The following is a 55,162-nucleotide window of genomic DNA, read 5'->3' as shown; positions in this document are numbered from 1 at the left end:
GGAGAGCACGAACCCGAGGCCGAACACGATGCCGAGGATCGACAGGATGTTGTTGCCGAAGCCGGTCAGGTTGTCGCCGGGCCACGAGTGCAGCTGCGCCGACCCGCCCGGGCTGTTGGTCACCTTGTCGACCAGTCCCTGCCAGCCGCCGACCTTGACCAGGCCGATGATCGTCAGCGGCACCAGCGCGATGACGATCACGAAGAACTGCAGGACCTCGTTGTAGATCGCGGCGGAGAGGCCGCCGAGCGCGGTGTAGGAGAGCACGATCGCGGCGGCGACGACGATCGACACCCACAGCGGCCAGCCGAGGAGCAGCTTGACGACGCTGGCGAGGAGGAAGAGGTTCGCGCCCGCGATCAGGATCTGGGCGGCGGCGAAGCTGACGCCGTTGACGAGGTGGGCCGGCTTGCCGAAGCGCCGCCGCATGAACTCGGGGACGCTGCGGACCTTCGAGCCGTAGTAGAAGGGCATCATCACGATGCCGAGGAACAGCATCGCCGGGATGGCGCCGATCCAGAAGTAGTGCACGGTCGGCAGGCCGTACTTGGCCCCGTTGGCCGACATGCCCATGACTTCGACCGCGCCGAGGTTCGCCGAGATGAACGCGAGGCCGGTGACCCAGGCCGGCAGCGATCGCCCGGAAAGGAAGAAGTCGAGGCTGCTCGACACCTGCCGCCGCGCCAGGTACCCGATACCGAGCACGAGCACGAAGTAGAACGCCAACTCGATGTAGTCGATCGCGCTCGCGTCGAGTCGCAGGTTCGCATCGGCTAGGACCAGCACCCGACCCACCTCCGGCAGTACTTCTTGGAACAACACAAGTCAAGCAGGACAACATCCGACAGGAATCACCAGCATCCTGTCGGATCCGGACAGTACTGCATGGATTCAGGGTCGGCACGCTGACGTGTCCACAATGGCCGGAAGGCGCGCCTCCCCCGGCCTTCACCAGGGGAAACGCGCCTTCCTCACGCGCCGCGGGAGCGGCTGGTCATCACCGGTCGGTCGGGACCGCGATCTCGCCTTCCTCGTCGATCAGCTTGGCGAGCACCGCGTCGGGCAGGTACGTCCGGTGCGGGAAGCTCGGGCCCCACGAGTTGAGGATCGGCACGGCGCCGAGTTCGTCGGCCCGCGGGTTGGCGAGCACCGCGTGGACGTCGTCGACCGACTTCGCCCAGCGGAACGCCTTGATGCCCTGCTTGGCCTCGGGGGTGTACTTCTCCCGCGCCTGCCAGTCGTCGTCGGCGTAGGAGTCGTCCCACAGGACGTGGCCGGCCTCCTTGAGGACCTCGGCCGCGGCCCGGACCGACGTGCCGTTGTCGTCGCCCGGGTTGGTCTCGGGCCATTCGTCGCGTTTCTTGCCCGCATCCCACAGCCAGCGGGCCGCGTACTCGCTGCTGTTGAACAGCGACATGCACCGGGACCAGCCGAAGCCGACACAGGCGCCTTCGCGGCCCTGGTCGTAGAACGCGTACAAGGCATCGGTGTCCGGCGTGCCGCCCGGTTCGAGGCAGACGCAGTGGCCGCCGCGGATGTGGCCGAGTTTCTTGACGCCGGCCTTCGCGATGAAGAACTCGCCGGAGGTCCCGTCCTGTTCCGGCTGGTCGAACGCCGAATACCAGTTGACCCCGAGCACGACCGGCGACCGGGTCGGGCGATCCTCCTCGGCCAGCGCACCGAGCGGATACCTTTCGACGTGCCGCCAGTCATCCGGAATGAACCGGCCCAGGCGCGGGTCGGCCGGATCGGAACCGAGTGGGCGATAACGCATGACTTCCTCCTCCGTGCAGGCGAAAACGCGCGCACACCGGCCGGCTGGCATGCGCACACGAGCTCGAAGGCGGACTGAAACGTTGGCACGACGCAGAAAGACGGCCGAGCGCACCACCCTCCGGCCACGCCGGACGCACCGGCGGAACCCCTCGATTCCGAGTGTCGCACGGCAACGGAGAATAAGATCCCGACCTCACCCGAACAGCGGAGGAATAGCGGCCACAAAATATCCACTCACTGCGCGGGCGCCTATCGGGTTAACGATTCCCTGGCGGAGCGGAAATCACCGAATCAGATACATCTGTTTCGGCATCGATTCGGTATCGGCACCGAGATCCGCCCGTTCGGGCAACCGGCGGGGCGATTTTTCAACGGTACGCGTTCAGTCCGCGACGCGCCGGAAGCGCGGCACCCGGCCGGCGGGCGTCTCGACCGTCCCGGCGAACATCGGCTCCGGGCGCACCCACAGCCCCCTTTCGCCGTAGAGCGCCCGGTAGACCACGAGCTTCTCTTCGGTCTCGCTGTGCCGGGCCACGCCGAGCACCTCGTATTCGCCGCCCTTGTAGTGGACGTACCGGCCGGGCTCCACGTCAGAACAGCCGGAATTCGTCGGACTCGATGCCGCGCAGCTCGTCGTAGTCCAGCGTCAGGCACCGGATGCCGCGGTCCTCGGCCAGCGTGCGGGCCTGCGGCTTGATGATCTGGGCCGCGAACACGCCCTGCACCGGGGCCAGCAGCGGGTCGCGGTTGAGCAGTTCCAGGTAGCGCGTGAGCTGCTCGACGCCGTCGATTTCGCCGCGGCGCTTGATTTCGACCGCGACCGAGCGGCCGTCGGCGTCGCGGGCCATGATGTCGACCGGGCCGATCGCCGTCGGAAATTCGCGGCGGACCAGGGTGTAGCCGTCGCCGAGGGTCTTGATGTGCTCGGCCAGCAGTTCCTGCAGGTGCGCTTCGACGCCGTCCTTCTGCAGGCCTGGTTCCGCGCCCAGGGCCTGGGAGTAGTCGTGGAAGACCTCTTCGATCGAGATCACCAGCTTCTCGCCCTGCTTGTTCTCCACGATCCAGAGCTTGCCGTCCTCGATGAGCCAGCACGGCGGGCTCATCCAGTTCAACGGCTTGTACGCACGGTCGTCGGAGTGCACCGACACCGAGCCGTCGGACTTGACGAGCAGCAGGCGGGTGGCCATCGGCAGGTGGGCGGTGAGCCGGCCGGCGTAGTCGACCTGGCACCGCGCGATCACGAGACGCACCCGAGGAGGGTAGGACAGGGTCGGTGATACTGGGCGCGTGGACCCCATTCAGCGTGTCGCGTCCCGCGAGGTGTACCGGAACAACTGGATGACGGTGCGGGAGGACGAGATCCGCCGCTCCGACGGCTCGGCGGGCATCTACGGCGTGATCGACAAGCCCACCTACGCGCTCGTCATCGCCCGGGACGGCGACCGGTTCCGGCTGGTCGAGCAGTTCCGCTACCCGCTCGGGCAGCGGCGCTGGGAGTTCCCGCAGGGCACCGCGCCGGACCTGGCGGACGTGCCGCCCGCCGAGCTCGCCGCCCGGGAGCTGCGCGAGGAGACGGGCCTGCGCGCGGGCTCGCTGGTCCCGCTCGGCAAGCTCGACGTCGCGGCCGGCATGAGCAGCCAGCGCGGCTGGGTGTTCCTCGCCACGGACATCACCGAAGGCGAGCCGGAACGCGAGCACGAGGAGCAGGACATGCGCAGCGCGTGGTTCGCGCGCGAGGACATCGACAAGATGATCCTCACCGGCGAGATCACCGACGCGCAGTCGATCGCCGCGTGGATGCAGCTCATGCTGGCCGAGCGGCACCGGCCTTGAGCATTCCCCGGATCACCAGGTGGTGGAACGGTTTGACGAGCGCGAAGTAGGCCGGGCCGACCCGGTTGTGGAAGTGCACGATGGTGCCGAGCCGGAAGCCGCGCGGCAGCGCTTCGACCGTCAGGTACCCGGTCAGGTGACTGTCGTCGACGCCGGCGACGAGGTACCGCTCGGGATCGCCGGACCGGACGGTGAAGAACGCCACACGGTCGCCGGGCGCGAACCCGACGTCCTCCGGCCGGAGGCGTCCGGTGCGCGGCACCGAGGCGGTGTCCAGCCGCAGTGCCTTGGCGAGCAGGTACCGGACGCCGAAGAGGGCTTTCACCCAGGCCGGCGACCAGCCGAACACGCCCGCGACGAACTCGCGCAGGCTGTTCTCGCTCTCGATCTCCTTGAATTCGACGTAGTCGGCCCCGTCGACGTACGGCTCGGTCATTTCCGTCTCCCCAGTACGAATTCCAGTACGTTCTTCAGCCCACGGCCGGTCAGCGGCGGCACGACCTGTGCCGCCCCGACGACGACCAGGTAGAGCGCCTGCGCAAGATCGGCGTCGCCGCTGATCTCGGTCAGGTAGGCCACGCGGGTGGCGTCCACGCGCTCCTGGACGGCCCTCGCCTCGGCGTCCTGCAGCGCCCACGCCCGGACGGCGATCTCCAGCTCCGGCCCGGGTCCCGGCGCGAGGACCAGGCTCAGCAACACGCTCAGCCGGTCTTCCCCCGCCCCTTCGGCCTGCTCCACGAACCGCGTGGTGCGTTCGGTTTCGAAGTGCTCCAGCAGCGCGGTGCGGTAGCCGCCCATGCCCTTGAAGTGGTGGTAGAACGAGCCCTTCGACAGCCCGAGGCGTTCGGTGAGCCGCTCGATCGTCACCGCCGGCGCACCCTGTTCCGCCAGCAGCACCAACCCCGCGTCCAGCCAGTCCCGTTTGCCCGCCATGGCCATACCATACCGTATGGTACGGTCCGCGGCCACGAAAAAGCCCCGGCGGGAGCCGGGGACGAATCAGTCGGGCCAGGAGGGCTTGCGCTTCTCCAGGAAAGCCGCCATGCCTTCGCGTGCGCCGGGCAGCTGGGACGCCGCGGCCATGACCTCCAGCGCGATCGCGTACGCGTCGGCCTCGGGCCGGTCGAGCTGGGCGTAGAGCGTCACCTTGCCCATCGACTTGCTGGCGCGGCTGCCGCGCGTCGCCCGCGACAGGAGGTCCCCGACGGCGTCGTCGAGCTGGTCGTCGGGGACGACCCGGTTGACCAGGCCCCAGTCGAGCGCCGTCGCCGCGTCGATGACGTCGCCGGTCAGCGCCAGCTCCATCAGCCGCTTGCGGCCGATCGAGCGCGCCACCGGGACCGCCGGCGTGTGGCAGAACCAGCCGCCCTTGCCGCCCGGCAGCGCGAACCCCGCCGACTCGGCGGCCACGGCCAGGTCGCACGACGCCACGAGCTGGCAGCCCGCCGCGGTGGCCAGGCCGTGCACCCGCGCGATGACGACCTGCGGGATCGACTGCATGGTCTGCATCAGGTCGGTGCACAGCGTCAGCAGTTCGCGCACGCCCATCAGGTCGCGCTTGGCCACGTCGCCGAAGTCGTGCCCCGCGGAGAACACCGGTCCCGCGCCGGCCAGCACGACGCCGGTCGCGTCGGACGTCCCCGCCGCGCGGAACGCGGCGAGCAGCTCGGCGAGGTGGTCCGCCGACAGCGAGTTGCGCCGCGCCGGCCGGTTCATGGTGATCGTGACGGTGTCGCCGTCCCGGCTCATCAGGAGGTGCTCGTACATTCCCCGACCGTAGCCCCTCCGGCCCGGAACGTGCGCCGGTAACTGTCCGGCCCGACGCCGACCTCGGCGCGCATCCGCCGGCGCAGGTTCGCCGCCGTGCCCAGCCCCGACCGCTGCGCGACCCGCTCGACCGGCAGCTCGGTCGTCTCCAGCAGCCGCTGCGCGTACCGGACGCGCTGGACGCGCAGCCAGCGCCCCGGCGTCACGCCGGTGGCCGCGGCGAACTCGCGGTGGAACGTCCGCTCGCTCATCCGCGCGTGCCCGACGAGGTCCTCGACGCCGATCCCGGCCGCCAGCCGGGCCAGCGCCCAGTCCATCGTGGACGCCAGGCCGGGCTGGGCCGCCGACGGCGGCAGCGGGTGGTCGACGTACTGCCGCTGCCCGCCCTCGCGCGCCGGCGGCATCACGAGCCGGCGCGCGAGCGCGGCGGCGACGTCGGCGCCGTGGTCGCGCCGGACCAGGTACAGGCAGAGGTCGAGGCCGCCGACGACACCCGCCGACGTCAGGACGCCGCCGTCGTCGGTGTAGAGCACGTCACGCTGCAGGTCCGCGCGCGGCGCGGCTTCGGCGAGGGCGTCGAGGTCACGCCAGTGCGTGGTCGCCGGGCGGCCGTCGAGCAGCCCGGCGGCGGCCAGCGTGAACGCGCCGGAGCACAGCCCGGCGACGGTCGTCCCGCTCCGGTGCGCCCGGCGCAGCGCCGCGACGGCGGCCGGCGGGACCGGCGCGCGCGGGTCGTCGCGGCCCGGCGCCAGCACGAGGTCGCAGCCGACGAGCCCGGCGAGCCCGTGCGTGGCCGCGACGTCGCCGAACGGCGACAGCGGCGTGCGCACCCGGCCCGGGCTGCACAGCCGGACCGTGAACGGGCCGATCCCGCTGTCGGTCCGGTCCTGCGCCCAGACCTCGCCGATCACCGCGAGGTCGAACCCCCGGGTGCCCGGCAGCAGCAGGACGCCGATCGTGCGCATGGCAGGAAAGTACCGCATCGCGCACCTTCTGCCACTCCCTGCCGGGTCCCGGAAGCCGCGAAACTCGAGGCATGACCGAAACGGCACTCATCCTGATCGACGTCCAGCGCGGGTTCGACGAGGCGGGGTTCTGGGGCCCGCGCAACAACCCCGGCGCCGAAGCGAACATGAAGGCCCTGCTCGACGCGTGGCAGGACAGACGGCTCCCGGTGGTGCTCGTGCACCACGACTCCCGGGAACCGGGCTCGCCGCTGCGGCCCGGCCAGTCCGGCAACGACTTCAAGGCCGAACTCGATGGCGCCCGGCCTGACCTGGTGTTCGGCAAGCAGGTCAACTCGGCCTTCATCGGCGACGTCGACCTCGACGCGTGGCTGCGCAAGCGCGGCATCACGAGCTTCGTGCTGGCCGGCATCCAGACGAACTTCTGCTGCGAGACCACCGCGCGGATGGGCGGGAACCTCGGCTACGACGTGACTTTCGCCCTCGACGCGACGTACACGTTCGACCTGCCGGGCATCGACGGCGAGGTCGTCACGGCGGACGAGCTGTACCGCGTCACGGCGGCGAACCTGGCGAACCAGTTCGCCACCGTGAAGTCCACAAAGGACATCCTGGCCGGGCTCAGCTGAGCCCGTGCCGCTCCCGGATCAGGTCCACGATGCCGGCCATGATCCCGGTGAGCTCGTAGTCCTTGGGCGTGAACACCCGGGCGACGCCGCGTTCGAGCAGCAGCGCGGCGTCGTCCGGCGGGATGATGCCGCCGACGATCACCGGCACGTCACCCGCCCCCGCGGCGCGCAGACCGTTGACGACCTGCGGGACGACCTCGAGGTGCGAACCGGAGAGCACGGACAGCCCGACGACGTGCACGCCCTCCTGCACCGCGGCCGCGGTGATCTGCTCGGGCGTCAGCCGGATGCCCTGGTAGACGACCTCGAAGCCGGCGTCGCGCGCCCGGACGGCGACCTGCTCGGCGCCGTTCGAGTGCCCGTCGAGGCCCGGCTTGCCGACGAGGATCCGCAGCCGTTCACCCAGTTCCGCCTCGGTTTCCCGGACCCGAGCCCGCACCCGCTCCAGCTCGGCGTCGCCCACGCCGGCGACCGCGGAGGCGGAAACGCCGGTGGGCGCCCGGTATTCGCCGAACACCTCGCGCAGCGCGCCGGCCCACTCGCCGGTCGTCACGCCGGCCCGCGCACAGTCCACAGTGGCCTCGAAGAGGTTTTCCGCGGTCTGCGCGCGTTCCTTGAGCGTGGCCAGCGACCGCTCGACGGCGGCGTTGTCGCGCCGGGCGCGCCACTCCTCGATGGCCTGGATGGCGGCCTTCTCGGCGGCGGGGTCGACCGTCTCGATCGCCTTCGCGCCCTCGGCCTGCAGCGGCGACGGCTCGGTCGTCTCGAACTTGTTGACGCCGACCAAGATCCGCTCGCCGTTCTCCATCCCCCGGCGGTACTCGGCCAGCGACGCGACCAGCTGCGACTTCATGTAGCCGCTCTCGACCGCGGCGACCGCGCCGCCGAGGTCCTGCACGCGGGCGATCTCCTCGCGCGCGCCGGCCATGATCTCGTCGACCTTGGCCTGGATGACGTGCGAGCCGTCGAAGATGTCCTCGTACTCCAGCAGGTCGGTCTCGAAGGCGAGCACCTGCTGCATCCGCAGCGCCCACTGCTGGTCCCACGGCCGGGGCAGGCCGAGGGCCTCGTTCCACGCGGGCAGCTGGATCGCGCGGGCGCGGGCGCCGCGGGAGAGCGACACCGCGAGCATCTCCAGCACGATCCGCTGGACGTTGTTCTCCGGCTGGGCCTCGGTCAGCCCGAGCGAGTTGACCTGGACGCCGTAGCGCAGGCGGCGGGCCTTGGGGTCCGTCACGCCGTAGCGGTCCCGCGTGATCTCGTCCCAGAGCGCGGTGAACGCGCGCATCTTGGACATCTCCTCGACGAACCGGACGCCGGCGTTGACGAAGAAGGAGATCCGCGCGACGACCTTGGCCATGTCGGCCGCCTCGACCTGGCCGGAGTCGCGGACGGCGTCGAGCACGGCGATCGCGGTGCACAGCGCGTAGGCGACCTCCTGCGTCGGCGTCGCGCCGGCTTCCTGCAGGTGGTAGCTGCAGATGTTGATCGGGTTCCACTGCGGGACGTGGTGCACGGTCCAAGCGATCACGTCGGTGATCAGCCGCAGGCTCGGTCCCGGCGGGAAGATGTACGTCCCGCGGGACAGGTACTCCTTGATGATGTCGTTCTGGGTGGTACCGGCGAGCTTCGCGAGAACCTCGTCGACGTCCCGCCCCTCGGCCTCGGCCTGCTCGCGCGCCACGGAGACGTACAGCGCGAGCAGCCACATGGCCGGCGCGTTGATGGTCATCGACGTGTTCGCCTCGGCGAGCGGGATGCCGTCGAAGAGCTGCCGCATGTCGCCGATGTGCGACACCGGCACGCCGACCTTGCCGACCTCGCCGCGCGAGAGCTGGTGGTCCGGGTCGTAGCCGGTCTGGGTGGGCAGGTCGAACGCCACCGAAAGGCCGGTCTGGCCCTTCGCGAGGTTGCGCCGGTAGAGCTCGTTCGACGCGGCCGCCGAGGAGTGCCCCGCATAGGTGCGCATCACCCACGGGCGGTCTCGTTCTCGGTCCGTTGGGTACGGCACGGTGCACCTCCGGCGGTGGGCGATCCGTCGAGTGTACCCGCCGGTAACTTAGCTGGGCAGTGGAATCGGACACGTCCGGGTGACGACCGACGCTCAATGCCAGTCCTGCGCCTCCTCGATCAACCTGCAGAGCCGGGCGGCGTCCGGCACGGCGAACAGCTCGATCGGGGCCGTCCCGCTCCGCGACGGCACCGGGACGCCGAAGACGTTCACCGTCGCGTCCAGCCGCTTCAACGTCACTGTGCCGGTGCTGCCCTGGCCGGGATCGAGGACCGGTGGCTCCAGATCGCTCAGGTACTCCTCGCGGGTGCGGCCCGAGACGCTGTCGGCGACCAGAACCCGCTGGTCGGTCACCGCGTACACCGCGCGGCGCCTCGTCCGGAGCCGCCACAGCACGGGCCCCCAGGCGATGACGAGGCCGAAGGCCGCGAAGACCACGACGACAGGGAACCCACCGGCCGAGTCCGACAGCGCGGCGGCCACCGGCCCGGCAACCAAGAGCGAGCCCAAGACCATGCGGAACCACTCGCCGCGGGTCGGGACGACGCGACGGGACCGTCCCGACCACACCAGGCGCTCACTCGGCAACAGGACGATGATCGGCTCTTCCACGGCGGCCTCCCCGGCGTTCTTTGCCGGGTGACGCTCCGGGTGGCCGCGCGGGTTGCCCGCTCAGGCGGCGGAGCTGCCCGGTTCCGGCGGGGCCTGGCGGCTCTTGGCCTCGTCGATGGCCTTGGTCAGCAGATCGCGGACGCGCTTGGGTTCGCCGATGCCCATCAGCGTCACCGTGCCCGGGCCGAAGGCGATGGTGCCGGTGCGGGACGGCCCCGGTTTGAGGGCCGGGGCCGGCAGCCCGGCGAGTTCGCTGGCGCGTTCCTTCTGCCGGAACAGGCCCGAGCGCGCGATGATCCGGCTGTCCGTCACGGCGTAGGTCGTGCGGCCGAGCGCCAGGTACCGGACGACCGAGCGCCCGACAGCCCCGTAGCAGCCGATGACCAGCACCACCACGGCCGCGACCATGGTGGGGCCGCTCGGCTGCTTGACCAGCAGGAACCAGAGCGCGGCCGCGGCGAGGACGAGTCCGGCAGGGGCGATCACCCCGTCCGCGGCGACGTAGAGCGGGCGCTGGACCGGCTCTCCCGCCCAGAGCACGCGCTCACCGGGCAAAAGCTCGATTTCCCCTGCTGACATGGCCGAACACTACTCTGCCGTGACCTGGTACGCCGAGTGCCGCAGCGGTGTGACCGAAATCCGCGAGACCGGGCGGCGGCCGGTCGATTAGCGTGGGCAGCCGTGACGTGGAGCGTGTACGGGAGTTACCTGGTCATCGTGGTCCTGATCGTGCTGGCGCCGGGCCCCGACACGATGGTGATGCTCAAGAACGCGCTGTCCGGCGGGTTCCGGGGCGGGCTGCTCGCGTCGCTGGGCATCTTCACCGGCAACGCCGTGCAGGGCAGCGCCGCGGCGCTCGGCCTCGGCGTCCTGATCGCGCGGTCGCAGCCGGTGTTCCTCGCGCTCAAGTGGGCCGGCGCGGCCTACCTCGTCTTCCTCGGCGTCCAGGCGCTGCGCGGGGCGTTCCGCGGGAAGTACGACGTCGTCGAGCAGGCCCAGCGCCGCCGCGGCGGCGGGTTCCGGCGGTTCCGCGAAGGCTTCCTCTCCAACATCACCAACCCGAAGGTGCTGGTGCTGTACCTGTCGGTGCTGCCGCAGTTCCTCGACCCGGCCCGCACGACGACGTGGGACGCGCTCCTGCTGGCGTACACCGTCGCCGTGCTCGGTGTGCTGTGGCTGCTGGTGCTGCTGCTGTTCGTGCGCCGCGTGCGGGCGTGGCTGGAGCGCCGCCGGGTCCGCCGCGCTCTCGACGGCGTCACCGGCACGGCCCTGCTCGGCTTCGGCGCCGCACTCGCCCTGGAGTCCTGATGACGTGGAGCACGTACGCGGGGTTCACCGCGATGATGGCGTTCCTGGCGATGATGCCCGGCCCGGACACGATGATCGTGCTGAAGAACGCCCTGACGGGCGGCGCCCGCGGCGGCGCGTGGGCGTGCACGGGCATCACGGTCGCGAACTTCCTCCAGGGCACGGCGGCGGCCCTCGGCCTGGGCGCGGTGCTCACCCGGTCGCAGCCGGTGTTCCTCACGCTCAAGTGGGCCGGCGCGGCGTACCTGGTGTACCTGGGCATCCAGGCCCTGCGCGGTGCGTGGCGCGGCCACTACGACGCCCTGGACGACGTCCGCCGGGCCCGCGCCACCCGCGGACGGCGGTTCCGCGAAGGGTTCCTCTCCAACATCACCAACCCGAAGGTGATCGTGCTGTACCTGTCGGTGCTGCCGCAGTTCCTCACGCCGGGGGTGACGGACCAGGGTGACGCGCTGCTCCTGGCGTACACGGTCGCGGCGCTGGGCGTGGTGTGGCAGGTGCTGCTGCTGTTCTTCGTGCACCGGGTGCGGGGCTGGCTGGAGCGGCGCCGGGTCCGCCGGGTCATGGACGGCGCGACCGGGACGGCGTTGGTGGGATTCGGAGCGGCGCTCGCCCTGGAGTCCTGACCTGGAGTCATGACCTGGGGAACTTACGGCGCGTACGTGCTCTTCGTCGTGCTCGTGCTGATCGTGCCGGGGCCGGACACCGCCCTCGTGCTCAAGAATTTCCTCGCCGGCGGCAAGCGCGGTGGTGCGCTGACCGCGCTCGGCATCGGCTCCGGCAACCTCGTTCAGGGCGTCGCCGCGGCGCTCGGGCTCAGCGCCGTGATCGTGCGCTCCGAACCCGTCTTCCTGACCCTCAAATGGGCCGGAGCGGCGTACCTCGCCTATCTCGGCGTCAAGGCCTTGATCGCGGCTTGGCGCGGGGACTACAGCCCACTCGCGCAGGCGAAGCCCCGCGGCGGACGGCGCTGGCGGGAAGGCTTCCTCTGCAACCTCACCAACCCGAAGGTCCTCGTCTTCTCCCTGTCGATGCTGCCGCAGTTCCTCACCCCGGACTCCTCGATCGCCGAATCGCTGCTGCTCGCCGCGACCGTGGGGGTGCTGGCCACGCTCTGGCAGTTCGTCCTCGTCGCCGGCGTGCACCGGGTGCGGGGCCGGCTGAAGCGGCGCCGGGTCCGCCGGGTGCTGGACGGCGCGACCGGCACCGCCCTCGTCGGCTTCGGCGCCGCTCTCGCCCTCGAGGGTTAGAGCGTCCGGTCCAGCCAGTCGTAGATCCGGCCGGCGGCGAGCCGCTGGGCGCCGACGTGGCAGTGCGCGTCCGCCCCCTCCTCCGCCGTGAACGTCAACAGCGTCTTCGGTGCTTCCAGGTGCGCGTACAGCCGACGGGGCTCGGTCTCGTGCTCGCCGCCGAAGAACAGGTCGTCCGTCGCTTCGCACACCAGGACCGGGCACGTGATCTTCTCCGCCACACCGCCTTCGAGGGTGTACTCCAGGTACTTCGCCACGAACTCGCGGTCGCTCGCCGCGTCCAGGACGTACCGGCCGTGGTCGCACGCCCAGCGCAGCGTGGGGTTCGCCTCCCGGCCCGCGGCCAGCAGCGCGTCGAACTCCTCGTCGTGCTCGAGGCCGGCCCGGCGGACGATCTCCTCGCGCGGCCACGGCAGCGACGACGTCACCGCGGCACCCGCGTCGTACACCCCGTCCACCGCGACGACCGCGGCCAAGCGGCTCTCGAACGCCGCCGCGCGCGGGGCCAGCACGCCGCCCAGGCTCACGCCGAGCAGGGCGATCCGCGCCGGGTCGACTCCGTCGAGTGTCAACGCGAAGTCCACCACCGGCGTGACGACGTGCTCCCAGTCCGGGCGGAACACGAGCTTCTCCCGCCGGATCGCGCTCGGCTGGCCGGGACCGTCGAACGTCAACACGTGGTAGCCGCGTTCCGCACCGGTCGCCGCCCCCATGAAGTGCAGTTCCTCGGCGCTGCCGTCGAAACCGCTGTGCATGACCAGCAACGGCTTCGGCCCCGCACCGGGCGCGCGGTAGAAGTAGCCGCGCAGAACCGTTCCCTCGTAAGGGATTTCGACCGGCTCCGCGACGCCGGCGCGCCGGAAGCATTCGACGCTGCGGTCGTAGGCCGCCGCGATCCGCGGGTCCGCCGGGTCGCCGTGGAGGAAGAACTCGGACGAGAAGTAGTACGTCGACGCGCGCAGCAGAAGGTCCCGAGCCGTCACCGGGCCCGCGTCGGCCGCTTCGGCGTACAGGCGGTCGGCCATGGCGCGGTAGGCGTCGTGCCAGCTGTCGTAGTCGCCCGCCGTCACGGCCGACGCCGCGGCGACGACCTCGCCGAAGTCCGAGCCGCCGTAGGCTGCGTGGCCGAACAGCCGCAGGGTCTCGAACCAGAACTGCGCATCCTCTTCGAACATCAGCTGCTTCATCGGATTTCCTCCTGCACGAAGGTGGCGAACGAGCGGGCGGGCCGGCCGGCGATCTGCTCGACGGTCCGGGTGACGCGGTCTTCGGAGCCGCGCCGGATGTCGTCGTCCAGCGCGGCGAGCACCCGGGCGAACTCGGCGGGGAGCCCCGACGCGCTCAGCCGCGCGGCGAACTCCGCAACCGGGACGGGACGGTGCCGTACCGTCCGGCCGACGCGCGCGGAAACGATCGCCGCGGCTTCGGCGTAGCTGAGCGCGGCCGGGCCGGTCAGGACGTGGTCGGTGTTGTGCGGCGCGGCGTCGGTCAGGGCGCGCACGGCGACCGCGGCGATGTCACCGGCGTCGACGAAGGCGACCCGCCCGTCACCGGTGGCCGTGACGATCTCGCCGTCCCGGACACCCTGGGCGACCAGGTGCTCGCCGGTGAAGTTCTGCATGAACCACGACGGCTTCAGCACGGCCCACTCCGGTGCCGCGCGCACCAGCCGCTGCAGGTCGCCCAGGCCCGGGGTGTCCGGCGTGACCGCCGACGAGCTGAGCAGGACGACCCGCCGGACGCCGGCGGCCAGCGCGTCGCCGAGGAACGGCTCCACCAGGTGCGCGGGCTCGGCCTCGCCGATCGGCGGCAGCAGGTACACCGCCGACACACCGCGCAGCGCGCCGGCGTGCGTGGTGCGGTCGGCCCAGTCGAACCGGACCTGGCCGGGCTTCTCCGGCTTGCGCGTGGCGGCCCGCGCGGTGACGCCGTGCGAGCGCAGATCCGCGACAACGCGGCGCCCGGTCGTGCCGGTGCCGCCGAGCACGAGAATTTCAGTCACTGAAAGCCGCCGTCAGCTCGTCGATGCCACCGAGGACCTCGGCCGCGGCAAGCGGGCTCCAGTAGTCGCGGTAGCTGCGGATCGCGCCGTCCTCGACGGTGATCACGGCGATGTACGAGAGCTCGTACGGCCGCTGCGTGGCCACCACGACCCCGGCGACGGTGAACTCGGCGACGACCACGCCCGGAGCGGTCGTCTCGTGCACCGTCTTGGCGGTGACTTCCCGGATGTCCAGCAGGTTCGGATAGTCCCGCAGGTACTCGCGGATCGCATCGCGCCCTTCGACGCGCTTCGGGTAGCCCGGCGCGGCGAACGGGAACTCGAGGACGCCGTCCTCGGCCCAGAGCCCGGCGAACCCGGCCATGTCGTGCTTGAGCAGCAACTCCAGCGCGTGCTCGACGAAGTCGCGCATCGCAGCCTCCTTCACGTTCGGACGAGACGGTACCGTCCCGACGTCACTGTAGACGGGACGGTACCGTCCCGTCCACCCGCTACACTGCGCTCATGGCACGCACCCCGACCGGCGCCGCGGTCCTCCAGCCCGAGGTCACGCAGGCGATCACCGAAGCCGTCATGTGGGAACTCGCCGAACAGGGCTACGGCCGGCTGTCGATGGAGGCGGTGGCGAAACGCGCCGGCGTCGGCAAGAGCGCGCTGTACCGGCGGTGGGTGTCGAAGGACCACATGATCGCCTCCGTCGTGACGGAGTTCAGCGTGGCGCGCGCCGCGGAGGTCGACACGGGCTCCCTGCGCGGAGACCTGCGCGAAACGATGCAGGCCCTGACCGACTGGCTCACGCACCCGCTGTTCTCGCGGATCCTGCCGGACCTCGTCGCGGAGGACGCGCGCCACCCGGACCACGGACGCGGCCTGCGCGAGGCCATCGGCGGCCCCCGCCGCGAGGTCGGCGAGGCGATGCTGCGCCGCGCCATCGCGCGCGGCGAGCTACCGGAAGACCTCGACATGGAGCTGGCGCTGGACGCCCTGGCCGCGCCGATCTACTGGCGCCTGGTGGTCCGGCAGGCCGAGGCGGAGCCGGACTACGTGGACCGGCTGGTGGCGTACGCCCTGCGCGCGCTCGGCGCGCAGGGCTGAGACAGCCGGGGCTCCGCCCCGGGTCGGGGGCTCCGCCACCCGGACCCCCCAACCGCGGGTGGACTCACTTCCGGTCGGGTTCGCCGGCGACGCGCTTGATGTTCGCGCCGAGCCGGTTGAGGTTCTCGACGAAGTGCGGGTAGCCGCGGTCGATGTGGAAGACGTCCCAGACCTCGGTGACGCCGTCCGCGCACAGGCCCGCCAGCACCAGTCCGGCGCCGGCGCGGATGTCCGACGCCCAGACCGGCGCGCTCGACAGCCTCTCCACTCCGCGGACCACCGCGTGGTGGCCGTCCGTGCGGGCGTCGCCGGAGAGGCGGATCATCTCTTCGATGAAGCGGAAGCGGGCCTCGTAGACGTTCTCCGTGATCATCGACGTACCTTCCGACACCGCCGACAGCGCCACCGCGAACGGCTGCAGGTCGGTCGCGAAGCCGGGGTACGGCAGCGTCACCCAGTCGACCGCCTTCGGGCGTTCCGGCTGGACCACGCGGAAACCCTTGTCGCCGAACGTCTCGACGTCCGCGCCGGCCAGCTGCAGCTTGTTCAGCACCAGGTCGAGGTGGTGCGGGTTGACCCCGCGCACGGTGATGTCGCCGCGGGTCATCGACGCGGCGAACGCCCAGGTCGCGCCCACGATCCGGTCACCGATCACGCTGTGCGTCGTCGGGTGCAGCTGTTCCACGCCGTGCACGGTCAGCGTCGACGTCCCGGCGCCTTCGATCTTCGCGCCCATCTCGGTGAGCATCGTGCAGATGTCGACGATCTCGGGCTCGCGCGCGCAGTTGTCGATGACCGTGGTGCCCTCGGCCAGCACGGCCGCCATCAGGATGTTCTCGGTCGCGCCGACGCTCGGGAAGTCCAGCCAGATCTGCGCGCCGACCAGCGTCTCGGCCTTCGCGACGACGCAGCCGTGCTCGATGGTGCTCGTCGCGCCCAGCTTGCGCAGGCCGTTCTGGTGCATGTCCAGCGGGCGCGAGCCGATCGCGTCGCCGCCTGGCAGCGCCACGACGGCCTGCTTCAGCCGGCCGACCAGCGGGCCCAGCACGCAGACGGACGCGCGCAGCTTGCCCATCGCCGCCGAGTCCGCGCGGTGCGACAGCTCGGCCGGCGTCGTGATGGTGGCGGTGTCGCCCTCGATGACGACCTCGCAGCCGACGCTCCGCAGCACGTCGCCCATCAGCGGGACGTCCAGGATCTGCGGGCAGTTCGTGATGGTCGTGGTCCCCTCCGCGAGGAGGGCGGCGGCCATCAGCTTCAGCACGCTGTTCTTCGCGCCGACCACGTCGACCTCGCCGACCAGCCGGGCTCCGCCATGCACGTCGAAGTGCTCGCTCATGGCCGCCAATCATGCCCTCTCGCCCGGATTCGGCCCGGGCGGGGGCCGCTATGGTGGGTTCATGGTCGTTCGCATCAACCGCGTCTACACGAAGGTCGGCGACAACGGCACGACCGCGCTCGGCGACGGGTCCCGAGTGCCCAAAACGTCGGCCCGCTTGGGCGCGTACGCGGACACGGACGAGACGAACTCGGTGCTGGGTCTCGCGATCGCGGTCGGCGCGCTGCCGGCCGAGGTGACGGACGTGCTGCGCACGGTGCAGAACGATCTCTTCGACGTCGGCGCGGACCTCTGCCTGCCGATCTCCGACGACCCGCCGTACCCGCCGCTGCGCATCACCGAGAAGTACGTCGAGCGGCTGGAAGGCTGGTGCGACGAGTTCAACGAGCGCCTGCCGAAGCTGACGTCGTTCATCCTGCCGGGCGGCACGCCGGGAGCGGCGTTCCTGCACCAGGCACGCACGGTGTCCCGGCGGGCGGAGCGGTCGGCTTGGGCCCTGTACGAGGCGGAGCCGGAGACGACGAACCCGGTGGCGCTCAAGTACCTGAACCGGCTGTCGGACCTGCTGTTCATCCTCGCCCGGCTGGCGAACCCCGAAGGTGACGTGCTCTGGCAGCCGGGCGGGCAGCCCTAGATCCCCCAGCTCTCCCGCAAGGCCCCCAGCGCCTGGTGGAAGCCCGGGAAGGTCTTCTTCACGCACTCCGGATCGTCCAGGGTCACGCCGTCGACCAGCAGGCCCGTGATACTGAACGCCATCGCGATCCGGTGGTCGCGGCGGCACGTCACCAGGGTGCCGGTCGGCTGTCCCGGCTGGATCTCGATCCAGTCGCGGCCCGTCTCGACCTCGACGCCCATCGCGCGCAGGTTCTCCTCGCACGCGTCGAGGCGGTCGCACTCCTTGATGCGCGTGTTGTAGACGTCCTCGATGCGCACCGGGCCGGCGGCGAACGGCGCGATCGCCGCCAGGGTCGGAACCGTGTCGGAGATGTCGCGCATGTTCACCGTGACGCCGCGCAGGCCGTCCGACGGCCCCGCGACCGTCACCGAGTCCGGCGTCAGGTCGACGTGCGCGCCCATCTCCCGCAGCACGTCGGCGAAGCGCACGTCCCCCTGCAGCGCGTCCGACCCCAGCCCCGGGATGGTGACCGTGCGGCCGGTGACCGCCGCCGCGGCCAGGAAGTAGCTCGCCGTCGACGCGTCCGGCTCAACCGGGTACTCGCACGCGCGGTACGGCTGCGCCGGGACCACGAACGTCTGGCCTTCGCGGCGGACGTCCACGCCGAAGCGGCGCATCATCTCCAGCGTGATCTCGACGTACGGCACCGACACGAGGTCGGTGACCGTGATCCGCAGGCCCTCCGCCGTCAGCGGCCCGAGCAGCAGCAACGCCGTGAGGAACTGCGACGACAACCCCGCGTCGAGGGTCAGCTCGCCGCCTTTGACGCCGTTCGCGCGGACGGTCAGCGGGTGGTGGCCCGGCTCGCCGCGGAACTCGAGGTCGACGCCCAGCTCCTGCAGGGCGTCGGTCAGCGGCCCCAGCGGGCGGCGGCGCATCTGGTCGGAGGCGTCGAAGCGGAACGTGCCGGTGCCGGCCGCGGCCAGCGCGGGCAGGAACCGGGCCGTCGTGGCGCCGTCCCGGCAGAAGACGTCGGCCTCGGCGACGCCCGGGCCGGACGGGCGGCCCTCGATGGTCCAGGCGTCCGGCTGCCGGTCGACGCGGTAGCCGAGCTCGGCCAGTCCCTCGGCGAAGCCCTCGGTGTCGTCCGAGTGCAGCGGGCGGCCGAGGACGGTGGTGCCGTGCGCGGCGGCGGCCAGGAACAGGCCACGGGCGGTGACGGACTTGGAGCCGGGGATCTCGACGAGGGTCACCCGGCAAGTTTAGTGCGGTGCGATCTCGGCCATCGGGCCCCAGTCGGAGGCGTCCTGGACGTTGATGATCCGAGGGTTGTCCGAGATGTAGGCACCCAGCGTCGCCACCGCCGTCTTGAAGTGCTCGGAGCCGACGTGCGCGACGGCCGCGTCCTGCCCCTCGAAGCCCTCGACCAGCACGTACGTGTTCTTGTCGTCGACGCTGCGGGACCATTCGAAGAACTTGTTGCCGGCCTCGGCGCGGGTGGCGCGGGTGAAGTCCCCGACGATGTCGAGCCAGGATTCCGCGTACTCGGGCTTCACCGGCCACTTGACCACGATGAGAATCATGGCCTCCACGGTAAGCCCGCGCAGCGCCGCCGGACGTCTCGGAATGAGACAGCTAGGAGGCGCGCGGGAGGCGCCGCCCGGGCGGGGCGGATTCGAGCCACGACAGGAAGCCGGTCAGGGCGCCCGGCCCCATGGCGATCTCGATCGCCTCCTGGGTCTCCGACTCGCACCGCAGGACCGTCGAGCCCTCCGGAACGGCGTAGGCCTCGGTGCCGGAGGGGTCGCGGCGGTCGGCGATCTGCATGCTTTCGCGCTGGAAGACGCGGTCCGGGCCGGTCCGCAGGCTCCACACCCGGTACCAGACGAACTCGTCACCCTCGTAGCGGCCCAGCCCCAGGTGCCAGCTGGACCGCGGGTTGTCCGGACGCCACCGCAGCGCGACGCTCACGCCACCGCCGCGGCGCATCCGGATCCACCGCTGGCCGTACCAGGCGGACAGCACGGCGAGCACGACCGGGAGCCCGACTGCCACCACGGTGATCTCCACGGCCCGGCTCCTGCCCGTCTCGCGCTCAGGCCGACTGACCCGCCGCGCGGAGCTGGGCCGAAGCCCTCGCCCGCTCGGTCTCGTCGTCGCCGGTCAATGCCGCCTTCGCCGCTTCGACGTCGATTTCGTCGGAAAGCTCGGCGCTCTCGGCGAGGATGCTCACCCCGGTGCCGGTGACGGAGAGGAATCCGCCGTGCACGGCCGCGCAGACCGTCTCACCGTCGGTGGTCGTCACTTTGACCACGCCACCCTCGACGAGCTGCCCGAGCACAGGTTCGTGACCGGCCATGATGCCGATCTCACCCTCGGTGGTCTGGGCCACCACGAAAGTGGCAGTACCCGACCAGAGACGGCGCTCGACGGCCACCAGCTCCACGGACATCTCAGCCACGTAGCACTCCTTAACTCGGGGTGTTGCCACCGAGTGTAATAGGTCTGTCTCCCGGTATGAGAACGGCGGGGGCCTGAGTCCATAGTGGACACTGCCCCCGCCGCACCCGGGAAGTCACTTCTTGGTGATTTCCTTGTACTTCTTCTCGAGGTCCTCGAGGCCACCGATACCCAGGAACGCCTGCTCCGGGTAGTGGTCGAAGTCACCCTTGGTGATGCGGTCGAACGACTCGATGGTCTCCGACAGCGGCACCGTCGAGCCCGGGATCTGCGTGAACGCCTCGGCGACCAGCATGTTCTGCGACAGGAACCGCTCGATGCGGCGCGCGCGCTGAACGGTCAGCTTGTCCTCTTCCGACAGCTCGTCCATACCGAGGATCGCGATGATGTCCTGCAGCTCCTTGTACTTCTGCAGGATCCGGATGACCTCGGAGGCGACGCGGTAGTGGTCCTCACCGACGATGGCCGGGTCGAGGATCGTCGACGTCGACGCCAGCGGGTCCACCGCCGGGAAGATGCCCTTCTGGAACACCGACCGGGAGAGCTCGGTGGTGGCGTCCAGGTGGGCGAACGTCGCGGCCGGGGCCGGGTCGGTGTAGTCGTCCGCGGGGACGTAGATCGCCTGCATCGAGGTGATCGAACGACCCCGGGTCGAGGTGATCCGCTCCTGCAGCTGCCCCATCTCGTCGGCCAGCGTCGGCTGGTAACCCACGGCGGACGGCATGCGGCCCAGCAGGGTCGACACCTCCGAGCCGGCCTGGGTGAACCGGAAGATGTTGTCGATGAACAGCAGCACGTCCTGGTTCTGGACGTCGCGGAAGTACTCCGCCATGGTCAGCGCGGACAGCGCGACCCGCATGCGGGTGCCCGGCGGCTCGTCCATCTGGCCGAAGATGAGGGCGGTGTCGTTGATGACGCCGTCCTCGGACATCTCCAGGAAGAGGTCGTTGCCCTCACGGGTGCGCTCGCCGACGCCGGCGAACACCGAGGTACCACCGAAGTTCCGGGCGACGCGGGTGATCATCTCCTTGATGAGCACCGTCTTGCCCACGCCGGCGCCGCCGAACAGGCCGATCTTGCCACCCTGGACGTACGGGGTGAGCAGGTCGACGACCTTGAGGCCGGTCTCCAGCATCTCGGTCTTGCCCTCGAGCTGGTCGAACGACGGCGCGTTGCGGTGGATGCCCCAGCGCTCGAGGTCGTCGCCGTAGCCGGGCTCGTCGAGGCACTCGCCGAGGGCGTTGTAGACGTGGCCCTTGACCTTGTCGCCGACCGGGACCGTGATCGGGCCGCCGGTGTCGGTGACCTCGGCGCCGCGCACCAGGCCGTCCTGCGGCTGCAGGGAGATGGTGCGAACGAGGTTGTCACCCAGGTGGGAGGCGACTTCGAGCGTCACCGTCTTGCGGAGCTGCTCGAACTCGATCTCGACCTTGAGGGCGTTGAACTGCTCGGGGACGGAACCGCGCGGGAACTCGACGTCGACGACCGGACCGGTCACCGACACGATGCGCCCCTTGGCGCGCGGGGCTTCAGTACTGGTCATCAATCATCACTTCCTGCTGCGGTGAGCGCGTTCGCGCCACCGACGATTTCGGAGATCTCCTGGGTGATCTGCGCCTGGCGGGCCTGGTTCATCTCCCGCGTCAGGTTCCCCACCAGCTCGTTCGCGTTGTCCGACGCCGACTTCATCGCCGTCCGGCGGGCGGCCAGCTCCGAAGCCGCCGCCTCCAGCAGCGCCGCGTAGATGCGCGTGTTGATGTACTTCGGCAGGAGCGAGTCCAGCAGCTTGTCGGCACTCGGCTCGAACTCGTAGCTGGGGAGCAGCTCGCCGGGCTCCGGCTTCTGCTCCTCTTCCCCGTCGGTGTACTCGACCTCGAGCGGCGCGACGCGCTTGGCGGTCGGCCGCTGCGTCAGCATCGACACGAACTCGGTGTAGACGATGTGGATCTCGTCGACACCGTTGATGCCGTCGGCGTTGCCGTGCTCGTCGTCGGCGCCGAGCATGAACGACTCGACCAGGGTCTCGCCGGCGGCGACCGCGTTGGCGTAGCCCGGCTGGTCGGAGAAGCCCGTCCAGCTGTCCTCCACCGGACGGTCGCGGAACCGGTAGTAGTTCAGCCCCTTGTTCCCGGTGACGTAGACCTGCGGCTCCTTGCCCTCCTCGCGGAGGAGGGCGAGCAGCTCTTCGGTCGCGCGCAGCACGTTGGAGTTGTACCCACCGCACTGGCCCTTGTCACTGGTCACGACCAGGACGGCGGCCCGCTTCGGGTTCGGGCGCTCGACCAGCAGCGGGTGGTCGAGGTTGGCCGCCGCACCGGCCAGCGCCGAGAGCACCTTGGTGATCTCGTCCGCGTACGGCCGGGAAGCGGCGACCTTCGCCCGCGCCTTCGTGATGCGCGCGGTGGCGATGAGCTCCATCGCCTTGGTGATCTTGCCGATCGACTTGGTCGCCTTGATGCGCGACCGGAGTTCCCGGAGTTGTGCGGCCATGAGCTATCAGCTCACTTCTTCGGGGCGGGCTTGTTGACCTTGACGGTCTCGTGCCCGACCTTGTCGGCGTCCATCGCGTCGGCGTCCGCCTCGACCAGGGACTTGCCCTCGGAGGTGGTGAACTCCTTCTTGAACTCGTTCACCGCGTCGACCACGGCTTCGCGGGTCTCCTGCGGGAACTTGCCCGTCTCCCGGATGCTCTTGATGAGGTCGGCGTGCTTGCGGCGGGCCGAGTCGATGAACTCGTGGTTGAACCGGCGGACGTCCTCGGTCGGAACCGAGTCGTAGTGCCCGTTCGTGCCCAGGTACACCGTGAGGACCTGCTCCTCGACCGGGATCGGCGAGTACTGCGGCTGCTTGAGCACCTCGTACAGCCGGGCACCGCGCTCGAGCTGCGCCTTCGACGCGTCGTCGAGGTCCGAGGCGAAGGCGGCGAACGCCTCCAGCTCGCGGTACTGCGACAGGTCGATCCGGAGCGAGCCCGCGACGTCCTTCATCGCCTTGACCTGCGCGGCACCACCCACGCGGGAGACCGAGATACCCACGTCGATGGCCGGGCGCTGGCCGGCGTTGAACAGGTCCGACTGGAAGAAGCACTGGCCGTCGGTGATCGAGATGACGTTCGTCGGGATGTAGGCCGACACGTCGTTGGCCTTCGTCTCGATGATCGGCAGCCCGGTCAGCGAGCCGGCACCCAGCTCGTCCGACAGCTTCGCGCAACGCTCCAGCAGGCGGGAGTGCAAGTAGAAGACGTCGCCGGGGAACGCCTCGCGGCCCGGCGGGCGGCGCAGCAGCAGCGAGATCGCGCGGTAGGCGTCGGCCTGCTTGGTCAGGTCGTCGAACACGATGAGGACGTGCTTGCCCTCGTACATCCAGTGCTGGCCGATGGCCGAGCCGGTGTACGGCGCGATCCACTTGAAGCCGGCGGAGTCCGACGCGGGGGCCGCGACGATGGTGGTGTACTCCAGCGCGCCGGCGTCCTCGAGGGACTTCTTCACGGCGGCGATCGTGGAGCCCTTCTGGCCGATCGCGACGTAGATGCAGCGGACCTGCTTCTTCGGGTCGCCGGTCTCCCAGTTGGCCTTCTGGTTGATGATCGTGTCCACGGCGACGGCGGTCTTGCCCGTCTTGCGGTCACCGATGATCAGCTGGCGCTGGCCGCGGCCGATCGGCGTCATCGCGTCGATGGCGGTGATGCCGGTCTGCAGCGGCTCCGACACCGGCTGGCGCTCGACCACCGAGGCGGCCTTCAGCTCCAGGGCGCGGCGGTCGGTGGTCTCGATGTCGCCGAGACCGTCGATCGCCTGGCCCAGCGGGTTGACGACGCGGCCGAGGTAGCCGTCACCGACCGGCACCGACAGGACCTGGCCGGTGCGCTTCACCTGCTGGCCCTCTTCGATGCTTTCGAAGTCACCGAGGATCGCGGCACCGATGGAGCGCGCGTCCAGGTTCAGGGCGACGCCCAGGACGCCGCCGGGGAACTCGAGCAGCTCGTTGGCCATGGCCGAGGGCAGGCCCTCGACGTGGGCGATGCCGTCGCCGGCGTCCACCACGGTGCCAACTTCTTCCCGGCTCACGTCCGGGGCGTAACTCGAGACGTAGTTCTCGATCGCGCTACGGATCTCATCCGAGGAGATCGTCAGCTCGGCCATGTCTTTCCCGCTCTCGCTTCGTTCTTGCCAGTATGCAAAGTCTTGGGTGGTCCGGCGCTAGGCCCGGGCCAGCCGCCTGCGCAGCGCCGCGAGCTGACCCGCCGCGCTCCCGTCGATGACCTCGTCGCCGACGCGGACGACGAGCCCGCCGCCGAGCCGGGGGTCGACCTCGACGTGCAGCGCGATCGGCCGCCCATAGATGTCGTCGAGCTTCGCGCTCAGCTGCGCGACCTGCTCGTCGGACAGGGCGTTCGCGCTGGTCACGTAGGCCACCGAGCGCTGACGCCGCTCCGCGGCCAGCTTGACCAGCCTGTCGAGCCCGACGCCGACGCCGCGGCCCTTGGCCCGGCGGACGACCTGCTCGACGAGGGTCTCGGTGACCACGTCCACCTTGTCGGCGAACAGCCCGCGCACCAGGGTGCGCTTGGCGTCGGCCGGACCGGTCAGGTCCGACAGCGCGGCTTCGAGCTCCGGGTGGTTGGCCACGACCCGCGCGACCTGGAAGAGCTGGGATTCGACGGTGTCGACGTTCCCGGTCTTCTCCGCCGAGGTGAGCAGGGCCGAGCGCCCGAGCGACTCGAGCCCGTCGGTCAGCTCACGGGGGCTGGACCAGCGGCTGCCCGCCACGGCGTCGAGCACCTTGAGGGCCGGTTCGGACAGCTTGCCGTCGAACAGCCGGCGCACCAGCGCGGTGCGCGCCTCCGGCGTCGCCGACGCGTCGCTCACCGCCCGGCGCAGGCCGATCTCCCGGTCCAGCAGGTCGACGACCGAGAGCAGCTCGTCGCCGACCGTGGCCGCGTCGGCTCCCGCGTCGGCCAGAACCTCGCCGAGGCGTTCCTCGGCGAGGCCGAGCGCTTCACGGCTCGCAGCATGCAGCGTCATTCCGGTTACTTCCCCGCTCCGTTGGAGGCACCGGCGGTCTCCAGCTCCGCGAGGAACCGGTCGACGGTGCCACGGCGGCGCACCTCGTCCTCGAGCGACTCGCCGACGATCCGGCTGGCCAGCTCGACCGCGTTGCGGCCCATGTCGGCCCGCAGCTCGGCGATGATCTGCGCCTTCTGGGCCTGCAGCTGGGCGTGGCCCTGGGCGACGATGCGCTGGGACTCGGCCTCCGCCTCGGCCCGCAGTTCCGCCTTGATCTGCTCGGCTTCGAGCCGGGCGTCGTCGCGGATCTTCGCGGCTTCGGTGCGGGCTTCGGCCAGCTGGGCCTTGTACTTGGCCAGCGCCTCCTCGGCCTCGGCCTGGGCCTTTTCCGCCTTCTCGATGCCGCCTTCGATCATCTGGGCGCGCTCTTCGTACGCCGCTTCGAAGCGCGGAACGACGTACTTCTTCAGAACGAGCAGCAGGATCACGAAGGCGACGACCCCGAGGATGACCTCGGGAATGTGCGGGATGATCGGGTTGGGCGCCTCTTCGGCGGCCAACACCAGGTCCGTCTTCAGCACAACGTCTCCTTAAGCGATGAGCTAACCGAACTCAGGCGGCGGAGGCGATGAAGTAGATGACGATGCCGATCAGGGCGAGCACCTCGGTAAGCACGAAGGTGGAGAAGCCGATGCCCTGCAGCTTGCCCTGCGCCTCCGGCTGACGCGCGGTGCCGTTGATGACGGCGGCGAAGATCAGACCCACACCGATGCCGGGGCCGATCGCGCCCAGGCCGTACCCGATGGCGGCAAGACCGGGGTTGATGTTGGCAGCCTGCGTCGCGGCCTCGGCCAGAACGATGTTGCTCACGTGCGTTTCCCTTCACTTCGGTCCACGCGCTCGCGTGGATCGGGGGCTTGTGTTCTCAGTGCTCCGACGCCAGCGCGGCGCCGATGTACCCGGCCGACAGCAGGGCGAAGATGTAGGCCTGCAGCACCTGGATGAAGGCCTCGAGGAAAGTCATCAGGATCGCGAAGATGAACGCCACCGGCGAAACGAGCTTCAGCCCGATTCCGTCGGTCTCGGTCAGCAGGAAGCTGCCCCCGAGGGTGAACACCATGATGATGAGGTGACCGGCGAACATCGCGGCGAACACTCGGATGGCGAGCGTGGCCGGCGCGATGAAGAACTTCTGCGCGAACTCGATCGTCGAGAACAGCGGCAACACGAAGCCCGGGACTCCGGCCGGCGCGAGCTCCTTCTTCAGGTAGCCCTTGAAGCCGTAGCGCTTGAAGCCGACGTAGTGGTAGACCGGGTAGACGACCAGCACCGAAAGCGCGAGCGGGAACCCGATCCGCGCCATCGTCGGGAACTGGAAGAACGGGATGATCCCGAACAGGTTGTTCACCAGTACGAAAGTGAACAGGCCGAGGATCAGCGGGAGGAACGGCTTGAAGTCCTTCGAGCCGATCTGCTCCCGCGCGATGTTGTTGCGGCCGAAGTTGTAGACCGACTCCGCGATGAACTGCGACTTGCCGGGGACGACCTTCAGCTTCCGGGACGCCAGCACGAAGTAGGCGATGATGATGACCAGCGAGATCACCACGAGCAGCATCGGCTTGGTGAAGCTGCCCCAGTACCCGGAGCCGAAAAGAGGCGGCAGGTTGAAGTCCGCCACACCGGGGGGCGTGAAAGTGCCACCCTCGGTCAGTACCAGCGCGCCCACTGGGCTCCTTCCGGTTCTCCCGGCCGGCGTTCACTCCGCCGGGGGAATCGTCACGATCTGGACTTAACGTACCCGATACGTATCGGGACGTCGGAGGCGGCTACCCCACAGTTCGCAGAACACGACTTCACGTTCTGCACACGGGGGTTCTCGCGTGAACACTGCCCTGCGGCCTACTTCGGACCAGCGGCGGAAGAGGCGGAACTACACGGTCGCCACACTGCTGATCGCGGTTCGTCTTAGGGAGCGTGCGGCCGAGGCCGCCACCCTTGACGCGGACCATACCAGCAGGTCAATCGGTGCCGTACAGCCGTACTCCATCCCCACCGATCAGCCCAGGACTTAGGTCCCGGGTCGACCCGGGACCCAGGTCCGGCGCGGGCCGGGACCGGCTCCGGATCACCGCAGGCGGGAGGTCCCGGTCACTGTCCGCAGCGCGCACGAAAGCGCACTTTTGTGGCGCCGGTCACACTCATGCGGCCGCAGGCACGTGCACGAAGAGTAACGGAAGTCCGCGGCAAAACGGACAGCGTCAGGACGGGATGATCGTCGGGATCTTCGTCTTGCGGAAGGCGGCGAACTCGGCCGCGGCGGCGAGCAGGATGGCCACGATCATCGTGATGCCGAGCGACATCGGGTGCAGCGCGGTGACGCCCTTCAGCAGGGTCAGCGCCCCGAAGAGCAGGACGACCTTCACGACGTAACCGCCGAGCGCGATGACCATCACGAACATCGGATCCTGGCCGGCGCTGAACTTCATCATGCCCAGCGTCGACAGCGACGCCAGCATCGCGAGCACGCCGCCGACCAGCGAGCCCAGGAACCCCGGCAGGCCGTTCAGGATGCTGAACAACGCGATGCAGACGATCACCGCGGGCGGCGTCACCAGCAGCGAAGCCTTCGTCATCGCGCGGGCGGCCTGCAGCACCACCTTGGCGTGCGGGTTCTCCTGCTCGGGCGTTTCGGTTTCGCTCACACTGGCTCCCTGCTCGGTTCGCCACCGAGTGTAGAGAACACCGCTGGTCAGGTTCCGGGCTGGTTGCGCGAGCGCAGCCGCGGGACGATCGAAACGACCACCGCGAACACCAGCCCGATCCCGATGATCCAGAGCGCCGCGGCGTCGTCGAACAGCGTCACCGACACCGCGCCGAAGGCGAGGATCCCGGCCCACAGGTAGATCAGCAGGACCGCGCGCCGCTGCGAGTGGCCGATCTCCAGCAGCCGGTGGTGCAGGTGCATCTTGTCGGCCGCGAACGGGCTTTCGCCGCGCCGGGTCCGCCGGACGACCGCCATGATCAGGTCCAGCATCGGCACGAACAGCACCGCCGCGACGACCACCAGCGGCGAGAGCAGCGCGATCGCGTCCTTGCCGCTGAACTGCGGGTACGGCACGCGCCCGGACGCCGACGTCGTCGCGCCGGCGAGCATCAGGCCGATCATCATCGAGCCGGAGTCGCCCATGAAGATCTTCGCTGGTTGGAAGTTGTACGGCAGGAAACCCAGACAGGCGCCGGCGAGGGTGGCCGCGATCAGCGCGGGCGGGTAGGTGCCGACGTCCCCGCCGGAGCTGTCGAGCAGGCCGAGCGAGAACGCGCAGGTCGCGGCGGCGGCGATGAACCCGAGGCCGCCGGCCAGCCCGTCGAGGCCGTCGACGAAGTTCATCGCGTTGACCATCACCACGACCATCACGACGGTGAGCAGCGCGCCCTGGTTCTTGTCGAGCACCAGCACCGAGCCGAACGAGCCGCCGGTGCCGCCCCACGGCACCCAGAACGACACCCACTGCACACCGAAGATGACCAGGATCCCGGCGCACATGACCTGGCCGGCGAGCTTCGTCCAGGCGTCCAGCTCGAACCGGTCGTCGAGCGCGCCGATCAGGGAAATGACACCGGCCGCCAGCAGCACGCCGACGGAGTCGAAGGAGGCATCGAAGCCGTGCGACAGCGCGGGCAGCTGGTGGGCCAGGCCCATCGCGGCGGCGACGCCGAGGTAGATGCCGACCCCGCCCATCCGCGGGATCGGGGCGACGTGGACGTCGCGCGCACGGGGGTTGGCGATCGCGCCGACGCGGATCGCGATCCGGCGCACGACACCGGTGAGCAGGTAGGTCACGGCCGTCGCGGTCAGCGCGACGAGAATGTATTCCCGGATGGGGAGGAGACCGGAAGTGGGCGGCACGGGGACGTCACGCTCGCGGGGTCGGGGTCACCCGCGACACGCTATCGTGCCGCGGTTCTCGCCGTGATCCGGCTTCAGGCCAACGATTCCGCGGGCACACCGAGCACCTCCGCGATGGCATCCTTGCCCACCGCGCCCTCGCGCAGCACGACCGGTTCGGTGCCGGTGAGGTCCACGATGCTCGACGCGACGGCCTCGCCGCTCGAGCCACCGTCGAGGTACACCGCGACCGAGTCGCCGAGCTGTTCCTGGGCTTCCTGCGCGGTGCTGGCGGGCGGCCGCCCGGAGACGTTCGCGCTGGAGACGGCCATCGGGCCGACGTCACGCAGCAGTTCGAGGGCCACGGGGTGCAGCGGCATCCGGAGCATCACGGTGCCGCGGGCATCGCCGAGGTTCCACTGCAGGCTCGGCGCGTGCGGCAGCACGATGGACAGGTCGCCGGGCCAGAAGGCTTCGATGAGCGCACGCGCCTGCGGCGGCACCCCGAGCACCAGCCCGTCCACAGTGGACCAGGAGCCGACGAGCACGCCGACCGGCATGTCCGGCCCACGGTTCTTGGCGCGCAGCAGCGCCTGGACGGCGCCGGCGTCGAAGGCGTCGGCACCGATGCCGTAGACGGTGTCGGTCGGCAGGACGACCAGCCGGCTCGACCGGACGGCCCCGGCCGCGGCGGCCAGCCCGTCGGCCCGGGTCTCCCGCTTGCTGCAGTCGTAGACCACGCTCATGGGCGCCAAGGGTAGTCCGGCCGGTTGCGGCGCCGTTCGCCGCGTCACACCGGCGGGAGGTCTGCAGCGAGGACATCTCTCGATCAGTGATAGGGAAACGCACTGCGCGCAGCTCCGGCCGCAGCGCAGACAGCCGCGACATCGCCCGATCACCGATAGAGTCCGCCAGCACGCAACCCACTGCACCGCGGACGACAGCCAGGACGTCTCTCAATCACCGATAGAGAGACACAGCGCGCCGCACCGGTCGCAGCGACGACATCTCCCTATCGCCGATAGAGAAACCCTCCGTGCAACTCCGGGCGCAACTTGGATGCTCTGGCGCGCAGACCGCCGCTGTCCGGGGCACCGCCGTTGCAGCGGCGAGGGGCCAGACTTTCGTCGTGCGGCAAGCGGGTAAACCTCGCCGCGAGACGGAAGCGGGACAGCCCGGCTCAATACGGTCGATCTTCGGGAACCACCAACCCCCGTTGGTTCCCAGCGAAGGAGCCGCAGATGCGCCCCAGAACCCCGAAAGCGCTCGCCCTGCTCGCCGCGGTCGCCGTCCTGAGCGGGCTCGGCGCGGGCACGGCCGCGGCGGAGCCGCTCACCCGTGGCTGGCCCGCCCCGATCGACGCCGCGCACTGGGAGAACCAGGACCACATGACCTGGTCCGACTACCGCAAGATCCCCGGCACGAACTGGGCTGACCCGAACCTGAAACCGACCCAGCGCACCTTCAAGGGCGCCGTCGTCCTCGCCGACTACCCGGACCAAGACTTCGTCGTCACCAAGCCGGCCCGCTCGACCGTCTTCGGCAACCCGGCACCGACGGCCGCGAACATCCCGCGGGCGCAGGTCGCGCAGTACTACCAGGACTTCCTCAACAAGCCCGAGGCCCTCAACAACGGCCACACGATCAACGAGTACTGGATGGAGGACTCCGGCGGCCGGTTCGGCGTGCAGCTGACCGCGTTCGGGCCGTACCGGATGCCCGGCAAGTCCTATGAGTACGGCATGGAGTTCCAGCCGAGCGCCTGCCCGCCCAGCGCGAACTGCACTCGTGACCTCCGCAAGGACGCCGGCGACGCCTGGCGCGCCGACGTCGGCGACACCGCGAAGCAGTTCGACTTCGTCTTCTACCTGTCCGCCGGCCAGGACGAGAGCTCGACCTGGCAGGAGTTCGGCGAGATGAAGTTCGGCACGAAGGAGAACGTGCCCGACAGCTTCGGCCCGCCGAACCACGACCTGCCCAACTACGCGGCGACGCGGTACGTGCCGTGGACGTCGTGGGCGTCGGCCGCCAGCATCTGGCCGAACGCCCAGGACGGCAGCTCGGTGCAGGCGGAGAGCTCCGGGCAGTCGACCTACGCCCACGAGTTCAGCCACATCCTGGGCATCGGCGACAACTACAACAATCCGTTCGGCGTCCCGCCGTCGCGCAGTTACAGCGGGCCGTGGGACATGCTGTCGCGCGGCACGTTCAACGGGCCCGGCGGCCCGCACACGCGCTGGCAGATCCCGGCGACGCAGGGCAGTTCGATGGGTGCCCAGCACCAGCTGCGCAACAAGCTGAAGCTCGGCATCGTCGACACCGCCGACGTCCTGCAGCTGGACCGCAACCAGCTGGCGTCGACCGGCCCGGTGTCGGCGCGGCTGACGGCCCGCGAGACGGAAGCGCAGCCGGGGGCGTTCACCGGCCTGAACATCAAGCTCACCGGCGGGGACAAGGCACCGAAGTGCGACCGGTCGAAGGACCCGTTCTGCGACGGCGGCGGCTACGACAACTACACGGTCGAGGTCGTCGACCGGATGGGCTCGGACTCCTTCGCGCCCGACTCCGGCGTGCTGATCACGAAGACGAAGAACAAGGACGACGCCCCGTTCGACTGGGTGATCGACGCGAACCCGCAGGACATCGACATCACCGACTACACGAAGCCGGACGGCACCCCGGTGAAGATCACCATCGGCGACTACCGGCAGCTCAACGACGCCCTGTTCAAGGCGGGCACGGAGGCGGCCAGCCCGTACGAGTACACGGACCAAGCCAACCGCCTGCGGTTCTTGATCACGGATGTGGCCCGCGACCGCCACGGCATCCTGTCGTACACGGTGACGGTGGCCTCCCTGGACGGCGCGGGCAACCAGCTCCGCGGCGCGGCACTGACCCCGGCCCTGCCGGCGTTCGCCCGCGGCGGCCTGGCCACGTGCGACTTCGGCCTGCTCAACACGGGCGCGGCGCGCGGAGCGCAGGCACCGTACGACAGCGACACGTACCGGCTGAGCGTGTCGACGGACGCCCGAGGCTGGGAGGTCCGCCTGCCGAACGAGCTGGCAACGGCAAAGTTCGGCGGCCACGTGAAGGTCCCGGCGTACGCAAAGCGCGGCGCGGGCGGCGACCTGGCGGCAAGGGTGAAGCTGACGGCAACATCGCTGAGCGACCCATCGAAGACGGCGACGGCGAGCTGCACGGCGTTCGGCTTCTAGCGGGTGGTCCGGAGGGCGCCTGCCACGGCGGGTTCCCTCCGGACCGTCTGGTTGTCCACAGCCTGCACGACATGTGGACAACTCGTCCCCGGCGGGGGCTTTTCCCGCTTTTCGTCGGAGGGGGCCGATAAACTGGACCTGGGGACGCCCCCCTGGGAGTGGCGGGGGATGCTCGGTGGCCTCCGGGGCGGCTGCTCAGCCCCACAAGGGCTGCCGGCCCGCCCGCTCAGCCCAGCCGGCGCGCAGTGACGAACCGGGCCCGGCCCGTCAGGTCCGCGTGGTCCTCGACTCCCGTCAGGACCCTTCGGGCCCTTACCAGTGCCGGGACCGCCGAACCGTGCGTGTCGTCGTGCTCGATGGCCAGGCCGCCTCCCGGGCGCAGCAGGCGCGCTCCGGCCGCTATCGCGTGGCGGATCACCGCCAGGCCGCTCTCCTCCGCGAACACCGCTCTCGGTGGGTCGTGCTCCGCGACTTCCGGTGGTACCGGGGTGCCCTCCGGGACGTACGGTGGGTTGCACAGCACCAGGTCCACCAGGCCGTCGAGCTCGGCGAACATCGTCGGGTCGCCGATGTCGCCCGAGTACAGGCGGATCGGGGTGTTGCCGGCGTCCGCGTGGACGTCCGCGTTGTGGCGGGCCCAGGCCAGTGCCTGCGGGTCGATGTCCACCGCGTAGACCACCGCGTCCGGGCGCGCGTGGGCCACCGCCAGTGCCAGCGCGCCCGAGCCCGTGCACAGGTCCACCACCACCGGGAACTCGCGGCCCTGGAGGAACTTGACGCCCCACTCGAGCAGCAGTTCCGTCTCCGGGCGCGGTACGAACACGCCCGCGCCGACCGCTACCGTGATCTCCCCCAGCGCGGCCCAGCCTGTCAGGTACTGCAGCGGGATGCGCTTCGCGCGCTGCTGGACGAGCTGGCCGATGGCCTCGATGACCGGCGGGTCGACCAGCGGCACCATCGGCAGCCGGCCGCGTTCGACCCCGAGCACGTGCGCGGCGATCACCTCGGCGTCGAACCGCGGCGAGGCGACGCCCGCCCGCTCGAGGATCCGGGTGGCCTCGATGATGGCCAGGCGCAGCGGCTGCCGATTCACTCGTCGTCCTTCACCTCGTCAAGCCTGGCACACCAGGCGGAACTCCCCCGTGAGGACACGCGCCGGTCCTACGCCGTCCAGCGTATCGAGGCACCCTCGCGACTCGGCACCGCCGTGGCGCGATTCGGCGCGTATATCCTGGCGGGGGCGGGCGCGGTGGCCGTCCACTCCGGCCCGGCCGATGTCTTCGCCGGTCCCCAGGATGCCCTCGACGCCGACCTCCGGGAGCGCCAGTGCCGACCGAGCCGACCACGCGCCACCGGGTCGCGTTCGTCTTCCCCATCTACAACGAGGAAGCGAACATCGACCTGCTGCACAAGACCGTCGACGAGGTCACCGCGCCACTGGCCGGGCGCTACGACTTCAGCTTCCTCTACGTCGACGACGGCAGCCGTGACGGCTCACTGGCGAAACTCACCGAGCTCAGCTCCCGCGACCAGCGGGTCACCGTCATCGAGCTCTCCCGCAACTTCGGGCACCAGATGGCCGTCACGGCCGGGCTCGACCTGGTCGACGCGGACGCCGTCATCATCATGGACAGCGACATGCAGGACCCGCCGCGGGTCGCCTTGGAGCTGCTCGAGAAGTGGGAAGAGGGCTACGACGTCGTCTACGCCCAGCGCCGGTCGCGTCAGGACTCGCCGTTCAAGCGGTTCACCGCGACCGCGTTCTACTGGTTCCTGCGGAGAATGGCCGCGGTCGACATTCCGAAGAACACCGGCGACTTCCGGCTGATCGACCGCAAAGTGGTCGACGAGCTGCGCAAGTACCGCGAACGCGACCGCTTCTTGCGCGGCCTCGTCAGCTACATCGGGTTCAAGCAGACCGCCGTCCTGTTCGACCGCGACAAGCGCCATGCGGGCGTGACCGGCTACCCGCTGACGAAGATGCTGCGCTTCGCCGCCGACGGCATTCTGGGCTTCTCGACCACGCCGCTGCGGATGATCACGCGGATGGGGTATCTCATCTCGTTGCTGAGCTTCCTCGGCGTGCTCTACGTCGTGGGCGTGAAACTTTTCGCGCCGGAAACTGCCGTTCCCGGCTGGGCGTTCATCACCATCGCCATGTTCTTCCTCGGCGGCATCCAGATCATCATGCTCGGCGTCCTCGGAAGTTACATCGGCAGAACTTATTCACAAGTGCAGAACCGGCCGCTCTACGGCGTCGCGTCGGTACGCACGGGTATCGACCAGCCCGCGGAGGACCGCCGGAGCGCCGCCCGATGAGGCTCGTCACCGCCACGCAGGTGCGCTTCGGGATCGTCGGGATCGGCAACACCCTGGTCGACGCCCTCGGCTACGCGTTGCTGGTGACCCTCGGCCTGCCCACGTTCGTCGCCAACCTGATCTCCACGACGGCGGGCATGCTGCTGTCCTTCTCGCTGAACCGCAATTTCACATTCCGGGCGAAGGACGGCGATGTCCGCCGCCAGGCCCTGCTGTTCTTCGGCGTCACCGCGTTCGGGCTGTGGGTGATCCAGTTCGCCGTCATCTGGCTGGTCGGCCGGCTGTTCCCGGGCGTCAACCTGCTGGTTCCGAAGGGCGCCGCGATCGTCGTCGGGCTGTTCTGGAACTACCTCCTCTACCACTACGTCGTGTTCCGGCACCGGCCGGTGAGCCCGGTGCCGGGTGCAGCACCTGCCGACTCGGCGTGATCTCGTACGCTGCTTCGGGTGCGATCCCGTGAACTGCGCTTCGGCCTGGGCATCTTCGCCTTGTCACTGGGCGTGCTGCTGGTCCGGTTCCTCGTACCCCGGCCGGTCGGGATGGCCGACAACGGCGACGGCTGGCGGCTGCTGTGCCACCTCGGCGGCCGGCACCCGGAGGTCAGGTCCGAGTACTACGTCCACTTCAGCTACGGGCCGGGCTCGGCGTGCAAGAGCGACTACATCTCCAGCCAGGCGTGGCTCGACTGGCTCGCGAGCAAGCTCGGCCAGGTGCTCGGCGTGTCGACGGAGCTCAACCTGGTGGTCCTCGGCGCGATCACCTGCGTACTGGTCGCGGTCGGCGTCGCGGCGACGGTCCTGGCACTGGACCTGAGCGTCCGCAACCGCGTCATCGCCGCCGTGCTCCTGCTGCTCGTGATGGCCGATTCGGCGTTCTTCGGCTACTTCGCGTCGGTGCTGAGCGAGGGTGCGGGCTTCCTGGGGATGCTGCTGACCGCGGGCGGGCTGCTGCTGATGCACCGCACGGGCGCGCGGCGGTACTGGGGCGCCGCGCTGACCGTGGTGGGCGCGCTGATCGGCATCAACGCGAAGTCGCAGACGCTGCTGCTGATCCCCCTGTTCGTCCTGGCGCTGGCGCTGGTCCGGCCGCCGGGCCAGCGGGGCTGGGCGCGGTGGGCGCTGCCGCTGGGCGTGCTGGTGGTCGTGGGCGCGGGGACGGCGCTGGTGCAGTCGAAGGGCGACCCGGCCAACGCGGAGTACCGCGAAGCGAACATGTTCCACGTGGTGTTCGACAGCATCGTGGACGGCCGGCACGACACGGACGCCGACCTGGCCGCGCTGGGCCTGCCGCCGAGCGCGAAGCAGTTCATCGGCAAGAGCTGGTGGGAAGCGCACCCCTGGACCGACGCGGACTACGGCACCTACCAGGACCGGATCAGCCGCCGGAACGTGGTGCAGTACTACCTCGGCCACCCGGCGCGGACGCTGCAGATCCTGCAGCGGGGCGCGGTGGACACGCTGACGGCGCGCCCGGCGCGGCTGGGCAGCTTCTCCGCGACGTCCGGGTTGCCGCCGATGGCCAAGGAGTACCGGGTGCCGGTGTTCTCCGGGCTGTCCGCGCTGGCGGCGCCGCTGGGGCTGTTCGTGCTGGTCCCGGTCTGGCTGCTCGTCGCGTGGGCCGGGATCCGCGCGTTCCGCCGCCGCGCGCGTGAGTACGGGGTCGGGGTGTTCTTCCTGCTGCTGTTCGCGGTGGGCCAGTTCGGGCTGTCGGCGCTCGGCGAAGGCGTCGAGGGCGTGAAGCACCAGCTCCTGACGCTGTTCCCGACGTGCCTGGCCTTCGCGTTCGCGGCTCTGAGCCTGCTGCCTCGACCGGCCCCGCCGGTCGAAGACGAAACCGAGGAGGAACCCATGACCGAGGTCTTCGACGCGTTCCGCGAGCCGCAGAGGCCGGTGCTCCGGTGATGCGGATCATGCACCAGGTCGTCACGTTCGACGCCGCCGATCTCGCGGCCGAGAGCCGCTTCTGGGCCGGGGTCCTCGGCGGGCAGGTGGACGAGGACGGCGACTGGCACACGGTGCTGGTCGACGGGGCGCCGCGGATCGGCGTGCAGCTGGCCCCGGACCACACGCGGCCGCAGTGGCCGGACGGCCCGGCGCAGCAACAGGTGCACCTCGACCTGTGGGTCGAGAACTTCGCCGAAGCGCACGAACACGTCGTTTCCCTCGGCGCCACGGTGCTCAAACCGGCCGCCGGAAACACCGCCGGCGACGATTTCCAGGTGTACGCCGATCCGGCCGGTCATCCGTTCTGCCTGTGCTGGCTGGTCGCCCGGCAACCGGGTGCGCACACCGGTTAACCGGGTCTCGCGGCGAGGCACCCGATTCCATCTCCTAGGATGCCGGGCACCGGGTCTGGGGGAATTTTCACCTGATCGAGCGCCGCCCGGACCGTTCCGCACCGAAACTCCGGGGAGTCCCGCAGTGCCGACCAAGCCGACCACCCGCCGGGTGGCGTTCGTCTTCCCCATCTACAACGAGGAAGCGAACATCGACCTGCTGCACAAGACCGTGGACGAGGTCACGGCGCCGCTGGCCGGGCGCTACGACTTCAGCTTCCTGTACATCGACGACGGCAGCCGCGACGGCTCCCTGGCCAAGCTCACCGAGCTGGCCGAGCGTGACGCCCGCGTCACCGTCATCGAGCTCTCCCGCAACTTCGGGCACCAGATGGCCGTCACCGCCGGGCTCGACCTCGTCGACGCCGACGCCGTCATCATCATGGACAGCGACATGCAGGACCCGCCCCGCGTCGCCTTGGAGCTGCTCGAGAAGTGGGAAGAGGGCTACGACGTCGTCTACGCCCAGCGCCGCTCCCGCCAGGACTCCGCGTTCAAGAAGCTGACCGCCGGAGCCTTCTACTGGTCGCTCCGGAAGATGGCCGCGGTCGACATCCCCAAGAACACCGGCGACTTCCGCCTGATCGACCGCAAGGTCGTCGACGAGCTGCGCAAGTACCGCGAACGCGACCGCTTCCTGCGCGGCCTCGTCAGCTACATCGGGTTCAAGCAGACCGCCGTCCTGTTCGACCGCGACAAGCGCCACGCCGGTGTCACCGGCTATCCCCTGCGCAAAATGCTCCGCTTCGCCGCCGACGGCATTCTCGGCTTCTCGACCACGCCCCTGCGCATGATCACCCGCATGGGGTACCTGATTTCCCTGCTCAGCTTCATCGGCGTGCTCTACGTCGTCGCAGTAAAACTCTTCGCCCCCGAAACCGCGGTACCCGGCTGGGCGTTCATCACCATCGCCATGTTCTTCCTCGGCGGCATCCAGATCATCATGCTCGGCGTCCTCGGAAGTTACATCGGCAGAACTTATTCACAAGTCCAGAACCGGCCGCTCTACGGCGTCGCGTCGGTACGGACCCGTCCCGACGAACCGGTCGCCGCGCCGGAGAATGCCGACGCGGGAAGAGGTACCCGGTGAAGATGATCACGGCCACCCAGCTGCGCTTCGGGATAGTCGGGGTGGCGAACACGCTCGTCGACGCTCTCGGCTACGCGCTGCTGGTGACAGTGGGCGTCCCGCTGTTCGCGGCGAACTTCGCCTCGACGACCACGGGCATGCTGCTCAGCTTCACCCTGAACCGCAACTTCACGTTCCGCGCGAAGGACGGCGACGTCCGCCGCCAGGCGGTGCTGTTCTTCGGCGTCACCGCGTTCGGGCTCTGGGTGGTGCAGGCGCTGATCATCTTCGCCGTGACGAAGGCGTTCCCCGGCGTGCACGTGCTGGTCCCGAAGTTCGCCGGGATCGCGGTCGGCCTGGTCTGGAACTATCTGCTCTACAACAAGGTCGTCTTCCGGCAGCGGCCGGTGACGGCCGGCACGCCGGTCCCGGAGGTTTCCCATGACTAGCACGGCCGTCCCGTCCCGGGTCGCCGGCCAGGCCGAGCCGGAGCGTCCGGAAGCCGCCCGCCCCAGCCGCTGGGCGTGGCTGAACGGCGACTACGCCCGCGTCTTCGCCGTCGTGCTGGCCTGGAACCTGGTGCTGATCGCCGTCGCGTACCTGTTCGGGCCGTCCAGCCCGACCAGCGAAGGCGTCCCGAAGACCGGCATCGGCTCGACGGCGAGCCTGCTGGCCCACACCTACCGCTGGGACGCCGGCAACTACGGCGAGATCGCCGTGCACGCCTACACCGGCAGCTACGCCCCGACGCGGGCGTTCTACCCGGTGTTCCCGATCCTGGTCTGGCTGGTGCAGACGATCAGCTTCGGCACGCTCGGCCTGCTCGCCGCCGGCTTCCTGGTCAACCTGGTGGCGACCTGGCTGGCCGCGGTCGCGCTGCTGAAGATCGGCCGCCACTTCTTCGAAGGCGAGCGGGCCCCGTGGCTGGTCGTCGCGGCCTTCCTCACCGCGCCCGCCGCGTTCTTCCTGCACTCGTTCTACAGCGAAGCGGTGTTCTGCGCGCTGGGCTTCTGGGCCTACCTGTTCGCGCTGCGCCGCCAATGGCTCTGGATGGGCCTGACGCTCATCCCGCTGACGGCCTCCCGCATCACCGCGGCGGCGTTCGTCGGCCTGTGCTTCCTGGAGTTCTGGCGGTCGAAGGACTGGAAGCTGCGCGGCCTGCTGTCGTGGAACCTGCTGTGGTTCCCGGCGGCCTTCGTCGGCCTCGGCGGCGTGCTGCTCTACATGAAGCTCCAGACCGGCGACGCGTTCGCCAGCTTCAACGCGCTGAAGGGCGTGAAGAGCTGGTCGTACCACAAGTTCAACCCGAACATCCTCGAGACGCTCTGGGGCGAAGCCAAGATCACCGGCCACGCGCTGCTCGGCGACACCCCGATGGACGCGTGGACGCTGATGAGCCACGTGCTGCCGATGATCGGCCTGGTGCTGCTGTTCGCGTCCTCGGTGTACGTCCTGGTGGCGCTGCGCGCGAAGGGCATCCCGCTGGCGCTGTTCGGCTTCGCGTCGATCGTGATGCTGACGATGAACAGCAACGTCGTGTCGGTGCACCGCTACCTGCTGCCGTGCCTGGTGATGTACGTGGCGCTGGTGCTGTTCGGCGAACGCCGCCCGCAGCTGCGCGGCGCGGTGCACGTGGTGCTGTACGCGAACGCGCTGGTCTGCGGCGCGATCTACATCCGCTTCATCACCGGCTTCTGGGCCGGCTGAGCCGTCCCGGTCCGGCTCAGCCGGACTGGGACGCCAGGCGCTCTTCCCGGTCCGCCGTCGCCAGGGCGTCCAGGACGCCGTCGAGGTCGCCGTCCAGGACCTGGTCCAGGTTGTACGCCTTGTAGTTCACCCGGTGGTCCGAGATGCGGTTCTCCGGGAAGTTGTACGTCCGGACGCGCTCCGAGCGGTCCACCGTGCGGACCTGCGAACGGCGGGCGTCGGACGCCTTGGCCGCCGCCTCCTCCTCCGCGATCGCCTGCAGCCGGGCCTGCAGCACCTGCAGGGCCCGCGCGCGGTTCTGGATCTGGGACTTCTCGTTCTGGCAAGACACGACGATACCGGTCGGCAGGTGAGTGATCCGGACCGCCGAGTCGGTCGTGTTGACGCTCTGGCCGCCCGGGCCCGACGAGCGGAACACGTCGATGCGCAGGTCGTTCGGGTCGATCTCGACCTCGACCTCCTCCGGCTCCGGGTAGATGAGCACCCCCGACGCCGACGTGTGGATGCGGCCCTGCGACTCGGTCGCCGGCACGCGCTGGACGCGGTGCACGCCGCCCTCGAACTTCAGCCGGGACCAGACGCCGTCGACGACCGCCGACTTCGTCTTGATCGAGAGCGTCACGTCCTTGAAGCCGCCCAGGTCGGAGTCGACCGAGTCGAGCACCTCCGCCTTCCAGCCGTGGCGCTCGGCGTAGCGCAGGTACATCCGCAGCAGGTCGCCGGCGAACAGCGCCGACTCCTCGCCGCCCTCGCCGGACTTGATCTCCATCACGACGTCGGAGCCGTCGTACGGGTCGCGCGGCAGCAGCAGCTCGGTGAGCTTCGACTCCAGCTCCGGGATCTTCGCGCTCAGCTCCTCGGCCTCCGCGGCGAACTCCGCGTCCTCGGCGGCCATCTCCTTGGCGGCCGAGAGGTCGTCACGGGCGGCGTCCAGCTCGCGGACGGCCCGCACCACCGGCGTCAGCTCGGCGTAGCGGCGGCCGAGCTTGCGGGCGCGCGCCTGGTCGGCGTGCACCGCCGGGTCCGCCAGCTGGGTTTCCAGCTCCGCGTGCTCGGCGAGCAGCCCCTTGAGCGAGCTCGAATCCACCTCTGCCACCTCTCAGCCCGGGAAAGACACGAAACGGCGCCCACCCGGAAGTACCGGATGGGCGCCGTGGAAAAAGCTACTTGGCGTCGGCCTTCTTCTGGCGCTTGCCGTAGCGAGCCTCGAAGCGCGCGACCCGGCCACCGGTGTCCATGATCTTCTGCTTGCCCGTGTAGAACGGGTGGCAGTTCGAGCAGATCTCGACGTGGATGTTGCCGCTGGTCTTCGTGCTGTGCGTGGTGAAGCTGTTCCCGCAGTCGCAGTTCACTTCGGTGACCACGTACTCGGGGTGAATGCCGCTCTTCATGGTGTCCTCTCTCGTTGGCTCCGGGTCCCCAGTCGTTCCCACGGGGTGAACCGGCGCCGGACTTCAGCGGGTGATTCTGCCAGACGCGCTGACGTGTACTGGAACGTACCCCGCTGACCAGCTATTCCCGACGCGGAAGGGGCCTCCCCGGGTGCCCGGGAAGGCCCCTTCCGCAGACCGGGACTCAGTCGTCTTCGCCGCCGCCGAGGGCGGTCTTCGAGACCTGCATCAGGAACTCGACGTTGGTCTTGGTCTTCCGCAGCCGCGAGATCAGCAGGTCGATGGCCTGCTGCGAGTCGAGCGCGTGCAGCACCCGGCTCAGCTTCACCGTGACCGCGAGCTCGTCCGGCGAGAGCAGCAGCTCGTCCTTGCGCGTACCGGACGGGTTGACGTCGACCGCCGGGAACACGCGGCGCTCGGCGATCTTCCGGTCCAGCTTGAGCTCGGCGTTGCCGGTGCCCTTGAACTCCTCGAAGATGACCGTGTCCATCGTCGAGCCGGTCTCGACCATCGCCGTGGCGAAGATGGTCAGCGAGCCGCCGTTTTCGATGTTGCGGGCCGCACCCAGGAATCGCTTCGGCGGGTACAGCGCGGTCGAGTCGACACCACCGGACAGGATCCGGCCGGACGCCGGGGCCGCCAGGTTGTAGGCACGGCCGAGGCGGGTGATCGAGTCGAGCAGCACGACGACGTCGTGCCCCATCTCGACCAGGCGCTTGGCCCGCTCGATCGACAGCTCCGCGACCGACGTGTGGTCGGACGGCGGCCGGTCGAAGGTCGAGGCGATGACCTCGCCCTTCACCGAGCGCTGCATGTCGGTGACCTCTTCCGGACGCTCGTCGACCAGGACGACCATCAGGTGGCACTCGGGGTTGTTCGTGGAGATCGCGTTCGCGATGTCCTGCATGATCGTGGTCTTACCGGCCTTCGGCGGCGACACGATCAGGGCGCGCTGCCCCTTGCCGACCGGCATGATCAGGTCGATCACGCGGGTGGTGAGCTTGTGCGACTCGGTCTCGAGGCGCAGCCGCTCGTTCGGGTACAGCGGGGTCAGCTTGGTGAAGTCGGGACGCCGCTTGGCCTCGTCCGGCTCCAGGCCGTTGATCGAGTCGACGCGCACCAGCGGGTTGAACTTCTGCCGCTGCTGCTCGCCGTCGCGCGGCTGGCGCACGACACCGGTGATGGCGTCACCGCGGCGCAGGCCGTACTTGCGGACCAGCGACAGCGAGACGTACACGTCGTTCGGGCCGGCGAGGTAGCCGGAGGTGCGCACGAACGCGTAGTTGTCGAGCACGTCCAGGATGCCCGCGACGGGCAGCAGGACGTCGTCCTCGCGGATCTCGGTGTCCGGCGAACCGGCGTCGCGCTGGCCGCCGCCACTGCCCCGGCGGCGACGGTCGCGGAAGCGACGGCCGCGACGGCCGCCTTCCTCGTCGTCGTCCGGCTGCTGGTTGCGGTTGTCCTGGCCGCCGCGGCTGCCGTCCTGCTGCTGGCTGCCGCGCTGGCGGTCGCCGCGGTTGCCGTCCTGGCGGGCGTCGCCACGGTCGCCACGGTTGTCGCCACGGTCGCCACGGTTGTCACTGCGGTCGCCACGGTTGCCGCCCTGGCGCTGCTGGTCGCGGTTGCCGCCGCCCTGGCGCTCGCCCTGCTGGCGGTCGCCCTGCTGACGGTCACCGCCGCCCTGGCCCTGGCCCTGCTGGCGGTCGCCGCCCTGCTGGCCGTCGGGCGCCCCGGCGGCGCGGTTGGCACCGCGGCGACGCCGGCTGCGGCCGCCCTCCTCGGGCTGGCCGTCCTGGCCCTGGGGGCCGTCCTGCCTGTCCTGCTGCGGGCGCTCGGCCGCCGGCGGGGTGTCCGACGGCGCGGAGGCGGGCGCCTCGGCCTTCGGCTCCGGCCTGGTCTCGGCCGCGGGGGCTTCGGCCTTCGCCTCGGCCTTGGCGGCCTTCGGCGGCTCGCCGACGCCCTCGAGCGGCAGCGTCTCGGCCGCCGCACGCGGCTTGCGGGACTTGCCCTGGCGCTCGCGGATCGCGGCGATCAGATCGCCCTTGCGCATGCCCGTCGTCTCGCCGACGCCGAGCTCCCCAGCCAGCGAACGCAGTTCGGCGACGGTCTTGCCGGTCAGCCCGCCGACCGTCCGCTTGGGAGCGGGGGCGGTGCCGTTCGAACCGGCCGTGTCGCTACCCACGTCGCTCAAAAGATCGGTGTTGCTCACACATGTCCTTCCTGACCGATCCACGCCTCCAGGCGGATCAGCGGACTGCCGCTCGCTTCTGATCGCGAACCGGCGTATCTGCCCCCCGATACGGGAGATGAGCTCTTCGGCCGTGCGAAACACAGCGGGAGCGCCTCCACCACAGGGGTTTGCGTCCTCCATTCGGAGGACACGGAATTCGGCACCGCCGAGACCGGAAACCCGCCTGCGTCCCTCCGCGTTACCCCGCGTGCCAGGCGGTGCGGATTCGGCGGATCGACGAAGGATGCGATCCGGGAGACTCCCCGGGACCGGCATCGGGTGCGGAAACGCACGGTGATCGAACGCCCCCGAGGGTAGACCGCAGCGGTGCCGGGTGCAACAACCACCCCCCGCGTGGCGGGCGTGGCGGCAGGCACGTGACCCAGCCTTTACTGAGCCGCAACCTGCACACCCGTGAGATCCACGGGCAGCTCGAAGACGTCGAACCCGTCAACGCCGGCCGACGGCGGGAGTATTCCCGTGGTGGTCAGGGCGAGCACCGTCGGACCGGCACCGGAGACGGCGGCGGCCACGCCGTGTGCACGGAGCGTCGCCACCAGCTCCGTGCTCGCCGGGTACGCCGGGGCGCGGTAGTGCTGGTGCAGCCGGTCTTCGGTGGCCGGGAGCAGGAGCTCCGGCTTCGCCGTCAGCGCGTGGACGGCGAGCGCGGCCCGGCCGGCGCTGTGCGCGGCGTCCGCGTGCGGCACGGTCGCCGGGAGCAGGCCGCGCGTGGTCGCGGTGGCCGAACGCACCGACGGCACCGCCACGACCGGCTGGATCGACGCGTGCGGCGTGAGCCGTTCGGCGTGGAACCCCTCGCCGTCGCACCAGGCCAGGACCAGGCCGCCGAGTAGGCTGGCGGCGGCGTTGTCGGCGTGGCCTTCGAAGCCGCCCGCGAGCTGCAGCGCGTCGAACGCGTCGATTTCCCGGCCCGCCAGCGCGTACCCGGCGGCCACGCCGGACACCACCGCGGCCGCGGACGAGCCGAGGCCGCGCGCGTGCGGGATCGCGTTGAAGCAGCGCAGGTGCAGGCCGGGAAGCTCGACGCCGAGGTGCTCGCAGGTCGCGCGGATCGCCCGCACGACCAGGTGGGTCTCGTCGGTGGGGACGTCCTCGACCCCGCCCGCGCCGGCGTCGATGACCTCGACCTTCAGCCCGGTGTCGGTGACCCGCACCTCGACGACGTCGTAGAGGCTCAGCGCCAGCCCGAAGGCGTCGAAGCCGGGCCCGAGGTTCGCCGTCGACGCCGGGACGGTGACGCGGAAGCCGGTACTCACCGCAGGTCCAGCGCCGCCGCGACGGCCGAGGGGTCCACGGCGAGGGGTTCGACCTCGACGTTGCCCGCCAGGGCCGTCTGCGGGTCCTTCAGGCCGTGGCCGGTGACCGTGCACACGACGCGGGAGCCCTTCGGGAGCCGCCCGTCGGCGGCCGTCGCGAGCAGGCCCGCCACGCTGGTCGCCGAGGCCGGCTCGACGAAGACGCCCTCGCGCGCGGCCAGCAGCCGGTACGCCTCGAGGATCTTCTCGTCGGTGACCGCGTCGAACAGGCCGCCGGACTCGTCCTTCGCCTTCACCGCGGCGGTCCACGACGCCGGGCTGCCGATCCGGATCGCCGTCGCGATGGTGTCCGGGTCGCGCACCGGCTCGCCCAGCACGAGCGGCGCCGCGCCGGCCGCCTGGAAGCCGAACATCCGCGGCGTGTTCTTCACCACACTGTCGTTCGCGTACTCCGAATACCCCGCCCAGTAGGCGGTGATGTTGCCGGCGTTGCCGACCGGCAGGCAGTGGATGTCCGGCGCCTCGCCGAGGACGTCGCAGATCTCGAAGGCGGCGGTCTTCTGGCCGGCGATGCGGACCGGGTTGACCGAGTTGACCAGGGTGACCGGGTAGTCGGCCGCGGTCTTGCGGGCCAGTTCGAGGCAGTCGTCGAAGTTGCCGTCGACCTGCAGGATCCGCGCGCCGTGCAGGACGGCCTGGGCGAGCTTGCCCATGGCGATCTTGCCTTGGGGCACCAGCACGGCACAGGTGAGGCCGGCGCGGGCGGCGTAGGCGGCGGCCGAGGCGGAGGTGTTGCCGGTCGACGCGCAGATCACCGCCTTGAGGCCGCTGGCGAGCGCGTGCGTGATGGCCACGGTCATCCCGCGGTCCTTGAACGAGCCGGTCGGGTTGGCGCCCTCGACCTTGAGGTACACCTCGCAGCCGGTCAGCTCGGACAGGTGGTGGGCGGGCAGCAGCGGCGTGTTGCCCTCCCCCAGCGTGACGACCCGCGCCCCGTCCGGGACCGGGACGCGGTCCCGGTACGCCTCGATGAGTCCGGGCCACGGGTGCCTGATCACTGGTCTTCGCCTTCCACGCGCATGACGCTGACAACTTCGTGCACCACGTCCAGCCGGCCGACCTGGTCCACAGTGGACTGCAGGGCCGCGTCGGGTGCCTGGTGCGTCACCACGACCAGGCTCGCGCGGTCGCCGACGTCGCTCTGGCGCACCGCCGCGATGCTGACGCCGTGGTCGGCGAACGCCTGCGCCACCTGAGCGAGCACACCGGCGCGGTCGGCGACCGACAGGCTCACGTGGTACCGCGTCGGGGTCTGGCCCATCGGCCGCACCGGCAGGGCCGCGTGCGCGGATTCGCGCGGGCCGCGGCCGCCCACGACCTGGTTGCGGGCCACCGCGACGAGGTCGCCGAGCACCGCGCTCGCGGTCGGCGCGCCGCCCGCGCCCTGGCCGTAGAACATCAGCTCGCCCGCGGCGTCGGCCTCGACGTAGACGGCGTTGAAGGCGCCGCCGACGCCGGCCAGCTGGTGGCTGCGCGGGATCATCACCGGGTGCACCCGGGCGGAGACGGACTCGACGCCGTCGTCGTCGGTCACCCGCTCGCAGATGGCCAGCAGCTTCACCGTGCGGCCGAGCATCCGGGCCGCGGCCAGGTCGGCGGCGGTGACGTCGGCGATGCCCTCGCGGTGCACGTCCGACGCCGTCACACGGGTGTGGAAGGCGAGCGAAGCGAGGATCGCGGCCTTCGACGCGGCGTCGTAGCCGTCGACGTCGGCGGTCGGGTCGGCCTCGGCGTACCCGAGCCGGCTGGCCTCGTCGAGCGTCTCGGCGTAGCCGGCACCGGTGGAGTCCATCGCCGAGAGGATGTAGTTCGTGGTGCCGTTGACGATGCCCATCACGCGCGTGATGCGGTCGCCGGCCAGTGACTCCCGCAGCGGGCGCAGCAGCGGGATGGCACCGGCCACCGCGGCTTCGAAGTAGAGGTCCGCGCCCGCGGCGTCGGCTGCCTCGAAGAGGTCGGCGGAGTGCTCGGCCAGCAGCGCCTTGTTCGCCGTGACGACGGACTTCCCGGCCTTCAGCGCGGCGAGCAGCCAGCCGCGCACGGGCTCGATGCCGCCGACCAGCTCGACGACGACGTCGACGTCGTCGCTGGTCACGAGCTTTTCGGCGTCGGCGGTCAGCAGCTCCGGCGGCAGCTCGGGGTGCTTGTCCGGGCGGCGGACGGCGATGCCGGCCAGCTCGACCGGCGTGCCCGCCCGCGCGGCCAGCTCGCCCGCCTGCTCGGTGAGCAGCCGGGCGACCTCGCCGCCGACGGTCCCGCAGCCCAGCAGCGCGACCCTGATCGGATGGCCTTCTGCAGCAGACACAGTGACTCAGACCTCCAGGCGCAGCATGTCGTCGGTCGTCTCCCGCCGCAGCAGCAGCCGCGAGCTGCCGTTGCGCACGGCGACCACGGCCGGGCGGGGCATCCGGTTGTACGTGCTCGCCATCGAGTAGCAGTACGCGCCGGTCGCCGCGACCGCCAGCAGGTCGCCGGGAGCCAGCGTGTCGGGCAGCCAGCAGTCTCGTACGACGATGTCGCCGGACTCACAGTGTTTTCCCACGACCCGGGACAGCACCGCCGGGACGGGCTGATCGTTGTCGCCCGCGGAGCGGGAAACCAGCCGGACGTCGTAGACCGCGTCGTAGAGGGCGGTGCGGATGTTGTCGCTCATCCCGCCGTCGACGCTGACGTACCGCCGGGAGGACTCGTCGCCGAGCGAGACGTCCTTGATGGTGCCGACCTCGTACAGCGTGATCGTGCCCGGACCGGCGATCGCGCGGCCCGGCTCGCCCGCGATCCGCGGCACCGGCAGGCCCGCGTACGCGCACTCCTTGCGGACGATCTCGCGGATCTGCGTGATCATCTGCGCGGGCGGCGGCGGGTTGTCCTTCTCGGTGTAGGCGATGCCGAAGCCGCCGCCGAGGTCGACCAGGCTCAGCTGGTCGAGCAGCTCGGGGCCGTGCTCCTTGGCCAGGTCGCCGAGCAGCCCGACCACGCGGCGGGCGGCGACCTCGAAGCCGTCGGCGTCGAAGATCTGCGAACCGATGTGGCTGTGCAGGCCGACGAGCTTCAGCGAACGCGCGTTCAGCACCCGGCGGACCGCTTCGGCGGCGTCGCCGCTCGCCAGGGAGAACCCGAACTTCTGGTCCTCGTGCGCGGTCGCGATGAACTCGTGGGTGTGCGCCTCGACGCCGACCGTGACGCGGATCAGCACCGGCTGCACGACGTCGTGGCGGGCGGCGATGTCGGCCAGCCGGGCGATCTCGAAGTAGGAGTCGAGCACGACCGTGCCGACGCCGGCGGCGACCGCGGCTTCCAGCTCCGCGGGCGACTTGTTGTTGCCGTGGAAGGTGATCCGCTCGGCCGGGAAGTCCGCGCGCTGCGCCACGGCGAGCTCGCCGCCGCTGCAGACGTCCAGGCTCAGCCCCTGCTCGGCCACCCAGCGGGCGACCTCGATGGACAGGAACGCCTTGGACGCGTAGTGCACGAGCGACGGGTCGTCGAACGCCTCGGCGTAGTCGGCGCAGCGGGACTTGAAGTCGGCTTCGTCGACGACGAACAGCGGGGTGCCGTGCTTTTCGGCCAGCTCTCGGACGTCGACGCCGGCGATCCGGACGACGCCGTCGGCGGCACGGAAGGTGTTGCGCGGCCACACCTTCGCGGGCAGCTTGTCGAGCTGTTCGACCCCGGACGGCTGGAGCCCGGAGGTGTCGGCGTGGGGGTAGACGTCGGCGTGCCTGGGGCCCGCGGGGTGCGCCATTTCTTACATCCGTTCCGGAGCGGAGACACCGAGGAGGGTGAGGCCGTTCGCCAGCACCTGGCGGGCGGCTTCGCACAGCGCGAGCCGGGCGTACGTCAGAGGGGTCGCCTCTTCGTCGCCCATGGGCAGCACGCGGCCCACGGTGTAGAACTTGTGGTAGGCGCCCGCGAGTTCTTCGAGGTAGCGCGCGATCCGGTGCGGCTCCCGCATTTCGGCGGCGCGGCGCACGGTTTCCGGGAACTCGCCGATGGTGCGGATCAGGTCGCCCTCGGCGGGCAGCGTCAGCAGTCCGAAATCGACGTCCGAAGTGGACTTGATACCGAGGTCGGCCGCGTTGCGCTGCAGGGACGCCAGCCGCGCGTGGGCGTACTGGACGTAGTAGACGGGGTTGTCGTTGGAGTGCTTGCGCAGCAGGTCCAGGTCGACGTCCAAAGTGGAGTCGACGGAGTAGCGGATCAGCTCGTAGCGGGCCGGGTCGACGCCGACGGCCTCGACGAGGTCCTCCATGGTGATCACGGTGCCCGCGCGCTTGGACATCCGGACCGGCTTGCCGTCGCTGACGAGGTTGACCATCTGGCCGATCAGCACCTCGACCGTGGCCGGGTCGTCGCCGAACGCGGCCGCCGCGGCCTTGAGCCGGGCGATGTAGCCGTGGTGGTCCGCGCCGAGCATGTAGATGCACAGGTCGAAGCCGCGGTTGCGCTTGTCCTTGAAGTAGGCCAGGTCACCGGCGATGTAGGCCGGGTTGCCGTCCTGCTTGATGACGACGCGGTCCTTGTCGTCGCCGTACTCAGACGACTTGAGCCACCAGGCGCCCTCGTTGAAGTACAGGTTCCCGGAGTCCTTCAGCTGCTGGACGGCGGCGTCGACCGCACCCGACTCGTGCAGCGAGTTCTCGTGGAAGTAGACGTCGAAGTCGGTGCCGAACTCGTGCAGGCTGGACTTGATCTCGGAGAACATCAGCTCGATGCCGATCCGGCGGAACGTCTCGTGGCGCTCGGCTTCCGGCAGCGACAGCGCGCTCGGCTCCTGCTTGAGGACGTTGGCGGCGATGTCGTTGATGTAACCGCCCGCGTAGCCGTCCTCCGGCGCGGGCTCGCCCTTCGCCGCGGCGACCAGCGACCGGACGAACCGGTCGATCTGGGCACCGGCGTCGTTGAAGTAGTACTCACGGGTGACGTCCCCGCCCTGCGCGGCGAGCACGCGGCCCAGCGCGTCGCCGACCGCGGCCCAGCGAGTGCCGCCGAGGTGGATCGGGCCGGTCGGGTTCGCCGAGACGAACTCGAGGTTGATCCGGGTGCCGGCCAGCGCGTCGCCGCGGCCGTACGCGGCGCCGGCGTCGAGCACCTGGCGCACGATGTCGCCCTGCGCGGCGGCGGCGAGCCGGAAGTTGAGGAAGCCGGGGCCGGCGACCTCGGCCGAGGCGACACCGTCGTCCGCCGACACCGCTTCGGCGAGCGCCTCGGCGAATTCGCGCGGCTTGAGGCCGGCCTTCTTGGCCACCTGCAGCGCCAGGTTCGTCGCGTAGTCGCCGTGATCGGGGTTGCGCGGGCGTTCGATGGTCACCTGCTCCGGCAGCACGGCGTCGTCGATGCCGCGTGCGGCGAGCACCTGCACGGCGGAGCTGCGGACCAGGTCGGCGAGAGCGGCGGGAGTCACTTGCCGAATTCTAGGTGTGCCCTGGTGGGGCCCTTGCATCGGTCTCGAAGACGTCACGACACCTCCGCTTTGGGGGTCCGGGTGGCGGAGCCCCCGGCCCGAGGCGAAGCCTCGGCTGTTACTGCTACGTGAGGTGTTAACGGTGATCAGACGGCCGGCCCCTAGACTGGCCCGGGCGGGAATCCGTCCGCAGCCACCAGAGGGAGAACGCGGGAGCCATGGCGAACGGGACAACTCGGAAAAAGGGGTCGGCGGTGAAGGCGGCCCGCGGTTCCGTCGTGAGCAAGAAGGGCACGCCCTGGGGGACGATCGTCGCCGTCGTCGCCGTCGTGGCGCTGGCCGCCTCGGTGATCATCTACTACATGGTGCAGTCGGCGCCGAAGCGGGAGCAGGCCGACCGCGAGGCCGCGGCCGCGTCGTTCGCGCCGACGGCGTCGGACCCCGACCCCTCGAAGCGCATCCCCGGCGTGGTGACCGCGACCTACACCGGCAGCGTCCACGTCCTGCCGACCGAGCGCGTCGCCTACGACAAGACCCCGCCGTTCGGCGGCCCGCACGACGGCTACTGGGCGGCGTGCACCGGCGTCGTCTACCCGAACGCGGTGCGGACCGAGAACATGGTGCACGCCCTCGAGCACGGCGCCGTGTGGATCGCCTACAACCCGCAGCAGGTCACCGGCGACGCGCTGAACCAGCTCAGCGTCCGCGTCAAGGGCAAGCCGTTCACGATGATGTCGCCCTACCCGGGCCTCGACAAGCCGATCTCGCTGCAGTCGTGGGGCCACCAGCTGAAGGTGGACGACGTCAACGACGCGCGGATCGACGAGTTCATCGCGGCCCTGCGCACCAACCCGAACGGGGTCTACCCCGAGGTCGGCGCGTCGTGTGACGCCCTCGGCCCCGGCCAGTTCGACCCGGACAACCCGCCGCCGTTCAACCCGTCGAAGCCCGGTCCCGACGCCAAGCCGATGGACTACAAGGGCACCGCGGGCGCCCAGCAGGAACAGGGCGGCATGAACCAGCCTTCGCAGGGTGCTCCCGCGCCGTCCACCGGTGCCTCCGCGCCCTCGGCGACGCCGACCAAGTGACCACGGAAGAGCCCGCCGAGCAGCCGACCTGGTCGCGCTGGGTGATCATCGGCGGGACCCTGCTCGCGGTCCTGCTGATCGGCGCGACGGCGGGGATGTTCCTGACCCGCGCCATCGACGACGCCCCGGCTGCCACCCCGGCAGCCGGGTCCGTCGAGGTCGGCTTCGCGCAGGACATGTCGACGCACCACCTCCAGGCCGTCACGATGGCCGGCTGGGCCCGCGACCACTCGACCGACCCGGAGATCCGCCAGCTCGCGTTCGACATCGAGCGGACGCAGCTGGAGCAGGTCGGGCGGATGAAGGGCTGGCTCATGCTGTGGGACCAGCCCGAGCAGGCGATCGGCGCGCCGATGCAGTGGATGACCGAGCCGATGTCCGGCCATGACGGGATGTCGATGGCCCCGGTCTCGGTCAATCCCTCCGGCAGCGCGCTGATGCCGGGCATGGCGACCGACGCGGAGCTGGCCAAGCTGCGTTCGCTGTCGGGCAAGCAGCTCGACGTCTTCTTCCTTCAGCTGATGCTCCGCCACCACCAGGGCGGCACGGCGATGGCCCAGTACGCGGCGTCGCATTCGAGCCTGCCGGCGTTGAAGGCACTGGTGAACAGCATCATGACTTCGCAGGGCGCGGAGATGGACCAGATGAAGCTGATGCTCTCGACCCGGGGCGCCCAGCCGCTGCCGGCCTAGCCGCTCGCGCGGCTGTTCCGCGTCACCAGGACAGTTCCTGGCAGCGGCGTGCGCACTGCGGCGCTTCGACCTGCAGCGTCGCGTGCTCGATCGCGTACCGCGAGGACAGCAGGTTCTGCGCCTCCGTCAGCACGTCCGACTGCTTCGCCGGCGGCGCCAGGGTCAGGTGCGCCGAAGCCACCTCCATGCCCGACGTCAGCGTCCAGACGTGCAGGTCGTGTACGTCCGCGACGCCGGGGAGCGCGGACAGTTCCGCGTTGATCGCGCCGACGTCGACGCCCTGCGGCGCGTGCTGGAAGAGGATGCGCAGCGCCCGGCGGGCCAGCATCCACGTGCGGGGCAGCACGAACAGGCCGATCGCGACACCGATGATCGGGTCGGCGTAGCGCCAGCCCGTCAGCAGCGTCACCGCGCCGCTGACCAGCACGCCGACCGAGCCGATGAGGTCGGCCAGCACCTCGAGGTACGCGCCGCGGACGTTGAGGCTCTCCTTCGCCCCGGAACGCAGCACCGCGAACGACACGATGTTGGCCACCAGGCCCGCCGCCGCGGCCAGCAGCACCGGGAGACCGGGGACCGCCGGCGGGTCGCTGATCCGGCCGATCGCTTCGACGAGGACGTACCCCGCGACGCCGAACAACAGGATCGCGTTGCCGAGTGCGGCCAGCACTTCCGCGCGATAGAGGCCGAAGGTGCGGCTGACTGTGGGACCGGAGCGGCGCGCGAGGACGATCGCGGTCAGCGCCATGCCGACACCGAGGACGTCGGTGAACATGTGCGCCGCGTCGGAGATCAGGGCCAGCGAGCCGGTCGTGAAGCCGACGACGAACTCGAGCACCATGAAGCCGGCGCCGACGCCGAGGGCGATGGCCAGGCTCCGCACGTACCGGCCCGACGCACTCGCCGGCTCGATCGCGTGCCCGTGGCCGTGTCCGTGCCCCATGCCGCCTCCGTTCCCGGTTCACCGTCCGGCCAAACATATAGTCGAATGCGCATATGTGCAACAGAGGACAGCCTAAGTTGACCCACCCGAAAGTTACCGCGACCCGACGAATCCGCCCAATCCACCAGGAGGGTTTCCCGTCAGCTGGACTCGTCACGCATCGGCGTCGACCATCCGCCGCAGCAGCTCCCGCAATCGGACACGGTCCTCGGGAGCCAGCGCGGCCAGCGGTTCCGCGGCGAAGCCGAGCGAGCGCCGGAAGTTCCGGGCCAGCACCGCGCCCGCCGGCGTGGCGACGATGTTCTTGATGCGGCGGTCGCGCTCGTCCGGACGCCGCTCCACCAGTCCGCGCGCTTCGAGGCGGTCGATGATCCCGGTCACGTTCGACCGCTCGGACTTCAGCTGCTCCGCGATGCGGTGCATCGGCAGCGGCTGCCCGAGCGCGGCGAGCACCTTGGCCTGCACCGTCGTCAGCCCCTGCGACGCCGCCGCGGTCTCGTACGACTCCGTGAACCGGTCGACGATCCGCGCGAGCAGGGCGACGACGTCGTCGGTGATCGGGTCAGCGCTCATCTACCGATGATAGAGGAATAGTTGACCGCATGAACCATCCATGCCTATAGTGATTTTAGTTCACTCCATTAACCATCATCTACATGAAGCAGGTACTCCGATGAGCAACGACCGCGTCGCCCTGATCACCGGCACGTCCACCGGGATCGGCCTCGCCACCGCGGTACTGGCGGCCCGGCGTGGCTTCCGCACTGTCGCCACCCTGCGCGACACCGGCCGCGCCGACCGCCTGCGCCAGGCCGCCGCCGACGCCGGCGTCGAACTGGACGTACGCCCGCTCGACGTCACCGACGCCCAGTCCGTCAGCGCGGCGTTCGAGGGCGTCCTCGCCGACTACGGCCGCCTCGACGTTCTGGTCAACAACGCCGGCGCGGGCCACGTCGGCACGATCGAGCAGGAGCCGCTCTCGGCCATCCGCGACACCATGGAGGTCAACTTCTTCGGCGTCGCCGCGGCGACCAAGGCCGCGCTGCCGGCGCTGCGCGCGAGCGGCGGCCGCCTGATCACCGTGACCAGCGTCGGCGGCGTCGTCGGCCAGCCCTTCAACGAGGCGTACTGCGCGGCGAAGTTCGCCGTCGAAGGCCTGATGGAGTCGCTGGCGCCGGTCGCCGCGGCGCAGGGCGTGACGGTGTGCGTCGTCGAGCCGGGCGCGGTCGCGACGGAGTTCGTCAACAACGTCGGCGTCGACGAGCGGCTCTTCGCCGAAGCAGGCCCGTACGCCGGTTCGCTGCACAAGTACATCGCCAACGTCACGAAGTCGTTCCAGAGCGCCCAGACCGCCGACGAGGTCGCCGAGGTGATCCTGGGCGCGATGACCGCGGACGCGCCCGCGTTCCGGATCCAGACGTCGAAGTGGGCCGAGGAGTTCGCGGCGGTCAAGTTCGCCGACCTGGACGGCTCGGCCGTCCAGCAGCTGACCGGCGGCTGGCTCGCCTAACGCACGAGCCGGAAGAACCCCCGAACCTGTCCGACGAACGACTCGGGCTGTTCGAGCGCGGCGAAGTGCCCGCCGGCGGGCAGCTCCTCGAACCAGCGCAGGTCGGTGTAGCGCTGTTCGGCCTGCCGCCGCGACGGCCGGACGATCTCCCGCGGGAACACCGAAATCCCGGCGGGAACATCCACTGTGGACAGATCGCGGTCGTTGTTCTCCCAGTACATCCGCGCGGACGAGGCCGCCGTCGCAGTGAACCAGTAGACGGAGATCATGTCCAGGATGCGCCGGCGGTCGACGGCGTCCTCCGGGCGGCCCTTGTGGTCGGTCCAGGCCCAGAACTTCTCGGCGATCCACGCGGCCTGACCGGCCGGCGAATCGGTGAGGCCGTAGCCGAGCGTCTGCGGCCGGGTCCCCTGCTGGGCGGAGTAGCCACTGCCGGTCCGCCGGAACTCCTCGAGATCGGCGAGGGCCCGACGCTCTTCGGGCGTCGGATCGGCGATGTCCATCCGCACGGGCGCGAAGTTGACGTGCACCCCGGCCACCCGCCCGAACCGCGCGAGCGCGTTGGTGACGGCGGCGCCCCAGTCGCCACCCTGGGCGCCGTAGCGGTCGTAGCCGAGCGACGTCATCAGCCCGTCCCACAGCGCGGCCACCCGCCCGATCTTCACGGCGGGCTTGTCGCTCCACCCGAACCCGGGCAGCGACGGCACCACGACGTGGAAGGCGTCGGCGGGATCGCCACCGTGGCGCTCGGGGTCGGTGAGCGGCCCGATCACGTCGAGGAACTCGAGCACGGACCCGGGCCACCCATGGGTGAGCACGAGCGGCAGCGCACCGGGCACCGGCGACCGGACGTGCAGGAAGTGCAGCCCCACCCCGTCCACGGTGGCCCGGAACTGCGGGAACGCGTTGAGCCGCCGGGCGAACCCGAAGTCGTACTCTTCACCCCAGTCGCGACAGAGCTCACGCACGTAGGCGAGCGGAACGCCCTGCGACCAGTCATCGACGGTCTCGGCCTCGGGCCACCGGGTACGCCGCAACCGCTCCCGCAGATCGGCGACATCGCCTTCGTCGAGCGATACCTGGAACGGCTCGGCCATGTCGGCTCCTTCAGGTGGGCCTCCCACGCTAGCGACGCTTGCCTGAACCGATCAACTTCATGGCCGTGACCAGCGCAATCGCGCGTGGGACCACCTGCGGCACGGGGGTCGCGGGGCATGCGCTAAGCTTTCGGAGTCGCCCAGCGATGGGCCCTCGTAGCTCAGGGGATAGAGCACTGCCCTCCGGAGGCAGGTGTCGCAGGTTCGAATCCTGCCGAGGGCACCCTTACGGGAGCGGGAGAAACCGCTCCTCACCAGCGTTTTCGTGCTCGA

Annotated in this window: 59 protein-coding genes and 1 tRNA gene (1 of these 60 cut by a window edge); 19 read left to right on the top strand and 41 right to left on the bottom strand. The window is 70.3% G+C overall.

Going from position 1 to position 55,162, the window contains the following annotated elements; all coding sequences use genetic code 11:
• From AB0M93_RS28115 to nucS, 4 genes are all read right to left on the bottom strand, one after another.
• Positions 1-786, bottom strand: partial view of a sodium:solute symporter family protein gene (locus AB0M93_RS28115; RefSeq protein ID WP_364278198.1) — the beginning only. The gene continues 912 nt to the left of window position 1, outside the view; the window shows 786 of its 1,698 coding nt (coding positions 1-786); its start codon is at positions 784-786; its stop codon lies off the left edge, out of view.
• A gap of 211 nt (positions 787-997) precedes the next feature.
• Positions 998-1,774, bottom strand: a complete 777-nt coding sequence (locus tag AB0M93_RS28110) for a hypothetical protein (RefSeq protein ID WP_364278195.1) — start codon at positions 1,772-1,774, stop codon at positions 998-1,000.
• A gap of 384 nt (positions 1,775-2,158) precedes the next feature.
• Positions 2,159-2,365 carry a DUF1653 domain-containing protein gene (locus tag AB0M93_RS28105; protein WP_364278193.1) on the bottom strand — a complete coding sequence of 69 codons (207 nt, stop codon included), beginning with the start codon at positions 2,363-2,365 and terminating at the stop codon, positions 2,159-2,161.
• 1 nt (position 2,366) lies between these two features.
• A complete protein-coding gene (gene nucS / locus AB0M93_RS28100; RefSeq protein WP_285985896.1) occupies positions 2,367-3,026 on the bottom strand; it encodes an endonuclease NucS in 660 nt (219 codons plus the stop codon).
• A 37-nt stretch (positions 3,027-3,063) separates the two neighbouring features.
• Here nucS and AB0M93_RS28095 point away from each other — a divergent pair, with 37 nt between their 5' ends.
• Complete coding sequence (locus AB0M93_RS28095; protein ID WP_364278189.1) at positions 3,064-3,609, top strand: NUDIX hydrolase; 546 nt, start codon at positions 3,064-3,066, stop codon at positions 3,607-3,609.
• On the opposite strand, the gene AB0M93_RS28090 is transcribed toward AB0M93_RS28095, so the two are convergent.
• The 4 genes from AB0M93_RS28090 to AB0M93_RS28075 all read right to left on the bottom strand — a co-directional run bounded on the left by AB0M93_RS28090 (position 3,581) and on the right by AB0M93_RS28075 (position 6,341).
• The gene (locus AB0M93_RS28090) at positions 3,581-4,045 is read right to left on the bottom strand and encodes a DUF2867 domain-containing protein (RefSeq protein ID WP_364278187.1); all 465 of its coding nucleotides are present in this window, start codon (positions 4,043-4,045) and stop codon (positions 3,581-3,583) included. The genes AB0M93_RS28095 and AB0M93_RS28090 overlap by 29 nt on opposite strands.
• Entirely contained in the window at positions 4,042-4,542 is a 501-nt protein-coding gene (locus tag AB0M93_RS28085) for a helix-turn-helix domain-containing protein (protein ID WP_364278184.1), read from the bottom strand. The genes AB0M93_RS28090 and AB0M93_RS28085 overlap by 4 nt, the downstream gene beginning before the upstream one ends.
• Before the next feature lie 66 nt (positions 4,543-4,608).
• The gene (locus tag AB0M93_RS28080; protein WP_364278181.1) at positions 4,609-5,376 is read right to left on the bottom strand and encodes an enoyl-CoA hydratase-related protein; all 768 of its coding nucleotides are present in this window, start codon (positions 5,374-5,376) and stop codon (positions 4,609-4,611) included.
• Positions 5,358-6,341, bottom strand: coding sequence for a helix-turn-helix domain-containing protein (locus AB0M93_RS28075; protein ID WP_364278178.1), 984 nt, complete (start codon positions 6,339-6,341; stop codon positions 5,358-5,360). The genes AB0M93_RS28080 and AB0M93_RS28075 overlap by 19 nt, the downstream gene beginning before the upstream one ends.
• 71 nt (positions 6,342-6,412) lie before the next feature.
• Between AB0M93_RS28075 and AB0M93_RS28070 the strand changes: the two genes are divergently transcribed.
• Positions 6,413-6,970: a cysteine hydrolase family protein gene (locus tag AB0M93_RS28070; RefSeq protein ID WP_364278175.1), complete on the top strand. Its 558-nt coding sequence runs from the start codon at positions 6,413-6,415 to the stop codon at positions 6,968-6,970.
• On the opposite strand, the gene AB0M93_RS28065 is transcribed toward AB0M93_RS28070, so the two are convergent.
• The 3 genes from AB0M93_RS28065 to AB0M93_RS28055 form a co-directional block, all read right to left on the bottom strand.
• A complete protein-coding gene (locus AB0M93_RS28065; RefSeq protein WP_364278172.1) occupies positions 6,963-8,981 on the bottom strand; it encodes a protein meaA in 2,019 nt (672 codons plus the stop codon). The genes AB0M93_RS28070 and AB0M93_RS28065 overlap by 8 nt on opposite strands.
• 93 nt (positions 8,982-9,074) lie before the next feature.
• A complete protein-coding gene (locus AB0M93_RS28060; RefSeq protein WP_364278169.1) occupies positions 9,075-9,593 on the bottom strand; it encodes a hypothetical protein in 519 nt (172 codons plus the stop codon).
• A gap of 60 nt (positions 9,594-9,653) precedes the next feature.
• On the bottom strand, positions 9,654-10,172 hold the full coding sequence (locus tag AB0M93_RS28055; protein WP_364278167.1) for a PH domain-containing protein: 519 nt from the start codon (positions 10,170-10,172) through the stop codon (positions 9,654-9,656).
• A 102-nt stretch (positions 10,173-10,274) separates the two neighbouring features.
• Here AB0M93_RS28055 and AB0M93_RS28050 point away from each other — a divergent pair, with 102 nt between their 5' ends.
• Genes AB0M93_RS28050 through AB0M93_RS28040 form a run of 3 tightly spaced genes read left to right on the top strand, consistent with a single transcriptional unit; the run spans position 10,275 to position 12,151 of the window.
• A complete protein-coding gene (locus AB0M93_RS28050; protein ID WP_364278164.1) occupies positions 10,275-10,901 on the top strand; it encodes a LysE family translocator in 627 nt (208 codons plus the stop codon).
• Positions 10,901-11,527 (top strand): LysE family translocator, encoded by a 627-nt coding sequence (locus AB0M93_RS28045; protein ID WP_364278161.1) that lies wholly within the window; start codon positions 10,901-10,903, stop codon positions 11,525-11,527. The genes AB0M93_RS28050 and AB0M93_RS28045 overlap by 1 nt, the downstream gene beginning before the upstream one ends.
• 9 nt (positions 11,528-11,536) lie before the next feature.
• Positions 11,537-12,151 (top strand): LysE family translocator, encoded by a 615-nt coding sequence (locus AB0M93_RS28040; protein WP_364278159.1) that lies wholly within the window; start codon positions 11,537-11,539, stop codon positions 12,149-12,151.
• Here AB0M93_RS28040 and AB0M93_RS28035 read toward each other — a convergent pair.
• From AB0M93_RS28035 to AB0M93_RS28025, 3 genes are read right to left on the bottom strand one after another with little or no spacing between them, the layout of a single operon-like run.
• The gene (locus tag AB0M93_RS28035; protein ID WP_364278157.1) at positions 12,148-13,338 is read right to left on the bottom strand and encodes an alpha/beta fold hydrolase; all 1,191 of its coding nucleotides are present in this window, start codon (positions 13,336-13,338) and stop codon (positions 12,148-12,150) included. The two genes, AB0M93_RS28040 and AB0M93_RS28035, sit on opposite strands and share 4 nt — an antisense overlap.
• Complete coding sequence (locus tag AB0M93_RS28030; protein WP_364278154.1) at positions 13,335-14,153, bottom strand: NmrA family NAD(P)-binding protein; 819 nt, start codon at positions 14,151-14,153, stop codon at positions 13,335-13,337. Before AB0M93_RS28030 ends, AB0M93_RS28035 begins: the two co-directional genes overlap by 4 nt.
• Positions 14,146-14,565: a nuclear transport factor 2 family protein gene (locus AB0M93_RS28025; protein WP_364278152.1), complete on the bottom strand. Its 420-nt coding sequence runs from the start codon at positions 14,563-14,565 to the stop codon at positions 14,146-14,148. Before AB0M93_RS28025 ends, AB0M93_RS28030 begins: the two co-directional genes overlap by 8 nt.
• A gap of 92 nt (positions 14,566-14,657) precedes the next feature.
• On the opposite strand from AB0M93_RS28025, the gene AB0M93_RS28020 reads away from it, so the two are divergent.
• Positions 14,658-15,248, top strand: a complete 591-nt coding sequence (locus AB0M93_RS28020; RefSeq protein WP_364278149.1) for a TetR/AcrR family transcriptional regulator — start codon at positions 14,658-14,660, stop codon at positions 15,246-15,248.
• A 64-nt stretch (positions 15,249-15,312) separates the two neighbouring features.
• On the opposite strand, the gene murA is transcribed toward AB0M93_RS28020, so the two are convergent.
• Positions 15,313-16,587 carry a UDP-N-acetylglucosamine 1-carboxyvinyltransferase gene (gene murA, locus AB0M93_RS28015; protein WP_364278146.1) on the bottom strand — a complete coding sequence of 425 codons (1,275 nt, stop codon included), beginning with the start codon at positions 16,585-16,587 and terminating at the stop codon, positions 15,313-15,315.
• Positions 16,588-16,648: 61 nt separating this feature from the next.
• On the opposite strand from murA, the gene AB0M93_RS28010 reads away from it, so the two are divergent.
• Positions 16,649-17,221 carry a cob(I)yrinic acid a,c-diamide adenosyltransferase gene (locus AB0M93_RS28010; protein WP_364278143.1) on the top strand — a complete coding sequence of 191 codons (573 nt, stop codon included), beginning with the start codon at positions 16,649-16,651 and terminating at the stop codon, positions 17,219-17,221.
• Here AB0M93_RS28010 and aroA read toward each other — a convergent pair.
• The 14 genes from aroA to AB0M93_RS27940 all read right to left on the bottom strand — a co-directional run bounded on the left by aroA (position 17,218) and on the right by AB0M93_RS27940 (position 29,301).
• A complete protein-coding gene (aroA, locus tag AB0M93_RS28005; protein WP_364278139.1) occupies positions 17,218-18,456 on the bottom strand; it encodes a 3-phosphoshikimate 1-carboxyvinyltransferase in 1,239 nt (412 codons plus the stop codon). The two genes, AB0M93_RS28010 and aroA, sit on opposite strands and share 4 nt — an antisense overlap.
• Before the next feature lie 9 nt (positions 18,457-18,465).
• Positions 18,466-18,786 carry a putative quinol monooxygenase gene (locus AB0M93_RS28000; protein WP_364278136.1) on the bottom strand — a complete coding sequence of 107 codons (321 nt, stop codon included), beginning with the start codon at positions 18,784-18,786 and terminating at the stop codon, positions 18,466-18,468.
• A 52-nt stretch (positions 18,787-18,838) separates the two neighbouring features.
• Positions 18,839-19,273 carry a DUF2550 domain-containing protein gene (locus tag AB0M93_RS27995; RefSeq protein WP_364278134.1) on the bottom strand — a complete coding sequence of 145 codons (435 nt, stop codon included), beginning with the start codon at positions 19,271-19,273 and terminating at the stop codon, positions 18,839-18,841.
• Between the two features lie 25 nt (positions 19,274-19,298).
• Positions 19,299-19,664, bottom strand: a complete 366-nt coding sequence (locus AB0M93_RS27990; RefSeq protein ID WP_003102658.1) for a F0F1 ATP synthase subunit epsilon — start codon at positions 19,662-19,664, stop codon at positions 19,299-19,301.
• 114 nt (positions 19,665-19,778) lie between these two features.
• Entirely contained in the window at positions 19,779-21,206 is a 1,428-nt protein-coding gene (gene atpD, locus AB0M93_RS27985; protein WP_103344263.1) for a F0F1 ATP synthase subunit beta, read from the bottom strand.
• Positions 21,206-22,153, bottom strand: coding sequence for a F0F1 ATP synthase subunit gamma (locus AB0M93_RS27980; protein ID WP_364278130.1), 948 nt, complete (start codon positions 22,151-22,153; stop codon positions 21,206-21,208). The genes atpD and AB0M93_RS27980 overlap by 1 nt, the downstream gene beginning before the upstream one ends.
• Before the next feature lie 11 nt (positions 22,154-22,164).
• Entirely contained in the window at positions 22,165-23,805 is a 1,641-nt protein-coding gene (atpA, locus tag AB0M93_RS27975; RefSeq protein WP_364278127.1) for a F0F1 ATP synthase subunit alpha, read from the bottom strand.
• Positions 23,806-23,862: 57 nt separating this feature from the next.
• A complete protein-coding gene (locus AB0M93_RS27970; RefSeq protein WP_364278124.1) occupies positions 23,863-24,687 on the bottom strand; it encodes a F0F1 ATP synthase subunit delta in 825 nt (274 codons plus the stop codon).
• A 5-nt stretch (positions 24,688-24,692) separates the two neighbouring features.
• Positions 24,693-25,250 carry a F0F1 ATP synthase subunit B gene (locus AB0M93_RS27965; protein WP_364278121.1) on the bottom strand — a complete coding sequence of 186 codons (558 nt, stop codon included), beginning with the start codon at positions 25,248-25,250 and terminating at the stop codon, positions 24,693-24,695.
• Positions 25,251-25,281: 31 nt separating this feature from the next.
• On the bottom strand, positions 25,282-25,539 hold the full coding sequence (locus AB0M93_RS27960; protein WP_364278118.1) for an ATP F0F1 synthase subunit C: 258 nt from the start codon (positions 25,537-25,539) through the stop codon (positions 25,282-25,284).
• Between the two features lie 55 nt (positions 25,540-25,594).
• Positions 25,595-26,395 carry a F0F1 ATP synthase subunit A gene (gene atpB / locus AB0M93_RS27955; RefSeq protein WP_364278115.1) on the bottom strand — a complete coding sequence of 267 codons (801 nt, stop codon included), beginning with the start codon at positions 26,393-26,395 and terminating at the stop codon, positions 25,595-25,597.
• A 532-nt stretch (positions 26,396-26,927) separates the two neighbouring features.
• Positions 26,928-27,371, bottom strand: a complete 444-nt coding sequence (locus tag AB0M93_RS27950; RefSeq protein ID WP_003102679.1) for a hypothetical protein — start codon at positions 27,369-27,371, stop codon at positions 26,928-26,930.
• A 47-nt stretch (positions 27,372-27,418) separates the two neighbouring features.
• Entirely contained in the window at positions 27,419-28,576 is a 1,158-nt protein-coding gene (locus tag AB0M93_RS27945; protein ID WP_364278111.1) for an MraY family glycosyltransferase, read from the bottom strand.
• Positions 28,577-28,650: 74 nt separating this feature from the next.
• Positions 28,651-29,301, bottom strand: a complete 651-nt coding sequence (locus tag AB0M93_RS27940) for an L-threonylcarbamoyladenylate synthase (RefSeq protein ID WP_364278108.1) — start codon at positions 29,299-29,301, stop codon at positions 28,651-28,653.
• 495 nt (positions 29,302-29,796) lie between these two features.
• Here AB0M93_RS27940 and AB0M93_RS27935 point away from each other — a divergent pair, with 495 nt between their 5' ends.
• Positions 29,797-31,770, top strand: a complete 1,974-nt coding sequence (locus tag AB0M93_RS27935; protein ID WP_364278105.1) for a M6 family metalloprotease domain-containing protein — start codon at positions 29,797-29,799, stop codon at positions 31,768-31,770.
• Between the two features lie 226 nt (positions 31,771-31,996).
• Here the strand turns inward: AB0M93_RS27935 and prmC are convergent, their stop codons facing one another.
• Complete coding sequence (gene prmC, locus AB0M93_RS27930) at positions 31,997-32,863, bottom strand: peptide chain release factor N(5)-glutamine methyltransferase (RefSeq protein WP_364278103.1); 867 nt, start codon at positions 32,861-32,863, stop codon at positions 31,997-31,999.
• Positions 32,864-33,096: 233 nt separating this feature from the next.
• Between prmC and AB0M93_RS27925 the strand changes: the two genes are divergently transcribed.
• From AB0M93_RS27925 to AB0M93_RS27895, 7 genes are all read left to right on the top strand, one after another.
• Positions 33,097-34,089: a glycosyltransferase gene (locus tag AB0M93_RS27925; RefSeq protein ID WP_364278099.1), complete on the top strand. Its 993-nt coding sequence runs from the start codon at positions 33,097-33,099 to the stop codon at positions 34,087-34,089.
• Entirely contained in the window at positions 34,086-34,517 is a 432-nt protein-coding gene (locus AB0M93_RS27920; protein WP_364278096.1) for a GtrA family protein, read from the top strand. Before AB0M93_RS27925 ends, AB0M93_RS27920 begins: the two co-directional genes overlap by 4 nt.
• 18 nt (positions 34,518-34,535) lie before the next feature.
• A complete protein-coding gene (locus AB0M93_RS27915; RefSeq protein ID WP_364278093.1) occupies positions 34,536-35,990 on the top strand; it encodes a hypothetical protein in 1,455 nt (484 codons plus the stop codon).
• Positions 35,990-36,385, top strand: coding sequence for a VOC family protein (locus AB0M93_RS27910; protein WP_364278090.1), 396 nt, complete (start codon positions 35,990-35,992; stop codon positions 36,383-36,385). Before AB0M93_RS27915 ends, AB0M93_RS27910 begins: the two co-directional genes overlap by 1 nt.
• Before the next feature lie 124 nt (positions 36,386-36,509).
• Positions 36,510-37,514 (top strand): glycosyltransferase, encoded by a 1,005-nt coding sequence (locus AB0M93_RS27905; protein ID WP_364278087.1) that lies wholly within the window; start codon positions 36,510-36,512, stop codon positions 37,512-37,514.
• Positions 37,511-37,942 carry a GtrA family protein gene (locus tag AB0M93_RS27900; protein ID WP_364278084.1) on the top strand — a complete coding sequence of 144 codons (432 nt, stop codon included), beginning with the start codon at positions 37,511-37,513 and terminating at the stop codon, positions 37,940-37,942. The genes AB0M93_RS27905 and AB0M93_RS27900 overlap by 4 nt, the downstream gene beginning before the upstream one ends.
• Complete coding sequence (locus AB0M93_RS27895; RefSeq protein ID WP_364278081.1) at positions 37,935-39,200, top strand: mannosyltransferase family protein; 1,266 nt, start codon at positions 37,935-37,937, stop codon at positions 39,198-39,200. The genes AB0M93_RS27900 and AB0M93_RS27895 overlap by 8 nt, the downstream gene beginning before the upstream one ends.
• Before the next feature lie 16 nt (positions 39,201-39,216).
• On the opposite strand, the gene prfA is transcribed toward AB0M93_RS27895, so the two are convergent.
• The 8 genes from prfA to argS all read right to left on the bottom strand — a co-directional run bounded on the left by prfA (position 39,217) and on the right by argS (position 49,559).
• Complete coding sequence (gene prfA, locus AB0M93_RS27890; protein ID WP_364278078.1) at positions 39,217-40,287, bottom strand: peptide chain release factor 1; 1,071 nt, start codon at positions 40,285-40,287, stop codon at positions 39,217-39,219.
• A gap of 76 nt (positions 40,288-40,363) precedes the next feature.
• Positions 40,364-40,591: a 50S ribosomal protein L31 gene (rpmE, locus tag AB0M93_RS27885; RefSeq protein ID WP_364278076.1), complete on the bottom strand. Its 228-nt coding sequence runs from the start codon at positions 40,589-40,591 to the stop codon at positions 40,364-40,366.
• 184 nt (positions 40,592-40,775) lie between these two features.
• The gene (gene rho, locus AB0M93_RS27880) at positions 40,776-42,800 is read right to left on the bottom strand and encodes a transcription termination factor Rho (RefSeq protein ID WP_364278073.1); all 2,025 of its coding nucleotides are present in this window, start codon (positions 42,798-42,800) and stop codon (positions 40,776-40,778) included.
• Between the two features lie 410 nt (positions 42,801-43,210).
• Positions 43,211-44,098 carry a homoserine kinase gene (gene thrB, locus AB0M93_RS27875; protein WP_364278070.1) on the bottom strand — a complete coding sequence of 296 codons (888 nt, stop codon included), beginning with the start codon at positions 44,096-44,098 and terminating at the stop codon, positions 43,211-43,213.
• Complete coding sequence (gene thrC / locus AB0M93_RS27870; RefSeq protein WP_364278067.1) at positions 44,095-45,156, bottom strand: threonine synthase; 1,062 nt, start codon at positions 45,154-45,156, stop codon at positions 44,095-44,097. Before thrC ends, thrB begins: the two co-directional genes overlap by 4 nt.
• Entirely contained in the window at positions 45,153-46,463 is a 1,311-nt protein-coding gene (locus AB0M93_RS27865; RefSeq protein WP_364278064.1) for a homoserine dehydrogenase, read from the bottom strand. The genes thrC and AB0M93_RS27865 overlap by 4 nt, the downstream gene beginning before the upstream one ends.
• A 6-nt stretch (positions 46,464-46,469) precedes the next feature.
• Positions 46,470-47,900, bottom strand: coding sequence for a diaminopimelate decarboxylase (gene lysA, locus AB0M93_RS27860; RefSeq protein ID WP_364278061.1), 1,431 nt, complete (start codon positions 47,898-47,900; stop codon positions 46,470-46,472).
• 3 nt (positions 47,901-47,903) lie between these two features.
• Positions 47,904-49,559: an arginine--tRNA ligase gene (gene argS / locus AB0M93_RS27855; protein WP_364278058.1), complete on the bottom strand. Its 1,656-nt coding sequence runs from the start codon at positions 49,557-49,559 to the stop codon at positions 47,904-47,906.
• A 218-nt stretch (positions 49,560-49,777) separates the two neighbouring features.
• Here argS and AB0M93_RS27850 point away from each other — a divergent pair, with 218 nt between their 5' ends.
• A complete protein-coding gene (locus AB0M93_RS27850) occupies positions 49,778-50,647 on the top strand; it encodes a DUF3105 domain-containing protein (RefSeq protein WP_364278055.1) in 870 nt (289 codons plus the stop codon).
• The gene (locus AB0M93_RS27845) at positions 50,644-51,339 is read left to right on the top strand and encodes a DUF305 domain-containing protein (protein ID WP_364278052.1); all 696 of its coding nucleotides are present in this window, start codon (positions 50,644-50,646) and stop codon (positions 51,337-51,339) included. Before AB0M93_RS27850 ends, AB0M93_RS27845 begins: the two co-directional genes overlap by 4 nt.
• A gap of 22 nt (positions 51,340-51,361) precedes the next feature.
• On the opposite strand, the gene AB0M93_RS27840 is transcribed toward AB0M93_RS27845, so the two are convergent.
• Both AB0M93_RS27840 and AB0M93_RS27835 read right to left on the bottom strand, forming a co-directional pair.
• Entirely contained in the window at positions 51,362-52,282 is a 921-nt protein-coding gene (locus AB0M93_RS27840) for a cation diffusion facilitator family transporter (RefSeq protein WP_364278049.1), read from the bottom strand.
• Positions 52,283-52,435: 153 nt separating this feature from the next.
• The gene (locus AB0M93_RS27835; RefSeq protein WP_364278046.1) at positions 52,436-52,855 is read right to left on the bottom strand and encodes a MarR family transcriptional regulator; all 420 of its coding nucleotides are present in this window, start codon (positions 52,853-52,855) and stop codon (positions 52,436-52,438) included.
• A 100-nt stretch (positions 52,856-52,955) separates the two neighbouring features.
• Here AB0M93_RS27835 and AB0M93_RS27830 point away from each other — a divergent pair, with 100 nt between their 5' ends.
• The gene (locus tag AB0M93_RS27830; protein WP_364278043.1) at positions 52,956-53,792 is read left to right on the top strand and encodes an SDR family NAD(P)-dependent oxidoreductase; all 837 of its coding nucleotides are present in this window, start codon (positions 52,956-52,958) and stop codon (positions 53,790-53,792) included.
• On the opposite strand, the gene AB0M93_RS27825 is transcribed toward AB0M93_RS27830, so the two are convergent.
• A complete protein-coding gene (locus AB0M93_RS27825) occupies positions 53,789-54,889 on the bottom strand; it encodes an epoxide hydrolase family protein (RefSeq protein ID WP_364278040.1) in 1,101 nt (366 codons plus the stop codon). The genes AB0M93_RS27830 and AB0M93_RS27825 overlap by 4 nt on opposite strands.
• A gap of 150 nt (positions 54,890-55,039) precedes the next feature.
• On the opposite strand from AB0M93_RS27825, the gene AB0M93_RS27820 reads away from it, so the two are divergent.
• Positions 55,040-55,112 (top strand) — tRNA-Arg (locus AB0M93_RS27820).
• Positions 55,113-55,162 lie beyond the last annotated feature (50 nt).

Source organism: Amycolatopsis sp. NPDC051102 (assembly GCF_040682815.1).
In the GTDB taxonomy this organism is placed as follows: domain Bacteria; phylum Actinomycetota; class Actinomycetes; order Mycobacteriales; family Pseudonocardiaceae; genus Amycolatopsis.
This window is presented reverse-complemented; position numbering and strand designations above follow the sequence as displayed.

What these genes read in the sequence shown, in the direction of transcription:
- AB0M93_RS28110 (WP_364278195.1), bottom strand. Translation starts at nt 1,774, where the DNA reads ATGCGTTATCGCCCACTCGGTTCCGATCCGGCCGACCCGCGCCTGGGC.
- AB0M93_RS28090 (WP_364278187.1), bottom strand. Translation starts at nt 4,045, where the DNA reads ATGACCGAGCCGTACGTCGACGGGGCCGACTACGTCGAATTCAAGGAG.
- AB0M93_RS28085 (WP_364278184.1), bottom strand. Translation starts at nt 4,542, where the DNA reads ATGGCGGGCAAACGGGACTGGCTGGACGCGGGGTTGGTGCTGCTGGCG.
- AB0M93_RS28080 (WP_364278181.1), bottom strand. Translation starts at nt 5,376, where the DNA reads ATGTACGAGCACCTCCTGATGAGCCGGGACGGCGACACCGTCACGATC.
- AB0M93_RS28075 (WP_364278178.1), bottom strand. Translation starts at nt 6,341, where the DNA reads ATGCGCACGATCGGCGTCCTGCTGCTGCCGGGCACCCGGGGGTTCGAC.
- AB0M93_RS28070 (WP_364278175.1), top strand. Translation starts at nt 6,413, where the DNA reads ATGACCGAAACGGCACTCATCCTGATCGACGTCCAGCGCGGGTTCGAC.
- AB0M93_RS28055 (WP_364278167.1), bottom strand. Translation starts at nt 10,172, where the DNA reads ATGTCAGCAGGGGAAATCGAGCTTTTGCCCGGTGAGCGCGTGCTCTGG.
- AB0M93_RS28045 (WP_364278161.1), top strand. Translation starts at nt 10,901, where the DNA reads ATGACGTGGAGCACGTACGCGGGGTTCACCGCGATGATGGCGTTCCTG.
- AB0M93_RS28040 (WP_364278159.1), top strand. Translation starts at nt 11,537, where the DNA reads ATGACCTGGGGAACTTACGGCGCGTACGTGCTCTTCGTCGTGCTCGTG.
- AB0M93_RS28035 (WP_364278157.1), bottom strand. Translation starts at nt 13,338, where the DNA reads ATGAAGCAGCTGATGTTCGAAGAGGATGCGCAGTTCTGGTTCGAGACC.
- AB0M93_RS28025 (WP_364278152.1), bottom strand. Translation starts at nt 14,565, where the DNA reads ATGCGCGACTTCGTCGAGCACGCGCTGGAGTTGCTGCTCAAGCACGAC.
- AB0M93_RS28020 (WP_364278149.1), top strand. Translation starts at nt 14,658, where the DNA reads ATGGCACGCACCCCGACCGGCGCCGCGGTCCTCCAGCCCGAGGTCACG.
- murA (WP_364278146.1), bottom strand. Translation starts at nt 16,587, where the DNA reads ATGAGCGAGCACTTCGACGTGCATGGCGGAGCCCGGCTGGTCGGCGAG.
- AB0M93_RS28010 (WP_364278143.1), top strand. Translation starts at nt 16,649, where the DNA reads ATGGTCGTTCGCATCAACCGCGTCTACACGAAGGTCGGCGACAACGGC.
- AB0M93_RS28000 (WP_364278136.1), bottom strand. Translation starts at nt 18,786, where the DNA reads ATGATTCTCATCGTGGTCAAGTGGCCGGTGAAGCCCGAGTACGCGGAA.
- atpD (WP_103344263.1), bottom strand. Translation starts at nt 21,206, where the DNA reads ATGACCAGTACTGAAGCCCCGCGCGCCAAGGGGCGCATCGTGTCGGTG.
- AB0M93_RS27980 (WP_364278130.1), bottom strand. Translation starts at nt 22,153, where the DNA reads ATGGCCGCACAACTCCGGGAACTCCGGTCGCGCATCAAGGCGACCAAG.
- atpA (WP_364278127.1), bottom strand. Translation starts at nt 23,805, where the DNA reads ATGGCCGAGCTGACGATCTCCTCGGATGAGATCCGTAGCGCGATCGAG.
- AB0M93_RS27970 (WP_364278124.1), bottom strand. Translation starts at nt 24,687, where the DNA reads ATGACGCTGCATGCTGCGAGCCGTGAAGCGCTCGGCCTCGCCGAGGAA.
- AB0M93_RS27940 (WP_364278108.1), bottom strand. Translation starts at nt 29,301, where the DNA reads ATGAGCGTGGTCTACGACTGCAGCAAGCGGGAGACCCGGGCCGACGGG.
- AB0M93_RS27935 (WP_364278105.1), top strand. Translation starts at nt 29,797, where the DNA reads ATGCGCCCCAGAACCCCGAAAGCGCTCGCCCTGCTCGCCGCGGTCGCC.
- AB0M93_RS27920 (WP_364278096.1), top strand. Translation starts at nt 34,086, where the DNA reads ATGAGGCTCGTCACCGCCACGCAGGTGCGCTTCGGGATCGTCGGGATC.
- AB0M93_RS27910 (WP_364278090.1), top strand. Translation starts at nt 35,990, where the DNA reads ATGCGGATCATGCACCAGGTCGTCACGTTCGACGCCGCCGATCTCGCG.
- AB0M93_RS27895 (WP_364278081.1), top strand. Translation starts at nt 37,935, where the DNA reads ATGACTAGCACGGCCGTCCCGTCCCGGGTCGCCGGCCAGGCCGAGCCG.
- rpmE (WP_364278076.1), bottom strand. Translation starts at nt 40,591, where the DNA reads ATGAAGAGCGGCATTCACCCCGAGTACGTGGTCACCGAAGTGAACTGC.
- lysA (WP_364278061.1), bottom strand. Translation starts at nt 47,900, where the DNA reads ATGGCGCACCCCGCGGGCCCCAGGCACGCCGACGTCTACCCCCACGCC.
- AB0M93_RS27850 (WP_364278055.1), top strand. Translation starts at nt 49,778, where the DNA reads ATGGCGAACGGGACAACTCGGAAAAAGGGGTCGGCGGTGAAGGCGGCC.
- AB0M93_RS27840 (WP_364278049.1), bottom strand. Translation starts at nt 52,282, where the DNA reads ATGGGGCACGGACACGGCCACGGGCACGCGATCGAGCCGGCGAGTGCG.
- AB0M93_RS27835 (WP_364278046.1), bottom strand. Translation starts at nt 52,855, where the DNA reads ATGAGCGCTGACCCGATCACCGACGACGTCGTCGCCCTGCTCGCGCGG.
- AB0M93_RS27830 (WP_364278043.1), top strand. Translation starts at nt 52,956, where the DNA reads ATGAGCAACGACCGCGTCGCCCTGATCACCGGCACGTCCACCGGGATC.
- AB0M93_RS27825 (WP_364278040.1), bottom strand. Translation starts at nt 54,889, where the DNA reads ATGGCCGAGCCGTTCCAGGTATCGCTCGACGAAGGCGATGTCGCCGAT.